Source organism: Neorhizobium sp. BETTINA12A (genome assembly GCF_023006485.1).
Classification (GTDB): domain Bacteria; phylum Pseudomonadota; class Alphaproteobacteria; order Rhizobiales; family Rhizobiaceae; genus Neorhizobium.
Window position 1 is genome coordinate 1 of the sequence record NZ_JALBGW010000004.1, and the last position, 57,671, is coordinate 57,671.

General features: G+C 62.3%; 50 protein-coding genes (1 of these 50 running past the window's edge). 23 read left to right on the plus strand and 27 right to left on the minus strand.

The window, feature by feature from the left end; all coding sequences use genetic code 11:
- Nucleotides 1-452: 452 nt before the first annotated feature.
- Nucleotides 453-1,601 (plus strand): MalY/PatB family protein, encoded by a 1,149-nt coding sequence (locus MOV61_RS02115; RefSeq protein WP_247135360.1) that lies wholly within the window; start codon nucleotides 453-455, stop codon nucleotides 1,599-1,601.
- 76 nt (nucleotides 1,602-1,677) lie between these two features.
- On the opposite strand, the gene rhaI is transcribed toward MOV61_RS02115, so the two are convergent.
- Entirely contained in the window at nucleotides 1,678-2,970 is a 1,293-nt protein-coding gene (rhaI, locus tag MOV61_RS02120) for an L-rhamnose catabolism isomerase (protein ID WP_247135361.1), read from the minus strand.
- Nucleotides 2,971-3,147: 177 nt separating this feature from the next.
- Nucleotides 3,148-5,244 (minus strand): bifunctional rhamnulose-1-phosphate aldolase/short-chain dehydrogenase, encoded by a 2,097-nt coding sequence (locus MOV61_RS02125; protein ID WP_247135362.1) that lies wholly within the window; start codon nucleotides 5,242-5,244, stop codon nucleotides 3,148-3,150.
- A gap of 199 nt (nucleotides 5,245-5,443) precedes the next feature.
- Between MOV61_RS02125 and MOV61_RS02130 the strand changes: the two genes are divergently transcribed.
- From MOV61_RS02130 to MOV61_RS02160, 7 genes are all read left to right on the plus strand, one after another.
- A complete protein-coding gene (locus MOV61_RS02130; protein ID WP_046634068.1) occupies nucleotides 5,444-6,259 on the plus strand; it encodes a DeoR/GlpR family DNA-binding transcription regulator in 816 nt (271 codons plus the stop codon).
- Between the two features lie 49 nt (nucleotides 6,260-6,308).
- Nucleotides 6,309-7,313, plus strand: a complete 1,005-nt coding sequence (gene rhaS, locus MOV61_RS02135) for a rhamnose ABC transporter substrate-binding protein (protein WP_247135363.1) — start codon at nucleotides 6,309-6,311, stop codon at nucleotides 7,311-7,313.
- 267 nt (nucleotides 7,314-7,580) lie between these two features.
- Nucleotides 7,581-9,065: a sugar ABC transporter ATP-binding protein gene (locus MOV61_RS02140; protein WP_247135364.1), complete on the plus strand. Its 1,485-nt coding sequence runs from the start codon at nucleotides 7,581-7,583 to the stop codon at nucleotides 9,063-9,065.
- 10 nt (nucleotides 9,066-9,075) lie between these two features.
- Nucleotides 9,076-10,065: an ABC transporter permease gene (locus MOV61_RS02145; RefSeq protein ID WP_247135365.1), complete on the plus strand. Its 990-nt coding sequence runs from the start codon at nucleotides 9,076-9,078 to the stop codon at nucleotides 10,063-10,065.
- The gene (locus MOV61_RS02150) at nucleotides 10,062-11,063 is read left to right on the plus strand and encodes an ABC transporter permease (RefSeq protein ID WP_247135366.1); all 1,002 of its coding nucleotides are present in this window, start codon (nucleotides 10,062-10,064) and stop codon (nucleotides 11,061-11,063) included. The genes MOV61_RS02145 and MOV61_RS02150 overlap by 4 nt, the downstream gene beginning before the upstream one ends.
- Nucleotides 11,060-11,380 carry an L-rhamnose mutarotase gene (gene rhaM, locus MOV61_RS02155; protein ID WP_247135367.1) on the plus strand — a complete coding sequence of 107 codons (321 nt, stop codon included), beginning with the start codon at nucleotides 11,060-11,062 and terminating at the stop codon, nucleotides 11,378-11,380. The genes MOV61_RS02150 and rhaM overlap by 4 nt, the downstream gene beginning before the upstream one ends.
- On the plus strand, nucleotides 11,377-12,750 hold the full coding sequence (locus tag MOV61_RS02160; protein ID WP_247135368.1) for an FGGY-family carbohydrate kinase: 1,374 nt from the start codon (nucleotides 11,377-11,379) through the stop codon (nucleotides 12,748-12,750). Before rhaM ends, MOV61_RS02160 begins: the two co-directional genes overlap by 4 nt.
- Here the strand turns inward: MOV61_RS02160 and MOV61_RS02165 are convergent, their stop codons facing one another.
- The 4 genes from MOV61_RS02165 to MOV61_RS02180 form a co-directional block, all read right to left on the minus strand.
- The gene (locus MOV61_RS02165) at nucleotides 12,751-13,521 is read right to left on the minus strand and encodes a FadR/GntR family transcriptional regulator (protein ID WP_247135369.1); all 771 of its coding nucleotides are present in this window, start codon (nucleotides 13,519-13,521) and stop codon (nucleotides 12,751-12,753) included.
- A gap of 16 nt (nucleotides 13,522-13,537) precedes the next feature.
- A complete protein-coding gene (locus MOV61_RS02170) occupies nucleotides 13,538-14,929 on the minus strand; it encodes an FAD-binding oxidoreductase (RefSeq protein WP_247135370.1) in 1,392 nt (463 codons plus the stop codon).
- Nucleotides 14,930-15,130: 201 nt separating this feature from the next.
- Nucleotides 15,131-16,705, minus strand: a complete 1,575-nt coding sequence (locus MOV61_RS02175; RefSeq protein ID WP_247135371.1) for a hydantoinase/oxoprolinase family protein — start codon at nucleotides 16,703-16,705, stop codon at nucleotides 15,131-15,133.
- Nucleotides 16,702-17,781 carry a DUF917 domain-containing protein gene (locus MOV61_RS02180; protein WP_247135372.1) on the minus strand — a complete coding sequence of 360 codons (1,080 nt, stop codon included), beginning with the start codon at nucleotides 17,779-17,781 and terminating at the stop codon, nucleotides 16,702-16,704. Before MOV61_RS02180 ends, MOV61_RS02175 begins: the two co-directional genes overlap by 4 nt.
- 145 nt (nucleotides 17,782-17,926) lie before the next feature.
- Here MOV61_RS02180 and MOV61_RS02185 point away from each other — a divergent pair, with 145 nt between their 5' ends.
- The 7 genes from MOV61_RS02185 to MOV61_RS02215 all read left to right on the plus strand — a co-directional run bounded on the left by MOV61_RS02185 (nucleotide 17,927) and on the right by MOV61_RS02215 (nucleotide 26,239).
- Nucleotides 17,927-18,883: an AroM family protein gene (locus MOV61_RS02185; RefSeq protein WP_247135373.1), complete on the plus strand. Its 957-nt coding sequence runs from the start codon at nucleotides 17,927-17,929 to the stop codon at nucleotides 18,881-18,883.
- A gap of 174 nt (nucleotides 18,884-19,057) precedes the next feature.
- Entirely contained in the window at nucleotides 19,058-19,738 is a 681-nt protein-coding gene (locus MOV61_RS02190) for an AroM family protein (RefSeq protein WP_247135374.1), read from the plus strand.
- A 32-nt stretch (nucleotides 19,739-19,770) separates the two neighbouring features.
- Complete coding sequence (locus tag MOV61_RS02195; protein ID WP_247135375.1) at nucleotides 19,771-21,363, plus strand: ABC transporter substrate-binding protein; 1,593 nt, start codon at nucleotides 19,771-19,773, stop codon at nucleotides 21,361-21,363.
- Between the two features lie 105 nt (nucleotides 21,364-21,468).
- Entirely contained in the window at nucleotides 21,469-22,476 is a 1,008-nt protein-coding gene (locus tag MOV61_RS02200) for an ABC transporter permease (RefSeq protein WP_247033607.1), read from the plus strand.
- A complete protein-coding gene (locus MOV61_RS02205) occupies nucleotides 22,476-23,387 on the plus strand; it encodes an ABC transporter permease (protein WP_038546146.1) in 912 nt (303 codons plus the stop codon). Before MOV61_RS02200 ends, MOV61_RS02205 begins: the two co-directional genes overlap by 1 nt.
- Nucleotides 23,384-25,045, plus strand: coding sequence for an ABC transporter ATP-binding protein (locus tag MOV61_RS02210; RefSeq protein ID WP_247135376.1), 1,662 nt, complete (start codon nucleotides 23,384-23,386; stop codon nucleotides 25,043-25,045). The genes MOV61_RS02205 and MOV61_RS02210 overlap by 4 nt, the downstream gene beginning before the upstream one ends.
- Before the next feature lie 111 nt (nucleotides 25,046-25,156).
- The gene (locus MOV61_RS02215; RefSeq protein ID WP_247135428.1) at nucleotides 25,157-26,239 is read left to right on the plus strand and encodes a PHB depolymerase family esterase; all 1,083 of its coding nucleotides are present in this window, start codon (nucleotides 25,157-25,159) and stop codon (nucleotides 26,237-26,239) included.
- A 68-nt stretch (nucleotides 26,240-26,307) separates the two neighbouring features.
- Here the strand turns inward: MOV61_RS02215 and MOV61_RS02220 are convergent, their stop codons facing one another.
- From MOV61_RS02220 to MOV61_RS02240, 5 genes are all read right to left on the minus strand, one after another.
- Nucleotides 26,308-26,754, minus strand: coding sequence for a pseudoazurin (locus tag MOV61_RS02220; protein ID WP_247135377.1), 447 nt, complete (start codon nucleotides 26,752-26,754; stop codon nucleotides 26,308-26,310).
- 147 nt (nucleotides 26,755-26,901) lie between these two features.
- Nucleotides 26,902-27,807, minus strand: coding sequence for an SUMF1/EgtB/PvdO family nonheme iron enzyme (locus MOV61_RS02225; protein WP_247135378.1), 906 nt, complete (start codon nucleotides 27,805-27,807; stop codon nucleotides 26,902-26,904).
- Between the two features lie 87 nt (nucleotides 27,808-27,894).
- Nucleotides 27,895-29,028, minus strand: a complete 1,134-nt coding sequence (gene nirK, locus MOV61_RS02230) for a copper-containing nitrite reductase (RefSeq protein ID WP_247135379.1) — start codon at nucleotides 29,026-29,028, stop codon at nucleotides 27,895-27,897.
- Between the two features lie 224 nt (nucleotides 29,029-29,252).
- Nucleotides 29,253-30,332, minus strand: coding sequence for a mandelate racemase/muconate lactonizing enzyme family protein (locus tag MOV61_RS02235; RefSeq protein ID WP_247135380.1), 1,080 nt, complete (start codon nucleotides 30,330-30,332; stop codon nucleotides 29,253-29,255).
- A 7-nt stretch (nucleotides 30,333-30,339) separates the two neighbouring features.
- Nucleotides 30,340-31,155 carry an NAD(P)-dependent oxidoreductase gene (locus tag MOV61_RS02240; RefSeq protein ID WP_247135381.1) on the minus strand — a complete coding sequence of 272 codons (816 nt, stop codon included), beginning with the start codon at nucleotides 31,153-31,155 and terminating at the stop codon, nucleotides 30,340-30,342.
- Nucleotides 31,156-31,415: 260 nt separating this feature from the next.
- Here MOV61_RS02240 and MOV61_RS02245 point away from each other — a divergent pair, with 260 nt between their 5' ends.
- Nucleotides 31,416-32,999 (plus strand): ABC transporter substrate-binding protein, encoded by a 1,584-nt coding sequence (locus MOV61_RS02245; protein WP_408962341.1) that lies wholly within the window; start codon nucleotides 31,416-31,418, stop codon nucleotides 32,997-32,999.
- 156 nt (nucleotides 33,000-33,155) lie between these two features.
- On the opposite strand, the gene kdgD is transcribed toward MOV61_RS02245, so the two are convergent.
- Together kdgD and MOV61_RS02255 are read right to left on the minus strand one after the other, a co-directional pair.
- Entirely contained in the window at nucleotides 33,156-34,088 is a 933-nt protein-coding gene (gene kdgD / locus MOV61_RS02250; RefSeq protein WP_247135429.1) for a 5-dehydro-4-deoxyglucarate dehydratase, read from the minus strand.
- Between the two features lie 88 nt (nucleotides 34,089-34,176).
- Nucleotides 34,177-34,941 carry a FadR/GntR family transcriptional regulator gene (locus tag MOV61_RS02255; protein ID WP_293405758.1) on the minus strand — a complete coding sequence of 255 codons (765 nt, stop codon included), beginning with the start codon at nucleotides 34,939-34,941 and terminating at the stop codon, nucleotides 34,177-34,179.
- A gap of 159 nt (nucleotides 34,942-35,100) precedes the next feature.
- On the opposite strand from MOV61_RS02255, the gene MOV61_RS02260 reads away from it, so the two are divergent.
- Nucleotides 35,101-35,901 carry an NAD(P)-dependent oxidoreductase gene (locus MOV61_RS02260; RefSeq protein WP_247135383.1) on the plus strand — a complete coding sequence of 267 codons (801 nt, stop codon included), beginning with the start codon at nucleotides 35,101-35,103 and terminating at the stop codon, nucleotides 35,899-35,901.
- A 105-nt stretch (nucleotides 35,902-36,006) separates the two neighbouring features.
- Nucleotides 36,007-37,155, plus strand: coding sequence for a mandelate racemase family protein (locus MOV61_RS02265; RefSeq protein ID WP_247135384.1), 1,149 nt, complete (start codon nucleotides 36,007-36,009; stop codon nucleotides 37,153-37,155).
- A gap of 1,157 nt (nucleotides 37,156-38,312) precedes the next feature.
- Here the strand turns inward: MOV61_RS02265 and MOV61_RS02270 are convergent.
- From MOV61_RS02270 to MOV61_RS02335, 14 genes are all read right to left on the minus strand, one after another.
- On the minus strand, nucleotides 38,313-39,371 hold the full coding sequence (locus MOV61_RS02270) for a dienelactone hydrolase family protein (RefSeq protein ID WP_247135385.1): 1,059 nt from the start codon (nucleotides 39,369-39,371) through the stop codon (nucleotides 38,313-38,315).
- Nucleotides 39,368-40,102, minus strand: coding sequence for a FadR/GntR family transcriptional regulator (locus tag MOV61_RS02275; RefSeq protein ID WP_247135386.1), 735 nt, complete (start codon nucleotides 40,100-40,102; stop codon nucleotides 39,368-39,370). Before MOV61_RS02275 ends, MOV61_RS02270 begins: the two co-directional genes overlap by 4 nt.
- A gap of 31 nt (nucleotides 40,103-40,133) precedes the next feature.
- Nucleotides 40,134-40,892, minus strand: coding sequence for an ABC transporter ATP-binding protein (locus MOV61_RS02280; RefSeq protein ID WP_247135387.1), 759 nt, complete (start codon nucleotides 40,890-40,892; stop codon nucleotides 40,134-40,136).
- Nucleotides 40,889-41,746 carry an ABC transporter ATP-binding protein gene (locus tag MOV61_RS02285; protein WP_247135388.1) on the minus strand — a complete coding sequence of 286 codons (858 nt, stop codon included), beginning with the start codon at nucleotides 41,744-41,746 and terminating at the stop codon, nucleotides 40,889-40,891. The genes MOV61_RS02280 and MOV61_RS02285 overlap by 4 nt, the downstream gene beginning before the upstream one ends.
- Before the next feature lie 10 nt (nucleotides 41,747-41,756).
- On the minus strand, nucleotides 41,757-42,641 hold the full coding sequence (locus MOV61_RS02290; protein WP_408962342.1) for an ABC transporter permease: 885 nt from the start codon (nucleotides 42,639-42,641) through the stop codon (nucleotides 41,757-41,759).
- Nucleotides 42,642-42,663: 22 nt separating this feature from the next.
- Nucleotides 42,664-43,680, minus strand: coding sequence for an ABC transporter permease (locus tag MOV61_RS02295; RefSeq protein ID WP_247135389.1), 1,017 nt, complete (start codon nucleotides 43,678-43,680; stop codon nucleotides 42,664-42,666).
- 73 nt (nucleotides 43,681-43,753) lie between these two features.
- Nucleotides 43,754-45,358: an ABC transporter substrate-binding protein gene (locus MOV61_RS02300; protein WP_247135390.1), complete on the minus strand. Its 1,605-nt coding sequence runs from the start codon at nucleotides 45,356-45,358 to the stop codon at nucleotides 43,754-43,756.
- A 369-nt stretch (nucleotides 45,359-45,727) separates the two neighbouring features.
- Entirely contained in the window at nucleotides 45,728-46,846 is a 1,119-nt protein-coding gene (locus tag MOV61_RS02305; protein ID WP_408962339.1) for a sialidase family protein, read from the minus strand.
- A 44-nt stretch (nucleotides 46,847-46,890) separates the two neighbouring features.
- The gene (locus tag MOV61_RS02310; protein WP_247135392.1) at nucleotides 46,891-47,823 is read right to left on the minus strand and encodes a carbohydrate ABC transporter permease; all 933 of its coding nucleotides are present in this window, start codon (nucleotides 47,821-47,823) and stop codon (nucleotides 46,891-46,893) included.
- Entirely contained in the window at nucleotides 47,820-48,722 is a 903-nt protein-coding gene (locus MOV61_RS02315) for a carbohydrate ABC transporter permease (RefSeq protein WP_247135393.1), read from the minus strand. Before MOV61_RS02315 ends, MOV61_RS02310 begins: the two co-directional genes overlap by 4 nt.
- Before the next feature lie 10 nt (nucleotides 48,723-48,732).
- A complete protein-coding gene (locus MOV61_RS02320) occupies nucleotides 48,733-50,034 on the minus strand; it encodes an extracellular solute-binding protein (protein ID WP_247135394.1) in 1,302 nt (433 codons plus the stop codon).
- A 31-nt stretch (nucleotides 50,035-50,065) separates the two neighbouring features.
- Nucleotides 50,066-51,160 carry an ABC transporter ATP-binding protein gene (locus MOV61_RS02325; RefSeq protein ID WP_247135395.1) on the minus strand — a complete coding sequence of 365 codons (1,095 nt, stop codon included), beginning with the start codon at nucleotides 51,158-51,160 and terminating at the stop codon, nucleotides 50,066-50,068.
- A 213-nt stretch (nucleotides 51,161-51,373) separates the two neighbouring features.
- A complete protein-coding gene (locus tag MOV61_RS02330) occupies nucleotides 51,374-52,057 on the minus strand; it encodes a GntR family transcriptional regulator (RefSeq protein WP_038546205.1) in 684 nt (227 codons plus the stop codon).
- 31 nt (nucleotides 52,058-52,088) lie between these two features.
- Nucleotides 52,089-52,988, minus strand: coding sequence for a dihydrodipicolinate synthase family protein (locus tag MOV61_RS02335; protein WP_247135396.1), 900 nt, complete (start codon nucleotides 52,986-52,988; stop codon nucleotides 52,089-52,091).
- 251 nt (nucleotides 52,989-53,239) lie between these two features.
- Between MOV61_RS02335 and MOV61_RS02340 the strand changes: the two genes are divergently transcribed.
- From MOV61_RS02340 to MOV61_RS02360, 5 genes are all read left to right on the plus strand, one after another.
- Nucleotides 53,240-53,989, plus strand: a complete 750-nt coding sequence (locus tag MOV61_RS02340; protein WP_247135397.1) for a hypothetical protein — start codon at nucleotides 53,240-53,242, stop codon at nucleotides 53,987-53,989.
- A gap of 225 nt (nucleotides 53,990-54,214) precedes the next feature.
- The gene (locus MOV61_RS02345) at nucleotides 54,215-55,093 is read left to right on the plus strand and encodes a dihydrodipicolinate synthase family protein (RefSeq protein ID WP_247135398.1); all 879 of its coding nucleotides are present in this window, start codon (nucleotides 54,215-54,217) and stop codon (nucleotides 55,091-55,093) included.
- A 5-nt stretch (nucleotides 55,094-55,098) separates the two neighbouring features.
- Nucleotides 55,099-55,779, plus strand: a complete 681-nt coding sequence (locus tag MOV61_RS02350) for a GntR family transcriptional regulator (protein WP_247033579.1) — start codon at nucleotides 55,099-55,101, stop codon at nucleotides 55,777-55,779.
- Between the two features lie 50 nt (nucleotides 55,780-55,829).
- Nucleotides 55,830-57,161 carry a sugar ABC transporter substrate-binding protein gene (locus MOV61_RS02355; RefSeq protein WP_247135399.1) on the plus strand — a complete coding sequence of 444 codons (1,332 nt, stop codon included), beginning with the start codon at nucleotides 55,830-55,832 and terminating at the stop codon, nucleotides 57,159-57,161.
- Nucleotides 57,161-57,671 carry the 5' portion of a carbohydrate ABC transporter permease gene (locus MOV61_RS02360; RefSeq protein WP_038546220.1) on the plus strand. 425 nt of this gene lie beyond the right edge of the window, so 511 of the gene's 936 nt are visible here — the first part of the coding sequence; its start codon is at nucleotides 57,161-57,163; its stop codon lies off the right edge, out of view. The genes MOV61_RS02355 and MOV61_RS02360 overlap by 1 nt, the downstream gene beginning before the upstream one ends.

Below are 57,671 nucleotides of genomic sequence, written 5' to 3' on the forward strand. Positions count from 1 at the left end.
CCCGCCGGCAGGTCGTCCCGCCGGCTGCGCTACGGTTGCCTCCGTCGGCGCCCAGCCGAGCATGGTTTCCACACGGCCCAGCCAGCGGTCCCGAAGCGCATAGGCTCCGAAGCCCGCTGTGCCCAGGATTATCACGGAAACCAGGACCCAATGCCTACGCGCCATCGACCGCAACTTCTTGAATGCTCGAAAAATCAACTGGATTGAACGCTACTGGTCTAATGCCTGCAATGGAAGGCGCTTTCAGCGGACCTGGATTACAAATTGGATAGATTAGGCCGGATGCGGAAAACGCCGAACGACTCACCAAAGCGAAGAAAGGCGTTGACAGCCGCGCGGTTGGTTAGGGACAAGCTAAGGGTAATTTCACGCTTTGCCCTGTTCGCGGCAGGCGCATACCAAGGTTGCCGATCCGCATCGATCGGCAACATAATAACAGGGGACTTGAGAACATGACCGATTTCGACGCCGTGCACGAACGCCGGGGCACCGGCAGCTCGAAGTGGAGCAAGTATCCGGACGACGTGCTGCCCATGTGGGTCGCCGACATGGACTTCCCCGCGGCACCGGAGATCGTCGACGCCATCCGCAACCGGCTCGAACATCCGATGCTCGGCTACGGCGTCGCCCGCGACGAACTGCGCGCCCAAATCATCTCCGACATGCAGGAAAAATACGGCTGGACCGTCTCGCCCGACGAGATCGTCTTCCTTCCAGGCGTCGTACCCGGCTTCAACATGGCGCTGCACGCAATGCTTCAGCCCGGCGACGGCGTGCTGGTGCAGACGCCGGTCTATCGTCCTATCCTCGAAGCCCCCGTGAATTGGAACCTCGTCCGGCACGAAGCGCCGCTTACCCCGGCCGCTGAAGGTTATGTGATGGATGCCGGCGCCTTCGCGGCGGAACTGGCTAAATCGAAGGCGCTGCTGTTCTGTAACCCGCAGAACCCGACGGGCAAGGTGTTCACCGCCGACGAACTCAAGACGATCACCGACCTCTGCCGCCAGGACGATACGCTGATCATCTCCGACGAAATCCATTGCGACCTCCTGTTCGACCGCCGCCGCCACGTGCCGATCGCCACGCTTTCGCAAGATGCGGCCAACCGCACGATCACCCTGATGGCTGCCAGCAAGACCTACAACATAGCCGGCCTCAAGACCGCCTTCGCGATCATCGGCAACAAGGTGATCCGCGAAAAATTCAACCAGGCGCGGCTTGGAATGGTCGACAACGCCAATATTATCGGGCTCGAAGCGACGCTTGCGGCCTTCTCGAAGGCGGGCGACTGGAAGACGCGGATGCTCGCCTATATCGAGGCCAACCGCGATTTTCTATCGGCCGAAATCGCGCGCCGGTTTCCAAAGATCAAGCTCATCCCGTCGGAAGGCACGTTCCTCGCCTGGCTCGACTGCACGGAACTCGGTCTGGAACCGGATGCGCAGAGTTATTTCCTCGAACATGGCAAGGTTGGCTTCAACGCCGGATCGGAATTCGGCGCGGCCTACGGCAACTTCGTCCGCGTCAATTTCGGATGCCCGCGCGCCCTTCTCGAGGAGGGTCTGAGCCGCATGGAACGCGCACTCAGCCGGAACACCTGATCAGTCCGCTCGATCGAATAAGAAGAAGTGATCGCCGGCGGAACTCATCCGCCGGCATGATGGCAGACTGAAAGGATCAGACGATCCCGCCGCCGCCGCTGGCTGACGCCGGACGTTCGAGCGCGACTTTTTTCCGATAGCCGCTGGCGCGATAGGTCGCAACCGGATCGATCGCTCCGCCGGCACGGCGGCGAGCTTCCGCGAGGATCGGTTCGACATCGGTGCGGTAAGCGCGCTTCAGCGTCTCGGATGCCATCAGCGCGTCGTTCTCCTGCTGGAACCCGTCAAGTGCTGCCCGGTCGACCAGCAATGCCTGCGCATAGGCACGGCGGATCTCGTTGGCACTGGAAATCAGGCTTTCGATCGGGTCCGTGACGTTGTGCGACTGGTCGATCATATGGGCCGGGCGGAAATCCCTGATCCCGCGATGCTCGGCATCCACCAGTTCGTTGAAGACGAGGAAAAGGCGGTAGGGCTCGATAGCGCCGGCATCGAGGTCGTCGTCGCCATATTTGGAATCGTTGAAGTGGAAGCCGCCGAGCTTGCCGAACTGGATGAGCCGGGCGACAATCATCTCGATATTGGTATTCGGCGCATGATGGCCGAGATCGACGAGGCAGAAGGCTTTTGGTCCCAGCGTATTGGCGATCAGGTAATTCGTGCCCCAATCCTGCACCACTGTCGAATAGAAGGCCGGCTCGTACATCTTGTGCTCGGAAAACAGCCGCCAATCGTCCGGCAACGCCTTGTAGATCTCCGCCATCGACGCGAGATAACGTTCGAACATCCGCGTGAAATGGCTCTGACCCGGAAAGTTTGAGCCGTCGCCGATCCACACCGTCAGGGCATTGGAGCCGATCGCCTTGCCGATCTCGATACATTCGAGATTATGCTCGATCGCCTGCGCGCGTGTCGCAGCATTCGTGTGGCTGAGCGAGCCGTATTTGTAGGAATGCGCCTGGCCGGGAGCATCGGAAAAGGTATTCGAGTTCATCGCATCGAAACCGAGACCGAGCGCATCGCCCTTGGCCAGCAACTCCTTCGGATCCGCCTTGTCCCAGGGAATATGCAGCGAAACGGTTGGCGTCGCGCGCGTCAGTTGATGGATCACCGAGCAGTCATCGAGCTTATCGAAAATGCCGCGAGGCTCGCCTTGACCAGGAAAGCGGGCGAAACGCGTGCCGCCGGTGCCGACGCCCCAGGAGGGTACGGCGACGAAGAACTTTTCGACATCCCGGGTGATCGTTTCGATATCGATGCCGCGGCGCGACAGGTTTTCGCCGAGCGCATCGTAATCGGATTTGAGCGCTGCGGAGCGCTTATCGTTTTCAGCGGCGATCACATTGGTCGTGATCTTGAGTTCAGTCATTCGGTCCTCCCATCTGATCTTTGTCTCTTCTCCCCAGCGGGGAGAAGGTGGCCCGAAGGGTCGGATGAGGGGGCGCGGCACATTCTGCCTTTCGCTCATCGCTCAAGGCGTCGCTTTGCTCCTCCCCCTCATCTGCCCTATCGGGCATCTTCTCCCCGCTGGGGAGAAGATATTACCCTACCGCGTAAAGCTCTGGGCGTTGCCGGCATCCACGTTGATGATGTTGCCGGTCGACTTGGCCGATGCGTCCGATGCGAGGAAATAGATCGCCTCCGCAATATCCTCCGGAAAGACATTGAGCTTGAGCAGCGACCGCTTGCGGTAGTGCTCCTCCAGGTCGTCCACTTCGATCTTGGACGAGGCGGCGCGCTGTTCGCGCCATTCGCCGTTCCAGATCTTCGATCCGCGCAGCACGGCGTCCGGATTGACCGTATTGACTCGAATGCCTGCCTCGGCGCCTTCGAGCGCCAGGCAGCGGGCGAGATGGATTTCGGCGGCCTTGGCGGTGCAATAGGCCGACGCATTCGGAGAAGAGGCAAGCCCATTCTTCGAAGCCACGAACACGACGTTGCCGCCGAGCTTCTGGCGGCGGAACAACCGGAAGGCCTCCCGCGAAACGAGGAAATAACCCGTCGCCAGGATGTCGATATTCTTGCTCCACATGGCAAGCGTGGTTTCCTCGACCGGCGCGGACGACGCGATCCCGGCATTCGAGACGAGGATATCGACGCCGCCGAATTCGACGCAGGCCTCGGCAAACGCGGTGATCACCGCGTCCTCGGTCGTCACGTCGAGCAGGACCCCGCGCACCGCATCCTTGCCGAACGACTTTTCGAAATCGGCTTTGGTCGTGTCGAGCGCGCCGCCGTCGATATCGGCAAGCACCACGCAGGCACCCTCGCCCATCAGCCTGGCCGCGGTTGCCCGCCCGATGCCGCCGGCGCCGCCGGTGACCAAGGCCACCTGTCCGGCAAGGCTTTTCGGCTTCGGCATGCGCTGCAGCTTGGCCTCTTCGAGCAGCCAGTATTCGATGTCGAAGGCCTCCTGCTCCGGCAGGCCCTGATATTCGGAAACCGTCGAGGCGCCGCGCATCACATTGATGGCGTTGACATAGAACTCGCCGGCAATCCGGGCCGTCGCCTTGTCACGCGCAAACGACAGCAGGCCGACGCCCGGAACCAGGAAGATCACCGGGTTCGGGTCGCGCATGGCAGGTGAATTGGCGTGTTTGCAGGTCTCGTAATAGCGGCTGTAATCGGCGCGATAATCTTCGAGCGCCTTGTCGAGCGCGGCGATCACCGCATCGACATCCGGCTTTGCGGGATCGAAATCGACGATCAGCGGACGGATTTTCGTGCGCAGGAAATGGTCCGGGCAGGAGGTTCCGAGGCTCCCAAGCGGCTTCAGATCCTTCGAATTGACGAATTCCAGCACCGCATCCTGGTCGTCGAAATGGCCAAGCTTGCGCTCCACCTTGCCGATCCGACCGCGGATCTCCGGCATCAGTTTCGCGACGATTGCCCGACGTTCCTGTGCGGGCAGGCTCTCTGCCACCGGCCCGCCGAAGATCGTCTTGCCTTCGGTCTCTTTGGCGAACCACTCGATCGCCTTGTTAATGATGTCGAGCGTCAGTTCGTAACAGGCCTTGGCATCATTTGCCCAGGTGAACAGGCCATGGCTTTCCAGCACGACGCCCTTGGCATTCGGGTTCGCCTTGACGAACGCTTCGAGATCGAGCCCAAGCTGGAAACCCGGCCGCCGCCAGGGCAGCCAGCCGATTTCGGCACCGAAGACCTGTTGCGTCAGTTCTCTCGAGTTTTTGGAAGCCGCGATTGCGATGATCGCGTCGGGGTGCATGTGGTCCACATGGGTGAACGGCACGAAACCATGCAGCGGGGTATCGATGGAAGCGGCGCGCGGATTGAGGTTGAAGGTGCAATGCGGCAGGAAACCGACCATGCGGTCCTCGTCCTCGACGCCCTTGTAGAGCCCCTTCAGCGCTTCCAGCTTGTCCATGTAGAGGGTGGCGAAACCGTCGAGCTTGATCGTGCCGACATCGCCGCCGGATCCCTTCACCCACATGACCTTCACTTTTTCGCCGGTCAGCGGATCGGTTTCCATCACCTTGGCGGAAGTATTGCCGCCGCCGTAATTGGTGATGCGCTTGTCGGCACCGAGAAGATTGGAGCGATAGAGCAGCTTGCCGGGCTCATCGAGCTTGGCGGCTTCAGCATCGTTCCAACGGTTTTCGAGAAGGCGGGTTTGGCCCGACATTGCTTGTCCTCCAACGTGTTTCGGCTCACGGCGACGAGGCGGCCGCCATCTCCCTGCTGCCGGTATCGCGCATTGTCGCGACGTCTGTCAATCATAAACGATCATAAAGTTTCATTGTGCAGCGCAGTAAAAGCGAATTTGATCGTTTGTGATTGACAACGTAAATTTTCCGGTAATAGTTGACGCCAAGGAGGAGCCAATGCACGAACGTGAACGCCATCGCATCATCTTGAGCGCTATCCAGGAAAAACCCGTCATCACGGTGCAGGATATCGCCGAATTGACCGAGGCATCGGAAGCGACGATCCGGCGCGACATCGCTTCGCTGCACGTCCAGGGCAAGCTCCGGCGCGTCCGCGGCGGCGCGGAAGCCGTTCATCCTCCGCAGATCGGCCAGCTTTCGGCCCGATCGTTCCGGGTGTCGGAATCGGTCAACATCGACAAGAAGCGCGCAATCGCCCGCCGCGCGGTTGAACTCTGCGATGAAGGCGACAGCGTCATCATCAACGGCGGCACGACGACATTCCAGATGGTGCATTTCATGTCGGCCCGACGCCTGCAGGTGATGACCAACTCGTTTGCGATCGCCGAACATCTGGTCAAGCATTCGAAGAACACGGTGACGATACCGGGCGGCGCGATCTATCGCGAACAGAGCCTGATCCTGTCGCCCTTCGACAATGATGCGATCCGCAATTTTTACGCCCGGCGCATGTTCATCGGCGCGCAAGGGGTCGGCCCGCTCGGGGTGATGGAGGCCGACGCGCTGGTGATCCAGAGCGAGCAGAAGCTGATGCACCAGGCCGAGGAACTGATCGTGATGGTGGATTCCTCGAAGTTTTCCCGCCGATCGAGCCTCATCCTCTGCCCGCTCGACCGGGTGACCACCGTCATCACCGATGACGGCGTGACCGACGACGCCGCACGGATGATCGAGGATGCGGGCGTCAAGCTGATTATCGCCGGTGCCGCCGCAGCGGACACGGCCAAGGAGGATTCTTCGTCGGCCGCGTGAGGAGCGACCGGCGGGAGAAAGATTGAACTATCAACTGGGAGGACCAACTATGAAACTTGCAAAGAAACTCGCCCTCGGCGTGGCATTCGCCTTCGCCGCCCTGACATCAACAATGACGACGGCAAGCGCTGCCGACATGAAGATCGCGCTCGTGGTCAAATCGCTCGGCAACGGCTTCTTCGAAGCGGCCAACAAGGGCGCGCAGGAAGCAGCCAAGGAACTCGGCGGCGTCCAGGTCATCTATACCGGCCCGACTTCCACGACGGCCGAAGGCCAGATCGAAGTGATCAACTCGCTGATCGCACAAGGCGTCGATGCGATTGCCATCTCCGCCAACGATCCGGACGCCGTCATCCCGGCGCTGAAGAAGGCCACCCAGCGCGGCATCAAGGTCATTTCCTGGGATTCGGCGGTCGCCAAGGAAGGCCGCATCATGCACCTGAACCCGTCTTCCAACGAGCTGATCGGTAAGATGTGCCTGACGCTCGCCAAGGACCACCTGGAAGGTGGCAAGGGCGGTTTCGCCATCCTTTCGGCCACCACCACCTCGACGAACCAGAACACCTGGATCGCCGAGATGAAGAAGCAGCTCAAGGATTTTCCGGGCCTGAACCTCGTCACGACAGTTTATGGTGACGACCTCGCCGACAAGTCCTATCGCGAAGCACAGGGCCTCTTGACCTCGCAGCCGAACGTCAAGGTCATCGTCGCTCCGACCACGGTCGGCGTGCTCGCTGCCTCGCAGGCCGTCAAGGATGCCGGCAAGATCGGCCAGGTCTATGTGACGGGTCTCGGCCTGCCGTCTGAAATGGCAGGCGCCATCAAGTCCGGCGCCACCAAGGAATTCGCCATCTGGAACCCGATCGACCTCGGTTATTCCGCCACCCAGATTGCCTATCACCTCGTCAAGGGTGATGCGGACGGCAAGCCGGGCTCGGACATCAAGGCCGGCCGCATGGGCTCGATCAAGATTGGCGATAATGGCGAAGCCGCCATGGCCGACCCCTTCGTCTATAACGCCAAGAACATCGACGAGTTCTCCAAGATCTTCTGATCCGGAGAACTCCCCTTGCCGGCAGGCGCGAGCCCCCTCATCCGCCTGCCGGCACCTTCTCCCCACTGGGGAGAAGAGGAACACCGCAACGTCTCCGTTCCTCCTCTCCCCCCCGGGGGAGAGGGTGACCGAGCGAAGCGGAGGTGGGTGAGGGGCACAGTCGCCTCGACGCCAACGATTCTTGCCATCGGAAAACGGCCACCCATAATGAACGGCGTTACAAACATTCAAGACCGATCGCTTCGACCGGCACCTACGACGGAAGCAATGCCGATCCTGGAAATGCGCGGCATCAGCCAGATCTTTCCCGGCGTCAAAGCGCTCGACGGCGTCAGCATCAAGCTTTATCCCGGCCAGGTGACGGCGCTGATCGGCGAAAACGGCGCCGGCAAGTCGACGCTCGTCAAGATTTTGACCGGCATCTACCGCCCGAACGAGGGCGAGATCCTGATCGACGGCAAGCCCACCACATTCGCGAGCGCGCAGGCGGCGATCGACGCCGGCGTCACCGCCATCCATCAGGAAACGGTGCTCTTCGATGAGTTGAGCGTCGCGGAAAACATCTTTCTCGGCCACGCGCCGCGCACCCGTTTCGGCACCATCGACTGGCGAAAGATCAATTCCGGCGCCAAGGCACTGATGCTGCAGCTTGAAAGCGAGATCGACCCGACGATCCGCCTGCGCGACCTCTCGATCGCCCAGCGCCATCTCGTGGCGATCGCCCGCGCGCTGTCGGTCGAGGCCCGCATCGTCATCATGGACGAGCCGACCGCCGCCCTCTCCCGCAAGGAGATCGATGACCTCTTCCGCATCGTCGAGAACCTGAAACGCCAGGGCAAGGCGATCCTCTTCATCAGCCACAAGTTCGACGAGGTCTATGAGATCGCCGAGAACTTCGCGGTCTTTCGCGACGGCCGCGCCGTCGGCCAAGGCCGGCTGAGGGAAACGCCCCAGGACGAGATCGTCCGGCTGATGGTCGGCCGCGACGTCAAGGACGTTTTCCCCAAGGTAGAGGTCGCGATCGGCGCGCCGGTTTTCCGCGTCGAGAACTATTGCCATCCGACCGAATTCCGCGACATTTCCTTCGAGCTTCGTCGCGGCGAAATCCTGGGGCTCTACGGCCTGATCGGCGCCGGACGTTCGGAGCTCTGCCAGTCGCTGTTCGGCGTGACCCGGCCCTCATCCGGCCGTCTGGTGCTGGAAGGCAAGCCGCTCGACATCCGCTCCTCGGGCGATGCGATCCGCGCCGGCATCGTCTACGTGCCGGAGGAACGCGGCCGCCACGGCCTGGCGCTGCCCATGCCGATCTTCCAGAACATGTCGCTTCCGTCGCTCGGCAAGACCTCCCGCTCCGGTTTCCTGAAAGCCGCCAACGAACTGGCGCTGGCGCGAAAATATGCCGAGCGGCTGGACCTGCGCGCCGCCGCTCTTTCAGTGCCCGTCGGCACGCTCTCCGGCGGCAACCAGCAGAAGGTCGTCATCGGCAAATGGCTGGCGACGCAGCCGAAGGTGATCATTCTCGACGAGCCGACCAAGGGCATCGACATCGGTTCCAAGGCCGCCGTCCACGCCTTCATCGGCGAACTCGCCGCCGAGGGCCTGTCGATCATCATGGTTTCGTCCGAGCTTCCCGAAATCCTCGGCATGTCAGACCGGGTGATGGTGATGCGCGAGGGCCTGGCCGCCGGCGTTTTCGAGCGTGAAAGCTTGAGCGCCGAAGTGCTGGTCCGCGCAGCAACCGGCAACCAGTGAGGAGAACCAGATGAACCGCCTCCTGAAGAACCGCGAAATCCTGCTCACCGTCATCATCGCCGCGATGATCGCCGGCTTCGCGACGCGCGCGCAGGGTTTTGCGTCTCCCGGCAATCTCGCCAACATCTTCAACGACACCTCGATCCTGATCATCCTGGCGCTCGGCCAGATGACGGTGATCCTGACCAAGTCGATCGATCTTTCGGTTGCCGCCAATCTTGCCTTCACCGGCATGGCAGTCGCAATGACCAATGCTGCCTATCCCGACCTGCCGCTGGCCCTGCTCATCGTCATGGCGGTCGGCATCGGCGCCTTCCTGGGTGCGATCAACGGTTACCTCGTCTGGGCGCTGCGGATTCCGCCGATCGTCGTCACGCTCGGAACGCTGACAATCTATCGCGGCATGGCCTTCGTGCTGTCGGGCGGCGGCTGGGTGAATGCCCATCAGATGGCGCCCTCCTTCCTCAACGTCCCGCGAATGCCAGTGCTCGGCCTGCCGATCCTCTCCTGGATCGCGCTAGTCATCGTGCTCGGCGCCTGGTTCGTGTTGACCCGCCTGCCCTTCGGGCGGGCGGCCTATGCATCCGGCGGCAACCCGACCGCGGCGATCTATGCAGGCATCGATATCGGCTGGACCAAGTTCATCGCCTTCGTGGTGTCGGGCGCGCTCGCCGGCCTCTCCGGTTATCTCTGGGTATCGCGTTATGCGGTCGCCTATGTGGATATCGCCGCCGGTTTCGAACTGGACACGGTTGCGGCCTGCGTCATCGGCGGCATCTCGATTGCCGGCGGCATCGGCTCGGTCGGCGGTGCGGTGCTCGGCGCCCTCTTCCTCGGCGTCATCAAGAACGCGCTGCCCGTCATCGGCATCTCGCCCTTCGCGCAGATGGCCATTTCCGGCATCGTCATCGTGCTCGCCGTCGTCTTCAACGCCCGCGCCGAACGCAAGGCCGGCCGCATCATCCTGCGCGATCGCGGCGCAAAAGAGGTGTCCGCATGAGCGACGTCGTTTCTTCCAAACGGGTCATTCCCGACCGCCTCGGCAGCAAGACCTCGCGCCTGCTGGCGAGCTGGGAAGTGCTGCTCTTCGGCGTGGCGGTGCTGATCTTTGTCTTCAATTCGTTCGCCTCGCCTTACTTTCTGAATGCCTGGAACCTCTCCGACGCTACCTTCAATTTCACCGAAAAGGCGATGATCGCCTTTGCCATGGCGCTGCTCGTCATCGCCGGCGAGATCGATCTGTCGGTCGCAGCGATCATCGCGCTCGCCTCGACCGCCATGGGCGCGGCAGCGCAGGCCGGCATCGGCACGCCGGGACTGGTGGCGATCGGCATCGGCACCGGGCTTGTCTGCGGCGCGTTCAACGGCCTGCTCGTCGCCGGCCTGAGGCTGCCGTCGATCGTGGTGACGATCGGCACGATGAGCCTCTTCCGCGGCATTTCCTATATCGTCCTTGGCGACCAAGCCTATGGCAAATATCCGTCTAGCTTTGCCTATTTCGGCCAGGGCTATGTGGCCTGGGTGTTTTCCTTCGAATTCGTGCTGTTCCTCGTGTTTGCCACAGTTTTCGGCATCCTGCTGCACGCGACCAATTTCGGCCGGCAGGTCTATGTGATCGGCAACAACGAATTCGCGGCACGTTTCTCCGGCATTCCGGTGGAACGGGTGAAATTCATCCTCTTCCTACTGACCGGGGTCATGGCGGGCGTCGCATCCGTCTGCCTCACATCCCGCCTCGGCTCGACCCGGCCTTCGATCGCCCAAGGCTGGGAGCTTGAGGTCGTCACCATGGTCGTGCTCGGCGGCGTCTCCATTCTCGGCGGCGCGGGCACCATTGCCGGCGTCGTCATCGCCGCTTTCGTCATGGGCCTCGTCACCTTCGGACTGGGGCTGCTCAACGTGCCCGGCATCGTCATGTCGATCTTCGTCGGCCTGCTCTTGATCATCACCATCGCCATCCCGATCATCGCCCGCCGTATCAAGGAAATGAGCCGATGACGCTCGAAAAGCACGCCTTCAAGATGAAGCTCAATCCGGGAATGGAAGCGGAATACCGCAGACGCCACGACGAGATTTGGCCGGAGCTTGTCGATCTCCTCCACCAGGCCGGCGCCAGCGACTATTCCATCCATCTCGACCGCGAGACGAACACGCTGTTCGGCGTGCTGACACGGCCGACCGACCACACTCTGGCGAGCCTGCCCGACCACCCGGTGATGAAGAAATGGTGGGCGCATATGGCCGATATCATGGAAACCAATCCGGACAACTCGCCGGTCCAGAGCGATCTGGTGACGGTATTCCATCTGCCATGACGACGCCGGAAAAGGTCGCCGTCCTCGATATCGGCAAGACCAATGCCAAGGTCGTCGTCCTAGACTGCGCGACCGGCGAGGAAATCGCCGAAAGGCGTACGCCGAACCGGGTTCGGCCAGGCCCGCCCTATCCGCACTACGATGTCGAAACCCTGCGGGAGTTCGCGATCCAAGCGCTGTCCGATTTTGCAAAAAAGCCCGGATTCGATGCGATCTCCATCACCACCCACGGCGCATCGGCGGTGCTTCTCGATGCCGAGGGTAAACTGGCGCTGCCGGTGCTCGATTACGAACACGAATATCCGGAAGACATCCGCGAAACCTACCGATCGATCCGCCCGCCTTTTTCTGAAACCTTCTCCCCGGCCCTATCAGGCGGACTGAATGTCGGCGCGCAGCTTCACTACCAGAAGACCGCCTTTCCTGAAGCCTTTGCCCGCGTCCGCACCATCCTCACCTACCCGCAATATTGGGCGTTCAGGCTGACCGGTGTTGCGGCAAACGAAGTCACGTCACTCGGCTGCCATACGGACCTCTGGCGCCCGCGTGAAGGCGCCTATTCTCCGCTGGTCGATACGCTCGGGATTCGCGACCTGATGGCCCCGGTCCATTCGGCCTTTGACACGCTCGGTCCCCTACTGCCAGGCATTGCAGCGCAGATCGGAACTACGAAACCGATCCCGGTCCATTGCGGCATCCACGATTCCAACGCTTCGCTGCTGGCTCATCTGGTTGGACGCGAGCCGCCATTCGCGGTCGTCTCTACCGGCACATGGGTCATCAATTTCGCGGTCGGCGGCGATCTCGACCATCTCGACCCGCAGCGCGACGTGCTTGCCAATGTCGACGCCTATGGCCGCGCCGTACCCTCGAGCCGCTTCATGGGCGGCCGCGAGTTCGAGATGCTGACGGCCGAACTCGGTCCATTGTCGCCGGAAGCGGCGCTTGCAGCCATTCCTCATGTCATCGAAAAAGGCCTGATGCTTCTGCCGAACGTTTCAGGCGGCTCCGGCCCCTTCCCGGGCCGCGAGCCGCAATGGATCGGCGACGCCGCTGCCTCCGCTGACCATCGCTGGGCGGCAGCCTGCCTCTATCTCGCGCTGATGACGGAGACCTGTCTCGATCTCATCGGCGCCAAGGGACCGGTTCTGGTCGAAGGCCCTTTCTCCGCCAACCCTGCCTATCTTCAGGCGCTGAGCGCATTGCTCGGCCGTGAGGTGATGGCACTTCCGGGCTCGACCGGCACAAGTCAGGGCGCAGCGCTTCTCGCAGGCATTTCACCGGCAACCAAACCGGGCCGCATCGTGCCCGCGCCAACCTGGAACATCGACGCCTATCGCACCGCCTGGCACGAAAGGCTGGAGCGCTGATCAGCCCGCATTGGACGGCCGGCGGTTGCGGCGAAGGCGCCGGCCCGTCTGCTCCTCAAGCGCATTTTCCAAAATGCCGAGCCGGCGTTCGGTAATCTCGGCAATCTGCGCAGGGTCGCCGGATTCGATCGCCCGCATCATGGTCTCGACCAGTTCGAGCGACAGCACGAGATCGGCGCGACTATGCAGCGTCCTGTGCCGCATCGGCTCCACCCACTGCAGCAGCAGTTCCATCAGTTCCAGCACGAGGCCGTTGCGGGTCGCCCGCGCCAGGGCGAGGTCGAAGCGCATCGACGCGATGATGATCGAGCTGATATGCTCGGGGCTGCTCTTGGTCACCTCCGGCGGCGGCAGCGCATCCCGGCCGAACCGGATCGCCTCCCGCATCCGGTCGAAATCCGCATCCTCGGCATATTGCGAGGCGATCTGCGCCACCCAGGGCAGGATCAGTCGGCGCACTTCGATCGCCTCGTCGATGTCGCCCGGCCGCATGTCCGGCCTCGGCACGATCAGGTCGAGCGGCACGATCTCGCTGCTGACGAACGTGCCTCCGCCGGCGCCCGGCCTGACGGTCAGAATATTGGCCTCGACCAGCAGCTTTACCGCCTCCCGCACCGTCGGACGGCTCACCTGCATCTGTTCGGCGATACTCCGCTCGGAAGGAAGACGCGAGCCGAGCCGGAAAAATCCGGCCCTGATGGCATCGGCAAGCCTGCGCGCCACCTCTTCATTCGGAAGCAGGACTTTGACGGGCCTAAAATGTCGGTCCACCAGCACCTCCTACCGCTCAGACGGAAAGCACTTTGCCGGTATTCAGAATATTGTTGGGATCGAGCGCGAGCTTGATGCGCCCCATCAGCGCCAGCTCCTCCGGCGTGCGCGACAGCTTGAGATACGGCTTCTTAAGCAGGCCGATCCCGTGTTCGGCGGAAATCGTGCCGCCCTCGCGCGCAATTGAGCCGAAGACGAGTTCGGTGATCGCCTTATGCGGCTGATCATTGCCGGCCGATGGTATGTTGCAGACGAGATGCAGGTTGCTATCGCCGATATGGCCGTAGCTGAGCGCAATCGCATCCGGCCAGCGGACCTTCATCGCCGCTTCGATCTCGTCGACCACCTGGCCGGCGGCACTGGTCGGCAGGCCGACGTCGAAGGCGGTCAGCGGCCCCATCAGCTTGCCGTATTCCGACACACTCTCTCGCACTGCCCAGAGATCCTTCGTCTCGCGCTCGGAGGACGGCAGGACCGCATCGGAAACCCAGCCGGCTTCCAGAGCATCGGACAGCACCTGCTCCAGCAGCGCCCGGTTCTCATCCGCATTGCGCCCGCCGGTCTCGATCAGCACATAGATACCATGCGGCTCCTTGAAGGCGCGGCGCAGGGCGGGCAGCTTGCCCGTCATGAAGTCGTAGAAGCTCGGCCACATCACCTCGAACGAGGTCAGCGCCGAGCCCATGCCCTGGCGGGCGCTCTTCAAGAGCTCCAGAAGCGAGCGGAAATCCGGGCAGCCGCAGAAGGCACTCGCCAGTTCCGCGGGCTTCGCCTGCAGCCGCAGCACGGCTCGGGTGATGACCCCGAGCGTGCCTTCCGAGCCGATGAACAACTGCTTCAGGTCGTAGCCCGCATTGTTCTTCAGCATCTTGTTCAACGACTTGACGATCGTGCCGTCCGGCAGCACCACTTCGAGGCCCAGCACATGCTCGCGGGCCATGCCGAACCGGATGACGCGGTTGCCGCCGGCATTGGTGGCGAGGTTGCCGCCGATGAGGCAGGAATCGCGGGCGCCGAGATCGAGCCCGAAGAACAGCCCCGCCTCCTCGGCCTTCGCCTGGATAACGCTGAGCGGCGTGCCCGCCATCACCGTCATCGTCGCCATCACGGTATCGACTTCCTCGATACCGTTCATGCGGTCGAGCGACAGCGCCACGCCATTCTCGATCGGCCGCGCACCGCCGGCAAGACCGGTCAACCCGCCTTGCGGCACCACCGGCACCTTGAACTCGTTGCAGAGGCGCAGCGTTACGGAGACCTGTTCCGTGGTGCGCGGCCGCACCAGCGCCAGCGGCACCACCGGCGAAAGGCCGCCCCAATCGTTATGGAATCGAACCGGGATGTCCTCCCCGAAAAAGACGTCGGGGCCGAGTTCGCGCTGGAGCGCCTGGATGAATTCTTGTGTCATGAAGCCGTCACCTCGGAGATATCGATAAAGGTAAGCTTAACTGCCATCTTCGGTAAAATAAATATACCTCCGAATTTTCTCGAAGAGCAGAGGCCGGCAGATAACCGCCATCGATGCCGAGGCGATCCCGGCAGCTCCAAATGAAATCGGCGGGCCGGCAACAAGCCGGCCCGCCGATTCCCCCCGGGAGGAGATTTGGGTTCAGCGCAAGGCGCCGGCCACGCGCTTCTGTTGGTCCTTCATGAAGGCGATATCGCCGACGACGCGCACCCGCACCCGCCGTGCATCACCCGGCAGGTAGGCGATCGGAATGTCTTCCGTATCGAGCGTCACAATCGTATCGACGCTGGCACCTGCTTCGACGGCGCGGGCGCGGGCGATGCGCTCGGCCTCGGCGATCGCCTTTTCGCGCGACATGCCGGAAAACACCTGGTCGACCTCGCCGGAAACCTGCGCCATCGCGGCACCGAGCGCATTCGCCACGCCGGCATGTTCGACGCGCAGCACTTCGCTGGCACCTTTGAGCTTTTCCGGGATCAGGAACGCACCGCCGCCCACGGCAATCAGTTGCACGCCCTCGGCAGACGTCTTCATCCGGTCGACGCCGTCCTCGACCATCGCCTCGACACGCTTCAGGAGGTCGGCCACGAGCGCCTTGTCGAGATGCTTGACCCGGTCGCGGTCGCCGATCTCGACGAGACCGGCAGCGACCGCCACGTCCGTCGTCGTCAGCGTATCGCCGCCGAAGACCAGAGCCTTTTCGGTGATGCGGTAACCCACCGAACGTGGCCCGATCTTGCGGGTTTCCGGATCGATGATCGTACCGCCGCCGAGCGCCATCGGCAGCAGATCCGGCATGCGGAAGAGCGTGCGCACGCCGCCGACTTCGACGACATTGTTCGCTTCGCGGGGAAAGCCACCAACCAGGCAGCCGACATCCGATGTGGTGCCGCCGACGTCGATGACCATGGCCTCCTTGAGGCCGGTCAGAAACGCCGCGCCGCGCATGGAATTGGTCGGGCCGGACGCGAAGCTGTAGACCGGGTTGGCAGCGGCGACATCGGCCAGCACCACCGTACCGTCGTTCTGGGTCAGGTAGAACGGCGCGTCGATGCCGGCCTGTTTCAGCGCATCCTTGAACGCGTCGATCGTCTTGCGGCCGAGCCCCTGCAGCGCAGCGTTCAGCAGCGTGACGTTCTCGCGCTCCAGGAGCCCGATACGGCCGAGCGTATGGGACAGCGTGATGCGCGCATTGGGGATCACCGAACGGACGATCTCGGCTGCTTCCAGCTCGCATTCCGCCGTCAGCGGCGAGAAGAGAGCCGTAATACCGATCGAATCGACGCCGGCGTCGCGAATCTTCATCGCTGCGTCGCGCACTTCGTCGCGGGCGAGCGGCACCAGCGGCCGGCCGTCATATTCGTGACCGCCATGCACCATGAAGGAGAGCGGATCGACGGCATCGCGCAGCTCGTCCGGCCAGTCGACCATCGGCGGCAGCGAGGCGCCGGCCGGCATGGCGATGCGGATCGCCGCGACGCGATCGAGACGGGCACGCTCGACCACCGCATTGGTGAAATGCGTCGTGCCGATCATCACCGCATCGACCGGTGCCGCGCCCGGCGCCTGCGAAGCGACCACATGGCCGATCGCATTGACCACGCCCTGCATCACGTCCGACGTGGTGGGAAACTTGATGGCCGAGAGAACCTTCTCGCCATCGATGAGTACGGCATCCGTATTGGTGCCGCCGACGTCAATTCCGATCCGCTTCATGCTGCAAACACCGATTTGAAATCCAGGTCATATCCGAAGGCGCGGGGGCCGACGTGTTCGAGGCCCTTGGCGCTGGTCAGCACCTCGGGCGCCGGCAGTGCCACGACCGTGACGCGCTGGCCGTAACGCACCGTCTCGGTGCCGATCGCCTCGCCCGACACTGTATCGAGCAGGCAGATCAGGTCCGGCGTCATGGCGATCGGCTGGCCGTCGCGGAAGGCGACCGCCCATTCGTTCTGGAAAGCGAGCTCGACCTTCGAGCCGCGATCACCGTCGAGGCCTTCGATCATCGCCGAGCCGCGCAGGAAGCCGCCCGTCGTGGTGCGGTCGACATCGGCGATCTTGCCCTTGAACAGCACCTTGCCGCCCTCATGGGCAAGCACGGCCTCGACGGGATCCGTATGGGCGGCGCGGGCCTCAAGCACGGCGCGGCCGAGGCTGACGGCTTTGGTCACCGTGTAGAGCACGCCCCAGTCCTTGACTTCCCGGCCGGTGCGCGGCGCCTTGCAGGTCGCCGCCGTCGAGCCGACTTCGGTGCATATCTTGCGGGAAATCCGTTCCATCCACTTCCAGGACGCGGCCTTGGCGACGATCGCCTCGTTGTCGCGGCAATCGACCAGCGTCAGCGGATACATCGGCAGGTCGCCGATCGCAAAGCTCGTCATCTGCGCTTCCGGATAGGCACGACCCATCGCGTCCGCATCGACGACCGGAATATCCAGCATGGCGCCGGCGAGGAACGGCGACAGCGCATTGCCGCCGCCGATCTCGACGCTCATCACGGCGCGGAACTTGCGGCCGGTATATTCTTCCATCAGCTGCATGGCCCGGGCGAGATGCGCGGGATCGACGAGGCGCTCCTGGCCGACCAGCGGCGCGCCCATCTTGGAGACGACGGCGACGGCATCGCCGTCATCGAGCGACTGGGGATCGATCAGCTTGACGCGCTTGCCGTCCTTGTAGAGCTTTTTCAGGTTGAGCTGCGCCAGATAGGGGCTGCCACCGCCGCCGGTGCCGAGAATCCAGGCGCCTACGGCAAGCGGGTCGATCTCGCTCGCTTCGAAATCACGGATCATGTTTACCTCCGAAGAATGTGCTAGAACCTAGCCATGAGTGACGAAGGATGCCTATAGGGGACTGCCCCTAGAATGAGCTTGCCTTGATTTTGGGCACGCTCGGCGCAATCATGGTTTGACGATCGAAAGGACCGATTCCCTGCAGGTGACGAAGAGCCCATATGCGCTGGCCCCGACCTCGCCGGAAGGTGCGGAATTGCGCCATCGGGTGATGTTTTTGAGCGTCGGCCAGACGCCGCGTGCCGATCTCATCGGGGACATGCTGACCAATCTCGATGTGCCGATCGAAGCGCTCGAGATCGGCGCGCTGGACGGGCTTTCCAAAGCCGAGATCGACGATCTCAGGGTCAGGCCGGGCGAACAGAGCATCGTCACCCGGCTTGCCGACAATACCGACATCGTCGTGTCCAAGCCGCGGATCGCCGAGCGCATGGCGAAGATCGCCGCCGCCTTCCACCCCAACGAATTCGATCTGGTCGTCATCCTCTCGACCGGCCTGTTCCGCGATTTCGAAAGCACCTGCCCGACCGTCAATGCCCAGCGTGCCATGGAATCGGCGGTGATTTCGCTCGCCGCGCACGGCTCTTCCGTCGGCCTCATCCAGCCGCTGCAGCAGCAGATCGAGGAACTCGATATCCCGGCGCTGGCCCCTTACAAGATCTGCGCCAGCTACGCCGCCGACGGTGACCGGAAACTGCTGGCCGGCGCGCTCGTCGATCTCGCCGATGCGGAAATCATCGTCCTCAATTCCGTGAGCTTTACCGAGGCCGACCGGCAGATGGTGGCGAAGGCGAGCGGCAAGCCCGTCGTGCTCGCCCGCCGCATCGTCGCAAGCGCCATCCGGCTCCTCCTGCATCGTTCGCAGCCCGTCACTCTGCCGGGCGTTTCGCCGGAATTTGCCGAAAAGCTGCTTCGCCTGACGCCGCGCGAGCGGCAGGTTCTGTCGCTGGTGGCCGAAGGCCTGTCCAACAAGGCGATCGCCCGCCAGCTCGGCATCAGCCCGAAGACCGTTGAGATTCACCGCTCGAATGTCATGAGCAAGATGGAAGTTACATCGTCTAACGCCCTGATCCGCATGGTCATCACCGCCGGTCATCCCTGATCGAAATAATCCGGTTCGCGCAAGAAAATTGCGCCAGAAGAGATCTTTGCCTAAAAATTGGTCGCCTTGAGCATGTCAGAATCATGTCGTTCTAGGGGCATTACCCTATAGTGAAGCCGCGCTTCCGGGCGCTAGGCTCCCTGTCGATAATGTCATGCAGGGAACGATGAGAGCATGCCTTCCACATCCAAGATCGCCTTTGTGACCATCGGTCAGACACCACGTGCCGACATCGTTCCGGAAATGATGGCCGAGATCGGCATCGGCCTGCCGGAAGGTCGCGTCGAGTTCCGCGAATTCGGCGTGCTCGACGGCATGAACTCCGGCGAGCTCGATGCGATGCGCGCTGTCGACGGCGAGCATTCCTTCGCAACGCGTCTGAAGAGCGGCGAGGAGATCGTCACGTCCAAGGCCCGCACCGAGGAGAAGCTAAACGTTCTCTTGAAGGAGATCGATGCGCAAGGTTTCGACCTCGTCGTTCTTCTCTGCACCGGCACCCGGATCGATCCGCTCGAAAACACGCTGGTCGTCGAGGCCCAGCGGATCGTCGATTCGACCGTCGAGGCGCTTGCCGCTTCCTCCCGCAAGCTCGGCGTCATCCTGCCGCTCGAACGGCAGGTCAAGGATTTCGCCGATCGCCACGTCTTCAGCGGCGAGCCGAAATTCGTCGCCGCCTCCCCCTATGCCGGCGACGATGTCGGCGAACGGGCAAAAACGCTTGAAGGCTGCGACCTCATCGTCATGCACTGCATGGGTTATTCCGCCGGGATGCTGGACGAGGTGCGCCGCGCCGTCGACGCCCCGGTTCTATTGTCGCGCCGCGTCGTCGCGGGCGTCGTCCGCCAGATGATCTGATACCGAGCCACATTAAAAACAGAGGGAACCACATGTTCGGAAAAACCTTGAGAATCGTCGCGGTCGCAGGACTGCTCGCCTCCTCGATCCTCGCCTCGCCCGCCGGCGCCTTCGAGCGCACCGACAAGGGCAACGTCATTGTTTTCGGCGGCCGTCAGGCCATCCCGGTCCTCGATCCGCATGTCCGCTACGACTGGTCGACGCGCATGATCCAGCAGTCGGTCTATGATGCTCTGGTCAAGTACGAAGGCAACCCGGCTGAGATCAAGTCCTGGCTCGCCGAGAAGTGGGAAACCAGCGCCGACGGCAAGAGCTGGACCTTCCATCTCGCCAAGAACGCCAAGTTCCACAACGGCGATCCGGTGACCGCCGAAGCCGTGCGTTATTCCTTCGAGCGCGGCCTGAAGCTCAACAAGGGCGTCGCCTGGATGCTCAAGGACTTCCTGGCGCCGGAGAACATCGTCGCCGTCGACGCCAACACCGTCCGCTTCGATCTCAAGGCGCCCTATGCACCGTTCCTGTCCTTCCTGCCCTGGTGGTACATCGTCAACCCGGCTGAGGTGAAGGCTCATGAAGTCGACGGCGACTACGGCCAGAAGTGGCTGACCGATCATGCCGCCGGCTCCGGCCCGTTCAAGCTCGGCCGCTGGGAACCGAACGTTCTTTATGAAATCGAGGCCAATGACACCTACTGGAAGGGCTGGCCGCAGGGCGAAAAGAACCGCCCGGCCGGCGTGATCTACAAGATCATCCGCGAGCCGGCCGCCCAGAAGGCCGCCCTGCAGCGCGGCGAAGCCGACATTGTCGAAGGTCTGACGCCGGACGACTACATCCAGATCAAGCGCGTGCCGGGCGTGGTCATCGAGGACCATAAGGGCATGACCACCTTCGGCATCAAGTTCAACACCCAGAAGGGCCCGACCGCCGACATCAACCTGCGCAAGGCAATCGCCTATGCGGTCGACTACGATGCCCTGATCCAGATCTACAACGGCGCCGCATCGCTCGAGAGCAGCCCGCTGCCGGACGCCATGAAGGGCTTCGTCTCGGTTCCGGGCGTCCCGCGCAAGGACATCGCCAAGGCCAAGGAATACCTGGCGAAATCCGCCTATCCGAACGGCGGCATCACCCTTCCTTACGTCCATGTCGCCGGCCTCGAAGAAGCCCGCCGCATCGGTCTCGTGCTGCTCGACAACCTGAAGGAGCTCGGCATCACCGTCGAGGTCAAGCCGGAACAGTGGCCGAACATGGTCGCCGCCGGTTCCAAGGTCGAGACTTCGCCGGCCATGACCTCGGTCTTCACCACACCGGTCTCGACCGACCCGGACGCCGTCGCCTACCAGTACCACAAGGCGAGCTGGGGCCAGTATTACGCGATGATGTTCTACGACAACCCGAAGGTTTCGGAGATGATCGACCAGGCCCGCGCCGCCACCAACTGGGACGACCGCGCAAAGCTTTATGCAGACATCCAGAAGCAGATCGTCGCCGATCAGCCGGAGGTCTTCGGCATGCTGCAGAACCGCCGCTGGGCGCACCGCGACTACCTGCAGGGCTTCAAGTTCAGCCCGGTCCGCTTCACCGGCGAAGTCGATCTCTACCCGATGTGGGTGAAGGCCGAATAGAAACTGGCTTGCGTCCCCTCCTGCAGCCAACATGATGCGCATGGTCCGGCTTTCCCAACCGGCCGGACCATGCGCAGTTTCAGAAGATAACCACCGGAGAAGACGATGTTGACCTTCGCCTTCCGCAAAGTGCTGACGCTGGTCGGAACCATGATCGGCATTGCGGCACTCACCTTCGTCATCACCAATGTCGCGCCGGGCGATCCCGCCCGGCTGGTCGCCGGCCCCAACGCGACCGAGGACATGGTGGCGACGATCCGTACAGAATACGGTCTCGACAAGTCGCTGCCCGAACAGTTCGTCGTCTATATGGGCGACCTCGTCACCGGCGATCTTGGCCAGTCGATCGTCACCACGAGGCCGGTGCTGGAAGAGGTGCTGCGTTATGCGCCGGCAACGCTGGAACTGGTCTTCGTCGCCATGACGCTCGGCATCGTCGTCGGCGTGCCGCTCGGCATGCTGTCGGCCGTCTACAAGGACGGCCCGATCGACCATGCGACCCGCATTTTCTCGATCTCGGGCGTCGCTCTGCCAGCCTTCTGGTTCGGCATCATCCTGCAGCTGACATTCGCGGTCGATCTCGGCTGGCTGCCGGTCTCGGGCCGTCTGCCGCTGGTCACCCGCCCGCCGCAGACGATCACCGGCCTACTCCTCGTCGACAGCCTGTTCGCCGGCCGGCTGGACACGTTCTGGATATCGCTGCGGCATATCATCCTTCCGGCGATCGTGCTTTCCTTCCCCTGCCTCGCCTCGATCCTGCGCGTCAACCGCGCCGAGATGATCGAAGTGCTGCAGTCGGACTACATCGTCGCGGCCCGCGCCCACGGCATCGCCTCCTTCCGCATCGTCGCAATCTATGCGCTGAAGAACGCGCTGCTGCCGACGCTGGCGATGATCGGTCTGCGCTTCGGCTGGATGCTCGGCTCGACCGTTCTCGTCGAAACCGTCTTCGACTGGCCGGGCATCGGGCTCTACGCCGTCTCCTCGGCGCTTTCATCGGATTTCAAGCCTGTCATCGGCGTCACGCTGGTGATCGGCTTCTTCTTCATCGTCGCCAATACCCTTGTCGATCTCGCCTATGCGTGGATCGACCCCCGCCTCAGGAGCGCCTGATGACGACGCCCGTGGAACTCTCCCGGCCCCTCACCTTCCGCGAACGGCATGAAAGCAAGATCCGCCAGTGGCGGCTTTATGCCCACATGTTCGGCAAGAGCTTCTCCTCCATGCTCGGCCTCGGCCTGGTCGTGCTCTTCCTGTTGCTTGCAGCACTCGGCCCTTGGCTCGCGCCCTATCCGGAAGATACCGTCGGCGCCTTCAACATGGCCAACAAGCTGATGGGCCCGAGCGTCGGTCACTGGTTCGGCACCGACGAGATGGGCAGCGACATCCTTTCGCGCGTCATCATCGGTGCCCGCACCTCGCTGTGGATCGGGCTGATCATCACCGGCGTCGGCGCCGTCATCGGCGTGCCGCTCGGCATCATCGCCGGTTATCGCGGCGGCTGGGTGCGCGCCGTCATCATGCGCATCACGGAGCTTTTCCTCGCAGTACCGGGCCTGGCTCTGGCGCTCGCGATCGTCGCCGCACTCGGCCCCGGCATCACCAATTGCGTGCTGGCCCTGTCGCTCGTCTGGTGGCCGGGTTATGTGCGGCTGGTGGAGGCAAAGACGCTGTCCGTCAAGGAAGAGCTGTTCGTGGAATCGGCCCGCTCGATCGGCGCCAAAACGCCCTGGATCCTCTGGCACCACATCCTGCCCAACTGCATGTCGCCGATCATCGTCAAGATGAGCATGGACATGGGTATGGCGATCCTCTCCGCCGCCAGCCTCGGCTTCATCGGCCTCGGCGCCCAGCCGCCGGCACCGGAATGGGGCGCGATGATCTCGGTCGCCCGCACCTACATGCCGGACTGGTGGTGGTATTCGCTCTTTCCGGGTGCCGCGATCTTCCTGACCGTGCTCGGCTTCAACCTTCTTGGCGACGGCCTGCGCGACATTCTCGACCCCCGGAGCCGCGACCGATGACCGGACCTCTTCTCGACATTAAGAACTACCGGCTCGACATCGGCACCTTCGACGGGCCGGTGCATGTGCTCAAAGACATCAACCTGACGGTCAACCGCGGCGATACGCTTGGCATCGTCGGCGAAAGCGGTTCCGGCAAGACGGTGCTGGTGCGCTCCGTGCTCGGCATCGGCCCGAAGGCCTCCAGGGTCGTCGAAGGCAGCATCGCCTTCGACGGGCAGGATATCACGGCACTTTCGGAAAAGGACTGGACGAAGATCCGCGGCATCCGCATCTCGATGATCTTCCAGGACCCGATGACCTATCTGAACCCGCTCTTCACCATCGGGCAGCAGATTTCCGACGTTATCGCCGCCCATGAAAAGGCAGCCGGCCATGGCGTCTCCTCGAAGGCCACCCGCCGTGCCCGCACCGAAGACCTGCTTGACCAAGTCGGCCTGCCGAACCCGGCCATGCTGTTCGACCAGTACCCACATCAGCTTTCCGGCGGCATGCGCCAGCGGGTGCTGATCGCCATGGCGCTGTCCGGCAAGCCGGACCTGCTGATCGCCGACGAGCCGACGACGGCCCTCGATGTGACGGTCCAGGCACAGGTGCTCGACCTGATCAATTCGCTGGTCGAAAAGCTCAACCTGACGGTCATCATGATCAGCCACGATATCGGCGCGATCGCCACGATCGCGAAACGCTGCGCGGTCATGTACAAGGGCGAGATCGTCGAACAGGGCCTGATGGCGGATATCCTCAGCGCGCCGAAGCACGAATACACCAAGCGCCTGCTCGCCGCCGTGCCGGACATCGATACCGCCGCGGCAAAGGTCGTCGCCGAACCGGCAATCGGCACGCCGGTGAAACCTGGCGTGCTTCTGGAAGCGATCGACCTCAAGAAGGTCTACCGCAGCCAGTCCGGCAGCGAGGTGACTGCGGTCGACGGCATCAACCTGTCCGTCGCGACCGGCGAAATCTTCGGCGTGGTCGGCGAATCCGGTTCCGGCAAATCGACGCTGGCGCGCATGCTGCTGCGGCTGATCGAGCCGACCTCCGGCGACATCATCTTCGACGGCAGGAACATTTCCGGCCTGACCGGCGAGCCCATGCGGTTGATGCGCCGGCACATGCAGTTCGTTTTCCAGAACCCACACTCGGCGCTTAACGGCCGCCACACGATCGGCGACGCGATCGGCGAGCCCCTGCGCATCCAGACAAGCATGGGCCGTCGTGACATCGAGGCGCGCGTCGAAGCACTGCTCGACATCGTCCAGCTGCCGAAAATGTTCAAATACCGCTATCCGCACGAACTCTCCGGCGGCCAGAAGCAGCGCATCTGCATCGCCCGCGCCATCGCCCTCAATCCGCGCCTGCTGATCCTCGATGAGCCGACTTCGGCGCTCGATATCTCGGTGCAGGCGCAGGTGCTCGATTTCCTGCAGGAACTGCGCGCCGAACTCGACCTCACCTATGTCTTCATCTCGCACAACCTCGCCGTCATCCGGCAGATCTGCGACCGAACCATCGTGATGAAACGCGGGGTAATCGTCGAACAGGGCGAGACGGAACGCCTGTTCCTGTCGGCGCAGCACGAATACACTAGGGCGTTGATCGAAAGCGGACGCAAAACCTCGCGCGCGGCCAACTTGTCGGCCCCCGCCGGCTCGTGATGAAACATACCTTTGCAAAAAAAAATAATTGTGCAGTGCAGCAACGCTTCCCATATAGGGGGACGTTGTCGTTGATCACTGCCATCCCGGCAATGATTGCCAGGAGGCATGATGAGATCGTTGTCGGATACGCTGGAGCGGCTCGCCCGCTTGAAATCACTGGGTTGGGAACCGACCGACGCGCCCAGCCATCTGGAGGCGCTCGAGGGCTTCGGATCCAACCCCGGAGCGCTGGCAGCCAAGGTTTACGTCCCCTCCCTGCTTCCCAAACATCCCGCCCTCGTCGTCGTTCTCCACGGATGCACGCAAACCGCCTCCGGTTATGATCACGGCACCGGATGGTCGAAGCTCGCCGAACGGCACGGCTTCGTGGTGCTCTTGCCGGAACAGGTCCGGGCCAACAACGGCAATCTCTGTTTCAACTGGTTCCTTCCGGGCGACACGCGCCGCGGCCAGGGCGAAGCGCACTCGATCCGCCAGATGATCGATGCCGTGGTCTCCCGGCACGGGATCGACACTTCGCGCATCTATGTGAGCGGCCTGTCCGCAGGCGGCGGCATGGCCAACGTCATGCTGGCCGCCTATCCTGAGGTTTTCGCGGGTGGCGCAATCATCGCAGGACTGCCCTATGGCGTCGCCGCGACGGTGCCCGAAGCATTCGACCGGATGCGCGGCCACGGCCTGCCGGCACCATCGACGCTTCAGTCGCGGCTGAAAGCCGCTTCCACCCATCAGGGACCGTGGCCAACCATCTCGGTGTGGCAGGGCACCGAGGACAAGACGGTCGCGGAGGCGAATGCGCAGGCGATCATCGACCAGTGGCGCGGCGTTCACGAGGTCGGCTCGCGGCCGGACCTCAAGGAAAAGATCGACGGCCAGACGAGAACCGCATGGAAAGATGCCCGCGGCAGGCAGGCGCTCGAATATTACAGCATTGCCGGAATGGGCCACGGAACCCCGATCGATCCGGCGCTCGGCGACGAGAACGCCGCACCTTATCTGCTGGATGTCGGCATATCGTCGACGCTTCATTCGGCAGAAAGCTGGGGCCTGCTTCGCGAAGGTGCGGAGCCGTTGCAGGCGAAGACCGGCGGCCCCAAGCGGGCATCCGTTTCTTCCCCAAAGGCAAAAGAGCCTGAAGGTATCCAGCAGATCATCGAGAGCGCGCTTCGCATGGCTGGCTTGATGCGCTGATAAGACCTGAAGAATAAGCGCGGCGACGGCCGGGGGAGAGGGAATGGCCGCCGCCGAACGCTCCCGGCTTAAACGCCGGAAGCTGCAATATCCGCGTCGAGACGTTCGCGAGCCTTCTTGGGCAATTTCGCGGTCTTGACGGCCTCCAGGTTGGCTGGCGCATTGCCGACAACGATGAGGCCAATCATGCCCATGCCGACATGCGGCGAGCATTTCACGGCATATGCCCCCTCAACGTCGAAGGTGATCTTGACGCTTTCGTTCATCTGGCCCTTGAACGGCTTTGCGCCTTCTGGGATCAACCCCTCGATGGTCTCGGCATTATGAGACTTGTCCGTCGGGATGAAGGTGACGGTATCGCCCTTGGCGATCTTCAGGGAGCCCGGTTCGAATACCATCGCGCCGTCGTTACCCTTGTTGAGCATGTGCACTTCGAAATCGGCAGCCGACGCCACCGTGGCGCAGACAGCCGTGACGATCGCCGCACCGACCAGGGATGCCAAAATCTTCTTCATTTTCTTACTCCTTTTCTGGAAGCCCACGGCTTCGTTGGAATTCACACTAGAGCAAAACCGCCGGTGCTCTTTGACGTACGACAAACGGTTTTGAGTTTGTCGCGGCTCGCTTTTGCGTCGGTTTGGGGCCGGATGGCGACGTGATGGTCACGTTGTCCAGCCCACTTGCCGAAGCGTCTTGAGAAGGGGCGCATACCAGCGGGTGGACTTGACCAGGCGAAAGCCCAGATTGTCCGGCGGGGTTCCCACCGCGCAGCCGCCGCCTTTCGGATCGCGGATGAAGGAACTCATCGGCGATCGATGGGTGCCGACGGTCACGTAGACGCCGCAACTTTCCTCGAAGGCCCGAACGGAACCGTTCGCATAAAGATGGACCCTGCGATGGCAGGTCGAGGTCCATTCCCAGATGTTGCCGCCAAAGTCGGCCAGACCATATTCGTTCTCCCCAAAGCTTCCCGTCGGCCGAGGGGTGGGATTACCTGCGGCCCGCTCGCGCGCTTCGCGCTCGTAGTCGGCGAGCCACCGCAGCGCGGGGTTCTTGCTATCCGGGTCGAGACCGAGAGCATCGTCCGGAAATCTCCTGCCCGCGGCCTGCGCCAGTTGTTCGTCTGTCGGCAGCGTCCAGTATTCACCGGTCACCTCGGAGAGCCAATGAGCATAAGCCGTGGCATCGTCGAAGCTCACGCCGGTGGCAGGAACGTCCGTCCTTGATGTAGCCGCTTCTGGCGATCTGCAGGCGCCTGCGGAAACGCACGCCCGGTATTCCGAGGCCGTGACGTGATATTTCATGATCGTAAGGCTCGGCCCCGCGACCACCGTCTTCATCGGCGCATCGATCGGTGCCGTGCCCTTCAGGAACTCTCCGTCGCTCCTGTAGCTGTAGGTGCGGGGAGGAACGACGACCGTCGCGGGCTCATAGACCGCGCCCTCTGGGGGCGCCGGCCTCATGAAGCCCGCCTGATGGAAGATACCTGCCGCCAGCACGGCGATCAGCGTGATCGGAAGCCCGGTATGGAGGAGCGAGAGCTTTGGCCTGTCGTGTGTGCATGGCATGTTCGCCTCCCGAGGCGAAATCTGGCGCTTGCGGGGGATGAAGGCCGGCCGGGAACAGGCTCATGCCATGCTCCCGGCCGTTTCCGATCAGGTGCCGCTCGGCGCAAGGACCGACGTCATCAAGTCGTCGTTCCAATCGCCGGTGACCTTGAAATGCGCCGCCGCACCCAGTTCGAAGGCCTCGATCAGGTTATGGTTGACGTAGGCGTATATGCCGGGCTGCTGGAAGGTATAGAACGCAGCACCTGCTGCCCCGCCCGGGATGAACCACGTTTCCTGGTCAAGGTCCGGAGGGTTGGCAAACTTGCCCGTGGCCCAGACATAATCGCCGTGGCCCCCGATGAGGTGAGGCCGGGTGTCCCGGTTTGCCTGCGAATGGACGATCAGCACCTTTTCGCCGACAGCGGCGGTCATGGCGTTCTGGCCCGTCAAGGCACCGACGGCCCCGTTGAAGACGATATGCGTCGGGGTCAGCGTCCGCATCACCTTGAGCGTGTCTTCATAGGCTTCGCCGGCGCTGTCATATTTCTTGAACTTGCCGTTCTCGTCGCGGGGGACGTAGAAATCCTGCTCACCGACATAGTAGATCTTGTCGTAGGTGAGCGGTTTCCCGTTGCCGTCCTTGAGACCGTCGCGCGGGAGTACCATGATGGCACCGTTCATGCCCGAAGTGACGTGCCACGGCACCATTCCGGGAGGTGCGCAGTGGTAAACGAAGACGCCGGCCTTGGTTGCCTTGAATCTCAGAACGGTTTTCTCGCCTGGGTTCACCACGGTCAGCGCACCGCCACCCAAGCCGCCGGTTGCCGAATGGAAGTCGATATTGTGCTGGAGTTCGTTGGTGTCGGGGTTGATGAGCGTCAGCTCGACATAGTCGTCCTGATGGACGACCATGAGCGGGCCCGGAACCGACCCGTTGAAGGTCATCGCATTGATCTCGGTGCCTTCCTTGTCGATGACGAGCTTCTTCTCCTGGATGGTCAGCGTAACTTCGATCACCTTTGGCGGGCCGTCTGCTTTCTGAGCATGGGCATGCACGAAAGGCGGCTTCACCAGCTCGATTTTCTCGCGACGGAAGCGCGATAGATCCACCGGTTTCATCTTCGCCGGGGGCGCTTCGTCCGCATAAGCGAAGGAAGCCTGCACGACCGGTGCGATTGCGCCAACGAAGGCTGCCCCCGCAAGGATCGAGCGTCTGGTCATCTGAATCGTGTCGGTCATGGTTTCTGTCCTTCGGAACAAGGGGCGGAGTAAATCGCCGTCCTCTGGAAGCAGAATCTATGTCCATGTCCCCATCTACTCTTTGACGTGAAACAAACAGAACATCGGCTTTTGCTTGCGTATCCGCAAGAAAACGAGGCAAATCTGGGCCGATTGAGCGGTTAAGGGAAATTCCTCACGACCGATCTGTTGTCCGGCCGGATACGGGGCGGCGGCACTGCCGCCTAAAGAGCGTGGCGGTGGATCGCATCCCGGTCGAGGGACATTCCCCAGCCAGGCGCATCCGGGATCTGAGCCGTCCCGTCGACGAGCCCTATCTTTTCCTCGTAGAGCGGCGCGAACCATTCCACGTATTCAAGGGAATGGGCCGTCGGGACGTGGGCGAGCAGCTGCAGGCTCATTTCAGGAAAAAGATGCGAGGAGATTGGTAGATCAAAGCTTGCCGCCAGTGCGCCAACGCGAGCGAATTCGGTAACGCCGCCAACCCGCTGGAGATCCGGCATGAGAATGGAGGCGGCGCCCATTTCGATCATCCGCCGGAAACCATAGCGGGTATATTCATTTTCACCGGACGCGACCGGCATGCGCAGGGCTCTTGCCACCTTGGCCGAATCCTCCAATGCGTGGGCCGGCACCGGTTCCTCGAACCAGGCTATATCCAGGGGTGCCAAAGCGTCGCCGAGCTTGATCGCGGCGTCAGCGTCGAGCACCTGGTTGGCGTCGATCATCAGCCCGATATCGCTGCCGATCGCTGCCCGAACGGCCTTCACGCGCGGCAGGTCGACGTCGATCCGCCCAGCAAGCCGCAGCTTCATCGCCTTGAAGCCGGCTGCAACAAAACCTTCCGCCTGCCGGACGAGTGAGGGAATGTCCTGAGTGAGCCATAGGCCGCCGCTCGCATAGGCTGGAATAGTCTCACGGCACCGGCCCAGCATCCGCGAGATCGAAAGCCCGGCGCGTTTGGCTCTCAGATCCCACATGGCGCCATCGATCGCGGAAATGCCCATGATCGAGACGCCCGTGAAACCGATGAAGTTGATGCGCCGCCAGGCATCAGCCCAGAAGGCGCCCGTATCGTCTGGATCGCGTCCGATCACCGCATCCCGCAGCACATGCACCATGCTATCCAGCAGCTTCATCTGCTCCGGCCGGATGGTGAAGATCAGGTTTTCGCCCCGTAGTCCCTCGTCGGTAACGAGATCGACGACGATGCAGGAGAATTGATGGATGGTCGCCGTGGCATTGCCGAGCGGTTCCGCAAGCGGCAGGCTGACGGCGGTGGTAGTGAGATCGGTGATTTTCATGGGATCGTTACCGGTTCAGGGCACGGGGAGCTTCGGTGTAGATGGGATCGTCGACGAAACCGCCGCCCTGCCACTTGGCTTGTGACGATCCTCTGTCAGGAATGCCGGGATTGCGTTCCAGTTCCGAGCGGTAAATCTCCGAACTGTCCTTCGGGACCCAGCCCAGATAAGCGGAAGCAGAGTTGTCCCACCACTTCGGCTGATTGTCCGAAACGCCCCAGATCGTCGGGCAACCGAGATAGGGAGCCTTGAAAACCCTCTCCGCAAGCGACGCCATGTCGTCGAAGCTCAGCCAGATCGACAGCATCCGCACCGTCGTCGGCCTGCGCCAGCAGGCACCGATGCGGACGATCGCCGTCTCCTGGCCGAATTTGTGAAAATACATCTGCGCCAGACCCTCGCCGAAGCATTTCGAGGCGCCATAAAGGCCGTCGGGCTTGGTCGGCTGATCGACGCCGATGAACTGGTCCTGCCGGTAGAAGCCGACGGTATGGTTGCTGCTGGCGAACAGGATGCGCGGTTTACCGTGCTTTCGCGCCGCTTCGTAGAGATTGTGCAGACCGCGGATATTGCTGTCGAGAATGCTGGCAAAGGTGTTTTCGGAAGGAACGCCGCCGAAATGCAGGATACCGTCGCACCCTTCCACCATGCGCAGGACGGCATCGGAATCCGCCAGGTCGCAGGCAAACGGCTCCTCGTCGGCCGCGGCATCGTCCAGTGGTGCGATATCGGAAATGCGGATGATCTCCGCCAGGTGCCCGAGCCGCTGGCGCATGGCCTTGCCCATGTTGCCGGCCGCCCCGGTGATCAGAAGCCGCTTCATCCCCATTCCTCCTCGATATGCTGCCTGCAATCTAGAAGGTGCCCCGAAGGGGCGTCAACTCATAATATGACTTAAGGACCTAAATAGGATGCCAGGGCATTGACTGCCCGGCGTCGAGATCAAAAGAACGCGAAATGCGTTGTTTTATCGGCCCGTATCGATTGACGAAGGTTATCTTTTCGGTCTTCATATAGCGCAGCAGTCATGTGACGTCATACTCTCACTTGAGTGCCTGGATGGAGGAACCCCAGATGAAATGGATGAAGCATGTGGCTCTGGCCACGGCTCTGACGCTGTCTGCGCCGATCGGCGCATACGCAGATACCCCCGCCGACCAGCTGATCGTCGGCCTCAGCATGAACAATATCCTGACCCTCGACCCGGCGGCGATTTCAGGTCGCGAGGCGACAGGCGTCATCGCCAATCTCTATGACACGCTGGTGGAACTCGCCCCGGACAAGAAGACCGTCAATCCGGGCCTTGCCAGCTCCTGGACGGCGGCGGATGACGGCTCGATCACCTTCACGCTGAGGGATGGCGCAAAGTTCACGTCCGGCAACCCTGTCAGAGCTGAAGACGTCGTCTGGTCGATCAAACGCAATATCAGCCTTGGCCTGGTCGGGGCGGGCGTCTGGTCGTCCTTCGGTTACAAGGCTGGCAATATCGACCAGTTGCTGACGGCCGACGGCAACAAGATCACCCTCAAGCCGGCTCAGCCGACCGATCCGCAGCTCACGCTCGACATTTTTGGCAAGCCGGATGCAAGCGCGGTCATCGACATGAAGACCGCCATGAGCCACGAGGCAAACGGCGACAAGGCAGCGGCCTGGCTAAAGATCAACGCCGCCGGTTCCGGCGCCTTCAGCCTGACGCGCTGGTCCTCCAACGAAATGCTCATCCTGACGCGTTTTGACGACTACTGGGGCGAGAAGCCCAAGATGAAGCGCGTGATCTTCCGGCACATGCCGGAATCCCAGACCAAGCGGCTGATGCTGGAAAAGGGCGACGTGGACGTCGCGATCGGCCTTTCGGTTCCCGATATCGCCGCGCTCGGTAAGAACAAGGACGTCGAGGTGCAGAGCACGCCGAGCTCGGGCTTCTACTTCCTCGCCGTGAGCATGAAGGACGAGCGCTTCAGGAACCCGGACGTGCGCCTCGCGATCCGGTATCTGATCGACTATGACGGCATCAACAAGACGATCATGCCGAACTACGGCACCAAACGTCTTCGCCCGGTCGCCGAAGGCGTCATCGGCAGCTTGGCCGATCCGGACTACAAGATCGATGTCGCCAAGGCCAAGGAGCTGCTCGCCAAGGCGGGTTATCCCGACGGTTTCCCGGTCAGGCTCCTGACGCTCAACGAGCCGCCTTTCACGGACACCGCCACCGCGATCCAGGCAACCCTTGCCCAGGCCGGCATCAAGGCCGAAATCGTCCAGGGCGCCGGCGACCAGATCTATGGCCCGATGCGCGAGCGCAAGTTCGAAATGCTCGTCGGTCGCGGCGGCGGCGGCCAGGAGCCGCATCCGCATTCCAACCTGCGCGCCCTCGTCATCAACCCCAACAACGCCGACGACGCCAAACTCAGCGGCATCATCGGCTGGCGCACGTCCTTCTTCGACCAGCAGCTGAACGACATGTCGGCCAAGGCACTGGTAGAGCGTGACCAGGCGAAGCAGAAGACGGCCTATGAAGACATTCAGAAGCGATACGAGGAACTCGTTCCTGCGCTGCAGCCGATTTCGGCGGTTGTCGACAGCGTCGTCTATCGTGCCGACGTCAAGGGCTATGTGAACCACTACGGGTGGACCGTTCGTCTGCGCAGCGTGTCCAAGCAGCGCTGACCACTCAAGCTATCAGTCCCTCCCAGGACGAGCGCTCGCAACCTCGGTTGCGGGCGTTTTTTATGGGCTGCGAACGCTCGGCCGCAGACATGAAAAAGCCGGCAGGTTGGACCTGCCGGCTGATGCGCTCGGGGAGAGGGTTGGAGAGGAGGACGCCTATTCGGCCGCCTGCACCCCGAGAGCGCCATTGCGATAGGGCTCGCAGAGAGCCTCCATCATCTTGATTTCTTCGGCGGTCAGGTCGGTCAAAGGAGCGCGAACCGGACCCGTATCGAAGCCCATCAGCCGCACGCCGGCCTTGATGGCGGAAACGGCATAACCCTTCTGGCGGTTGCGGATCTCCATGAACGGATAGAAGAAATCGATGAGGATCCGGTTGGTGGCGGCCGTATCCCCGGCGCGGAGCGCCTTGTAGAACGTCTGGGCGAGCGCCGGGACGAAATTGAAGACCGCCGACGAATAGGTGGTGACGCCGGCGCCGAGATAGGCATCCGCAAAAAGCTCGGCCGTCGGCATGCCGCCGAGATAGGTCAGGCGGTCGCCCATGATCGCGGTGATCTTGCGCACCAGGCCGATATCGCCGGAACCGTCCTTGAAGCCGACCAGATTGGGGCAGGCCTCGCAAAGGCGCGCCAGCGTTTCTGCCGTCAGGATCGAATTGTCACGATTGTAGACCATCACTCCGATGCCGACCGACTGGCAGACGGTCTTGATATGCTGGTAAAGGCCCTCCTGACTGGCATCCATCAGGTAGTGGGGCAGCAGGAGGATGCCGTCCGCACCGGCCTTTTCGGCAGACCTGGCGATCGAGACGGCGATGCGCGTGCCGTAACCGCAGCCGGAAACGATCGGCGTGCTGCCAGCCGAAGCCTTGGCGGCGGTGATGATTTCCGGAATTTCGGAGGGCTCCAGTGAAAAGAACTCACCCGTGCCGCCGGCGGCAAACAGCACCGAAGCATCGAAACCGGCCAGCCAGCCAACATGCTGCTCGTAGGCCTTGCGGTTAAAGAGGCCATCCTTGCCGAACGGTGTAACGGGGAACGACAGGAGGCCGGCGCCGAGCGCATGCTTCAGTTCATTTGGATCCATAGACATGGCAGTCCCTTCCTGGTTGATTTCCAGAAGGCTACCAAGTCATATTATGACTGTCAATAGTTGTATTATCTTTGTGGGAAACTCACGGACGCCGTATCAGCGATCGATAGCGTTGCTGGCTCCCCTTGAGATGCATGCGCATGGCGTCGCGAGCAGCCGAATCATCGCCATCCGTGATTGCGCGTGCGATGCGGGCATGTTCGTCCTGGATCTGGGCCAGGTATTCAGGCGGCGAAATCTCCACTTCACCCTCCTGCAGCAGCGATCGCGGAATCATCTGCTTGCCGATCGCCTCCAGGAGTTCCCGGAAACGCGGGTTGTTGGTCGCATCCGCGATGGCAAGATGGAAAGCCCGATCGCTTTCAACGGTTGCCGCACCGGCGGCGATCTGCCGTTTGATCGTTTCGAGACATTCGAAGATCAACTCCTGCTGCGCCGGCGACGAGCGAACGGCGGCAAGGCCCGCGGCCTCGATCTCGATGGCGGCGCGGACTTCCAGCATCTCGATGATCGAGGAAACCCGGCTGGCATCGACGGTGCGGAAGCCGCCCTGAAGCCCGGCTTGTGGCGCCAGCACGAAGACGCCGACGCCATGGCGGACCTCGACGAGATTATCGGCCCGCAACGAGGCGATCGCCTCGCGGATGACCGTGCGGCTGACCTCGTATTGCTGGGTCAGTCCGCTTTCCGTGGGCAGTTTGTCACCGGGTTTCAACGCGCCACTCGTGATCGCATCCCGCATCCGCCGACCAACCGTCTCGACCAGGTTGCGGCCTTTTCGGGAAGGTGCCTCCCCGGTGATGTTATCTGCTCTCTTCAATGCCTGCCCGCTCTCTCGCTTTGCCATTTCAGCCACTTAGAGGGGTAAAACCTGCCCGTGTTGTCAAGCGTCGGGCAAGAATTTTATTGACGCCCAGCCACGGACCTATAGTATGATATGACCTATGAGGTATGATGACACTGCGGATCGACGGATATTCACTATCGGCCCGTCCACGAGGGAAGAATGCTCAAGAGACTGCTTTTAACCGGCGCCGCGGGTGGTGTCGGCCGGGCAATCCGGCCGATGCTGAGGGAGATCGCCGAACACGTCGTGCTGTCGGATATCGGCGAGATCACCGATGCGAACGGGAACGAAACCTTCATCCGATGCGATCTTGCAGATGCCGCGGGTGTCGCAAGGCTGGTCGAAGGCGTCGACGGCATCATTCATCTCGGCGGCATTTCCCTCGAAAAGACGTTCGATCTCATCGTCCAGGGCAATATCGTCGGCCTCTACAATATCTACGAAGCCGCCCGGCACAACGGCCTGCCGCGCATCGTCTTCGCAAGCTCCAACCACGTCGTCGGCTACTATCGGTGCGATGAAAGGCTGGACAACACGGTCGTGCCGAAGCCGGACTCGCTCTACGGGGCTTCGAAGGTTTTCGGAGAGGCGATTGCCAGCCTCTATTTCGAAAAATTCGGGCAGGAGACCTTGTCCGTCCGCATCGGTTCGTGCTTCGAAAAACCGGTCAACACACGCATGCTGGCGACCTGGCTCAGCTATCGTGATTTCTTTTCCCTCTGCCGGCGCGCCTTTGCTGCGCCGCGGATCGCACACACAATCGTCTACGGCGCCTCTGCCAACGACGAGCAGTGGTGGGACAATCGCAATGCCGCTTTCCTCGGCTGGAAACCTGAGGACACAGCCGCAAGGTGGCGCGTCGAAGTGGAAACGGCGGCCGGCAGGCAAGACCCGACCGATCCTGCCGTCATCTATCAAGGCGGCGCCTTCGCCTCGGCCGGCCATCCGGACGATGCGTGAACGACAGACTTCCGCCGCCCGACGGGCGGCTCCGATCCGGCCCTCGCCGGGTCCCGACATGAAATGGCGGAGGTTCGTCCCTCTGCTTCTGACAGGAGGAATTTCGTGAAGATCGTAGACGTCAATGTGCGCGTATTCTCCCATACCACGCGCCGCCACCAGGATACCGCCGGCCACGCCCATCCTGGCCCGCCGCACAAGGTCAACCTGGCGCTGCTGACCATCGTCGACGACGACGGAGCGGAAGGCTATTGCTTTGCCGCGCCGGAAGTCGTTCGCCCGCACGTGATCGACAAGTTCGTCAAGAAGGTGCTGATCGGCGAAGATCCGTTCGCCCGCGAGCGGCTGTGGCAGGACCTCGCTCACTGGCAGCGCGGCAGCGCGATGCAGCTGACCGACCGCACACTTGCGATCGTCGATTGCGCCCTGTGGGATCTTGCCGGCCGCAAGCTGAACATGCCGGTTCACAAACTGATCGGCAGCTACCGCGAAAAGATCCCGGCCTATGGCTCGATCATGTGTGGCGACGAGCTGGAGAACGGCCTCGCAACGCCGGAAGATTACGGCCGGTTCGGCGAAACGCTCGTCAAGCGCGGCTACAAGGGCATCAAGCTGCACACCTGGATGCCGCCGGTCTCCTGGGCGCCTGATGTCAAGATGGATCTCAAGGCCTGCGCCGCGGTCCGCGAGGCGGTCGGTCCGGATATCCACCTGATGATCGATGCCTTCCACTGGTATACCCGCACGGAAGCGCTGGAACTCGGCAGAGGCCTCGAAAAGCTGGGCTTCGACTGGATCGAGGAGCCGATGGACGAGCAGAGCTCGGCCTCCTACGCCTGGCTTGCGGAAAACCTCGACATTCCGGTCCTCGGTCCGGAAAGCGCCGGCGGCAAGCATTTCAGCCGCGCCGAATGGATCACCTCGAAGGCCTGCGACATCCTGCGCACCGGCGTCCACGACGTCGGCGGCATCAGCCCGGCAATGAAGACCATGCATCTGGCCGAATCCTTCGGCATGAACTGCGAAATCCACGGCAATGGCGCTCCGAACCTGATCGTCGCGGCCTGCACCAAAAATGCGAAATGGTACGAGCGCGGCCTGCTGCACCCGTTCCTCGAATATGACGACGGCTTCGAATACCTGAACGCCCTCGTCGATCCGATGGACGAGGACGGTTTCGTTCATATTTCCGACAAACCGGGCATGGGCGAAGACATCAACTTCGACTTCATCAACGCCAATTTGGTCGAGTGAACCGTTTATTCTGCCTCCCAAGCAGGAAAGAGAGGCCCGGTCCCTTTGGGGCCGGGTTTCTTGTCTTTGCAGTCGGCACAAGCCTGTCGTCGGTGATTGGATCCTCGGGTCAAGCCCGAGGATGACGACGGAGAGGGTGTGCCCGGGTGCCCAGAGCAACCGGGTCCTTAAAACAAGGTTTCGGCGAGCGGGACGGCTGCTGTTTTCGCAGTCCTCCCAACACACTCGTCATCCTCGGGCTCGACCCGAGGATCCAGTTTCGGAGGATTGCAATCCTTCGCGCGGGAGGCGCTCAGACCTTCGCCGGTGACATCATTTCGCTGATTTCCGGCCCCTCGGCCAACACTCCGGAGCCCCGCGCAGTCACCTGCCGTGGCTCTGTCAAAGATCGGAGAGCCCACACGAATGCGGAACCTCATAGTAAAATAATAGTATGGCTCCGCATTCGCGTGGCCTTCGGCGTCTTTTCGAGGCTTCCGGCCTCTACAGGTGATCATCTCGCCTCGCTGCGTGGCTTTATTCGCGCCCATCCTTTCGGGATAAGCTTGCCACTTGCACGGCTCAACCGAACCTGGCCCGGCGGCCAGGGGGAGGCTTGATAGGAAGGTTTGCCTTTCAGCGCGCCCTCCATGGCTTTCACCTCTTCCACCTTTCCCGCACGTTACGGTTCCGATGAAAGCGCCGGCCTCCGCCTGCCCGCGAACGTCTCGCGAAACACTCCGGCGACGGAAGCGAGGCAATTGTAGGCATGGGTTTGAAGGGCGGGGACGACGATGTGGTTAAGTCATTGGAGGTGCTGGAAGGCGGCGATGAATTGTCCACGGGAAAACACGGAAAGAGCATTGGAAGGCGTGCCCCGCCATACCCCCTCTGTCCTGTCGGACATCTCCCCGGGGGCAGGGCTTGCGCGTGGAGCCCCTCCCCCCTGTGGGGAGGGGTTGGGGAGGGGACTTCGCTCCGCATCCAAACCCCGCCCGCCTGCCGGCCACCCTCCCCACAAGGGGGAGGGTTAAGAAAGCCGCACCGCCTCGCATCCCATTGGTGAACCCCCTTGAGGGGGAGATGCCCGGCAGGGCAGAGGGGGTGCCTCACCGCATACTCGGACTCGGTCAAATCCAACCCCGCATTTCGCGAAAGGACCTGCCCTCCAACCCACCTCACATCACCCGATCGAGCCAGTCTATCGCATGGTCCTGCTGGTCAACCGGGAATGCATGAGCTGCGCCGGGCCAGAGACGTGTCTCGACACGCTCTTCGGCCCCCGCCGCGCTCCAGATCGCATGAAGTTGCTCCTGCGCCGCCAAGGCGGCAGGCACCGGAAAATGCCGGTCTTCGGCGCCGCTGAAGATCAGCGCTGGTTTCGGCGCGGCGAGGCCTGCAAAATGCGGATAATCGATCTTTCCCGCGATCGGCGGATGCAGCATGGAAAAGGCCGACTGGCCGCGAAGCTGGTTGTTGCCCGGCTGCATGAGGCCCTGCAGCGTCCCCATCCAGCCGCCGGCGACGCAGGCCCTGGCGTCGTCCGAAAGTGCGGCAGCCTGCCAGGCGCGCGAGCCGCCCATCGAATAACCGAAGCTCGCCAAACGGTTTCCATCGACGCCGGGTAGTCCGCGAAGCCATGCCATGGCCTCGAGGTCCTCGAGCAGGATAACGGAGGCGTAGGAAACGCCGAACTGCATGAGATTGGCCGCCAGCGCCTGCTGCGCTTCGTAACCGTTGCCTTTCCGGCTGCCCCAGCCGAGCGCGTCGGCGCAAAGCACGGTGTAACCGCGTCGGGCGAGTTCGTTGCCGACATGCCGACCGCCGTAAAGTTTCGCCGCCCATCGATCCGTGTCCGCTGCGATCTCGGAAGCCTCGCCGGAGCGGCGGATCATCTTCTCCTTGCCGATCGAGAAGAACGAGCCGTGGTCGTGCAGCAGCAGCACGGCAGGCGTAACGTCATTCGTACCGGGGCGAAGGAGATAGGCTCTCGTCGTTTCGCCGTTCGAAAAGCCAAGTTCGAGCTCTTGGGCCCTGCATCCGTCTTCAGCCCACTCTGTGACGACCGACGCGCTTGCGGGCGCGATCCGCCCGATGCCGAGTGCGTGGCGCACCTTGTTCCGTGTGCGGTCCTGCCAGTCCGGAAAGCTTTCCACAGCCGGTTGGAAATTCCAGTCGAACGAGAGGTTGTCGCGCAGCCTCGCCGCGAGGCTGGACATGTTCTCGCTGTCGATCATTGCTGTTGCCGCAGCCGTTCGAGCATCCGGTCGCGGCTGTCGCCCAGGTGCTTGCGCATCGCCCCCCGCGCGCCTTCCACGTCGCGGGCTTCGATCGCCTTGAGGATGGCACGGTGTTCTTCATTGACGCGCGCCAGATGCACGGAGAGGCTCGCGTCATCGACCGCATGGGTCGAGAGCCGCATGCGCGGCATCAGGGTCTCGCCGAGATAGTTGAAGATACGGAAAAAATGTTCGTTGTGGCTGGCGGTGGCAACGGAGCGGTGAAAATCGAAATCCGCCTGCGTGTCCCGGCTTGCACGGCGAACGGCGACATCCATGGCCTTGCAGGCCGCGGTCATTGCCTGGATATCCGCCTGGGTCCGCCGGTCGGCGGCAAGCGCTGCCGCTTCGGATTCGATGCCGATGCGCAGTTCGAGCCCCTTCACCAGGTTTTCGACCAGCATCAGGTTTTCATCGCCGAGGCGGAAAGGCGTCACACCCGCGTCCTGGCGAACGAAGACGCCGATCCCATGATGGATCGAGACGAGGCCGCTTGCCCGAAGATTGGCGATCGCCTCCCGGACGACCGTCCGGCTGACGCCCAGTTCATCGATCAGCGCCTTTTCCGTCGGAAGCTTCGAGCCGCGCGGATAGTCCCCAAGCTTGATACGCTCGGCGATCGTGCGCACGACCTGCGAACTCAGGGTCTCCCTGCGGCGCCAGGTAGAGGATGGGGCTTCGGCTGTCATCGGGCACTCCATGGCGTCTCAGACGTGAAACTCAGACAGCGTGGTCGTATTCGAGGCTCGCCTGGATCAGTTCCCGGGCATAGGGATCCTGGGCCTGGCCTGTCGCCAGCACGTCTCGGCTCATCACCTCGACCACGCGACCATGCTGCATGACCGCCAGCCGCTCGCACATATGATCGATCACCGCAAGATCATGGGAAACGAAGAGATAGGTCAAGTTGCGTTTTGCACGCAGATCGGCGAGCAGATTGAGCACTTCCGCCTGCACCGAGACGTCGAGCGCCGAGGTCGGCTCATCGAGAAGCAGGATGCGCGGTTCGAGAATGAGTGCGCGGGCGATCGCCACGCGCTGGCGCTGGCCGCCGGAAAGCTCGTGCGGATAACGCGACAGGAAGGCCGGATCGAGGCCGACATCGATCAGAGCCCGCTCCATGCGTTCGACCTGGCGGTCCATGCGATGGATGCGAAGCGGCTCCTGAAGCGCCGTGCGGATCGACTGGCGCGGATGGAGCGAACCGTAGGGATCCTGGAACACCATCTGGACCGTGCGGCAATATTCGACGAAGGGCATGTCGTTGACCGACCGTCCCTCGAGCTGGATATCGCCCTCCCAGACGTTCAGGAGACGGGCGATGCAGCGCAGGATGGTCGATTTGCCGGAACCGGACTCGCCGACGAGCCCGAAGGATTCGCCGGCCTCGACCGAAAAGCAGACGTCGCCGAGAATGCGCTTCTTTGCGAGACCATAGCCGAGATCGATCGAGAGATTGCGGACGTCGATGGCGGTCATGCGCGCACCTCTTTGGTCTCCTGGGAGATGATTTCACGGTTGAGGACCGGAAGCGGCTTCCGGCTGCCGCCGATATGCGGCTGTGCGGCAAGCAAGCCTTGGGTGTAGGGATGCGTGCAGTTGCGCATATCCCGCGCCGCTCGCTCCTCGACCACCTCGCCATGGCGCATGACCAGGACGCGGTCGCAGAAATTGCGCACCAGATTGAGGTCGTGGCTGATCATGATCAGCCCGAGACCCTTGTTGGTCACCAGTTCGTTGAGGATGTTGAGGACCTGCATGCGCACCGTGACATCAAGCGCGGAGGTGGGCTCGTCGGCGATGATGATCTGCGGCTCGGGGATCAGCATCATGGCGATCATGATGCGCTGGCCCATGCCGCCCGAGACTTCATGCGGATAAAGGCCGAACACCCGTTCCGGATCGCGGATCTTCACCGCTTCCAGCATTTCCAGCGTCTTCTGCTTCGCCGCCTGGGCCGATGCCCTGCTGTGGACGCGGTAGGCCTCGGCGATCTGATCGCCGACGCGGTGCACCGGGTTGAGCGAGAACTTCGGATCCTGGAGGATCATCGAAATGCGTCGGCCGCGGATCGTCAGCATCTGCTTCTCGCTGGCGGAGATGAGGTCGGTACCGCTGAAATCCATGCGGTTGGCCTCGATCTTCGCGGTCGGCAGCAACTTCAGCAGCGCGCGGCCGATCGTCGACTTGCCGGAGCCGGATTCGCCGACGATGCCGAGCCGCTCGCGGCCGAGATCGAAGGAGACGCCCTTGACGACGGTGTTGTAGGCCTTGCCAGCGCGATAGCTGACGCGGAGATTTTCGACCTTCAGGAGTGCCTGGCTGTTGTCCATGGGGAAAATCCTAACGCTGTTTCGGATCCAGCGCGTCGCGCAGGCCGTCGCCGAGAAGGTTGAAGGCAAGGCTGACAAGCAGGATGGCGCCGCCCGGGAAGGCGACTAGCCACCAGTTGTCCAGCATGTAGCGCCGGCCGGTGGCGATCATCGCCCCCCATTCCGGCAGCGGCGGCTGCGCTCCGAGCCCGAGGAAACCGAGGCCGGCCGCCGTCAGGATGACGGTCGCCATCGAAAGCGTGATGCGCACCAGAACAGAAGGCAGGCACATCGGCATGATCGATTTGATGATGATGCGCAGTGACGACGCGCCCTGCATGCGCGAGGCCGAGATGTAGTCGGCGCCGCGGAAGGTCAGCGTTTCGGCGCGTGCGAGGCGGGCGATCGGCGGCCAGGTGGTCAGTCCGATGGCGATGATCGCATTTTCGAGGCCGGCACCGAGGGCTGCCACGAAGGCGAGCGACAGGATGAGGCTCGGGAAGGACAGGAAGATATCGGTGATCCGCATCATGATCGTGTCGTACCAGCCGCCGAAATAACCGGCCGTCGTGCCGACCAGCAGCCCGATCGGGCCGACGATGACCGACACGATGGTGATGATCGTCAGGCTGATGCGCGTGCCGTAGATGATGCGGCTCATGATGTCGCGGCCGAGTTCGTCGGTCCCGAACCAGTGCTCGGCGCTCGGCGGCTTCAGCGTGTTGCCGAGATCGATGACATTCGGGTCGTAGGGCGCGATCAGCGGCGCGACGATCGCCGTCAGCACCAGAATGGTGATGACCACGAGGCCGAAGCCCGAAGACGGGTTGCCGAGAAGCTCGCGGATGACGGCCAGCAGCCGGCGGAAGGCCGAATTTGGGTTTGAGCGAGTACCGTTCATGGCCACGTCCTGCATGTCGAGAGATTGAGCTGCCATGTCACCGCGTCCTCGGATCGAAGATCTTGTAAAGCGCGTCGGAAAGCAGGTTGAGCGCAATGAAGATGATGCCGACCAGCAGCACGCAGGTCATCACCGCGTTCATGTCGCCGATCAGCATGTTGTTGGTGATGTATTGGCCGAAGCCCGGCCAGGAGAACACGGTCTCGATGAGCACCGCCCCTTCCAGCAGGCTGCCATAGGCGAGCGCCACGATCGTCACCAGCTGCACCCGGATATTCGCGAACGCGTGGTGCCAGATGGTGCGGCCCTTCGACAGCCCCTTCACCCGCGCCGTGGTCACGTATTCCTGGTTCAGCTGGTCCAGCATGAAACTGCGTGTCATGCGGGTGATATAGGCCATCGACGAATAACCGAGGATGCTCGCCGGCAGCAGCAGATGGTTGACCGCATCCCGCAAGACCTCCCAGTCGCCGGCGATGATCGAGTCGACCAGCAGGAAGCCGGTCGTTTCCGGCACGAGGCCGATGTAATAATCCGACAGGCGGCCACCGCCGCCGACCAGATCCAGCGCCGCATAGAAGATGATCAGGCCGATCATGCCGGTCCAGAAGATCGGCATGGAATGGCCGATGAGGGTGAGGAAGCGGATGATGTGGTCGACCGGCCGGTTACGGCGCACGGCGGCCAGAATGCCGAGCGGAATGCCGAGGCCCGCCCCGACGATGATTGCGAAAGTGGCAAGCTCGATCGTTGCCGGCATGACATGCAGGATGTCGTTGATGACCGGCTGCCCTGTCCGGATCGACGTCCCGAAATCGCCATGAGCCAAATCGTTCACGTACCGGAAAAACTGCTGGTAGAGAGGAAGGTTGGCGCCGATCCGTTCCGCGACCATGTTGTATGTGGCCTGGTCGGCCTCTTCGCCGACGATGGCGCGGACCGGATCGACGGGCATCAGCCGTCCGATGCAGAAGGTCAGGATCAGCAAGCCGAGTAGGGTTGCCAATATGGTGCCGGCCTGCCGCGTGAAAGCGGTGAGACGCTCGTTGTTCATGGGGCTTCCTCAACATCGATCCGGACGCCGCGGCGCTGCCGGGCCACAGGGCCCACGCCGCGGCAGCCGACGATTATCGTTCTTTCTTGACGGTGCGAAGCTGGGTCGACCAGGACGGGTTCAGTTCGAGACCCTTGATGTCGGCCCGGAAACCGACGCTGTCGACCACTTCCGAGAAGGGCTGGATCGCCGGCACCATCTCCGCGTAATAGGTCTGGATGTCCTGGTATTCCTTGATCTGCTTGTCCTTGTTGCCTTCGACGAGCGCGTCATCGATCATCTTGTTGATCTTTTCATCATAGAAGGACGTGCGCCAGCCCTGGAAATTCGTCAGCTTCGCCTCATCCGCATTGTTGGGATTGTAGACGATGGCGCGGAAGTTCGAGTCCGGATGCGGCAGCTGGCCGCCACCGCCACGGCCGACGACAAGCTCATATTTGCGTTCGCGCATCGCGCCGTAGATCTGGTCGCCGGAGCCGGTGACGATCTCGGCCTTGATGCCGGCCTGCGCCAGCGTCGCCTGGATGGCGGTCGCAAGGCTCATGAACGGCACGTCGGAAATGGCGCGCAGCGTTGTCGAGAAGCCGTTCGGATAACCCGCCTCGGCAAGAAGCGCCTTGGCCTTTGCGACATCGAGCTTGTAGCCGGCATTCGGCAGGGCGCCGAAAATGCCCGCCGGAACCGGACGATCGCGCAGCTTGCCGAAATAGGGCAGCACGCTGTCATTGAGGCCCTGGTAGTCGATCAGGTAACGCAGCGCCTCGCGAACCTTCGGCTTCTGGAATTTCTCGTCCTTCATGGAGACGGCGAGATAATAGAAGCCGCTGCCGCCATTCGTCTGGATCTTGACGTCCTTGTTGGCTTCCAGAGCCTTCAGGTCGGCCGCCGACATGGAATAGGCAATGTCGATATCGCCCTTTTCGAGCATCAGCCGCTGGCTCTGCGATTCCGCCAGATGGCGCATCATGATCCGGCGCATGGCCGGTTTTTCGCCCCAATATTTCGGGTTCTGCTCGAGCGTGACGCGCTCGTTCGACTGCCACTGGCCGAGCGTGAACGGACCGGAGCCGGCGGAGTTGTTGGTGAGCCAGGCGGCACCCATATCGCCGTTCTTGTCGTGCTCCATCACCGCCTTCATGTCGAGGATGGAGCCTGGGCCGACAATTCCGAGCGTCTGCACGATGATCTGCGGGTCGACCTTCTTCGGCAGCTTGATGACAACCGTGCCGTCGTCCGAAGCGGTGAAGCTTGCGTCGGCATTGGCCGCGGAGAAACCGTGGGTCTTCAGGAACGACGCCTGGGCAAGGTTGAGCTTCATCAGGCGCTTGAAGGACCAGATCACATCCGCCGAAGTGACCGGGTTTCCGGAAGCGAAGGTCGCCCCCTTGCGCAGCTTGAAGGTGATCGAGCCGTTGTCATCGGCGATCGTCCAGCTTTCCGCCAGCTGCGGATCGACCTGAGCGCGATTGACAGCATCGAGCGCCACCAGGTTATCATATATGTTTGTGAGAACCTGTACGGTCTCCTTGCCGGTAATGGCAGCGGGATCGAGCGTCAGGATATTGGTCATCGAGAAGCCGACAACCAGCATATTCGGCGGGGTTTCGGCGTGGGCAGGCTGGAAAAGCAGGGTGGAACCGAGCAATACCGGTCCCACTATTCTCAATAGCGGCTTCATGGCCGTCCTCCCTTGGGTTGCCGGTCTCCTCCCGGCAGATAGATAATAGCGACCCAAGAGATATGATGTCTTACGACACGTGTCAATCCAAAATGCCGCGTTCACCGACTCCTGGCGGAGCGGCTGAGGGCAGGCACCAGACATGTTTTCCGAATCTGCTTTCTGAAGAACCGCAGGGCAATCGCAAATGGAGCGTGCGGCGGCGCGTGGAGCCCCTCCCCCTTGTGGGGAGGGATTGGGGAGGGGTCTTCGCCCCGGATCAAAACCCCTCCCGCCTGCCGGCCACCCTCCCCACAAGGGGGAGGGTTAAGACTGCCGCGCCGCCTCGCATCTCATATGCGATTGTCCTGCCGGTCGCCGCGCGGCTGATCAGCCGGCCATGTCGAAAATCGAGGCGGCGATGAAGCGCTCCTGATCGCTGCCGTAGTTGTAATAATAGACGCTCAGCAGCTTCCCATCCGCTCTGACGACCGTACGCGGATAACCGAGATCGGACATGCCGCCGTCGTCGCGGATGATGATATCCTCGCTCCAGGTCTTGCCCTCGTCGGAACTCACCCGGGCGCGCAGGCCAAAAGGCGCGTCGCGATAACCGAACACCAGCGCCAGCCGGCCATCCTTCAACCGGTTGAGGGTCGGCGGATTGCCGGCGTAACCCGTATTCGGCACCGGCCGGCCGATCAATTCCCAGGTCTTGCCCTCGTCGCCGGAGGTATAGGCCTCGATCCACGCTTTGCGGTCGGGGCCGCGGCTTGCCGTCGAGCAACGCACCAGCGTCAGCACCTTGCCGTCCTTCAGCCGGATCGACGCCGGCATGATCGCAAAACCCTCCGGCTCCTCTCCGACGAAGCTTTCGAAGCTGAAAGTCTTGCCGCCGTCGCGGGTGCGGACGCAGAAGACCTGGCCTTCCTTGCCGTTCGGCTTGGCGGCGCTCAACAGGAAGAGTGCGTCATGCTTGCCGAGCGGCACGATGTCGGTGCGCGCCGAAATGCCCGGCAGGCCGAAATCGCCGAGCCGATAGGGACCGCGCCACGTCCGCGCCCGGTCGTTGCTGACATAGAACCAGCTGATCGCGCCACCCAGCAGGCCGGTGCGGGCGCACATCACGATCGTTTCAGGATCGGTGAAATCGATCGGCTGGTCGAGCGGGCGAAGATCCCGGTCAATGTCGATCTTCGGCTGCGCTTCGAGTTCGGGCAGGACATGCTCGTCGCCGGAAAGCGTCTGGCTGCCGGGCACGAAGGCGTTGAACCGCTCGATCGTCCAGGTCTCGCCGCCATCCATGCTGCGGGCCTGCACCGGAATGAACGGCCGGGTTTTGTCGCGCGCATGCAGGTTTTCCGCCTCGCCGCGAAAACCCTGGACAAAAATCGTCACCGCTTCCTCGCCCCAGAGCCACAGGCCGTAATTCGCCGGCCATGCAGCAAATTCGCCCGGTTTGCGGTAGACTTCCACGTTCTTGGTCTGATCTGACTTGGCCACAGGCATCCTCCTTGCCGCCGGAGCGGCTCATTCATCTCTTGATTGATCGATCAACCCTTGACGCCGCTGGTCACGGCGCCGTCGATCACATGCCGCTGCGCCAGCAGGTAGACGATGATGACCGGCAGGGTGATGAGCGTCGCCATCGCCATGACGACGTTCCAGCGTGCATCCGGCCCGCTCTGCAGCAGCTGCAGGCCGATCTGCAGGGTGGCCATCTCCCGGTGCGAGTTGAGGATAAGCGGCCAGACGAAGTCGTTCCAGGCGCTCTGAAAGCTCAAGACGCCAAGCACGGCGAGCGACGGCCGGGCCAGCGGCAGCAGGATGCGCCGGAAGATTGTGAACGGAGACGCACCGTCGAGCTTGGCGGATTCCTCGTATTCCATCGGGATGCGGGTGAAGAACTGCCGCATCATGAAAATGCCGAAAGGTGTCGCCGCAGTCGGCAGGATCATGCCCCAATAGGTATTGAGAAGGCCGGTGCCGCCATTGCCGAGCCAGTCGTTGCCGCCGGCGAAGGGGATCTTCTGGACGATCAGGAAAACGGGAACGATCTGGCTCTGCGCCGGCACCATCAGCAGGCCGACGACCAGCGCGAAAATCAGGTTGCGGCCGGAAAACTGCATGCGGGCAAGCGCGTAACCGGCCAGCGAGCAGAAGATGAGGTTCGAAATGGTCGAGCCCAACGCGTAGATCAGGCTGTTCACCAGCTGCCGGCCGGCATCCGGCGACGCCATGGCGTCAAGATAGTTCTGCCATCGCAGACCGTCCGGAACGAAACTCGGGGGAAACCGGAAGATTTCCTGGTCGCCCTTGAACGAGGTCGAGACCATCCAGAGGAAAGGCATCACGGTGGCGAGCGCTGCAAACAGCAGCAGCAGGTAACCGATGACGTTCATCACGTCGAAGCGCGGGAACTCCCGGCCACGGCGGCGGGCCATGATCTGTCGTTCCATCGCGGCGGGCTGTGCAAGGTCGGTCATGCGTCTTTCCTCCGCATGATCCGGGTCCCGATGATCGAGAACACCAGGATGGTCAGGAAGAGTATGGTCGACATGGCCGCGCTATAACCGAACTCGGTATAACCGAAGGCCGTCTGGTACATCTGGTAGACGACGGTTTCCGTCGAGCCGAGCGGCCCGCCCTGCGTCATCACATAAATTGCGCCGAACACCTGGAAGGTCTGCACGATCAGGATGATCAGCAGGTAGAAGGTGACGGAACTCAGCATCGGCACGGTGATACGCAGGAAGATATCCTTGCCCTTGGCGCCATCGAGGCGCGCAGCTTCGTAGAGGTCGTTCGGGATATCCTGAAGACCCGCCAGATAGATGATCATCGCGGTGCCGAAGTCGCGCCAGATCGCCATGATGATCAGCGAATTCATTGCAAGGCTGGGGTTCTGAAGCCACGGCTGCGGCGGCAGGCCGACCCGGGTCAGGACACCGTTCAGCGGCCCGGCATAGGGCTCATAGACATAGGCCCAGACGACGGCGGCCGCGATCAGCGAGGTCAGAACCGGCAGGTAGAAGATCGTCCGGAAAGCCATGCGCCCCGGCACTTTTTGATTGAGCGCGACCGCTGCCAGCAGGCCGAGCACCATGGTCGGGAAGGTTACGCCCACCGTATAATGGATCGTGTTGCCGACCGCCTGCTGAAAGCGGGCGTCATTGAACAGCTTGATATAGTTGTCGAAGCCGACGAAACTCGTCGGCTTCAGGAAAGAGACGTCGGTAAAGCTCATCAACAGCGTCGCCACTGCCGGCAGCAGCAGCGACAGGAAGAGGATGACGAGCGCGGGCGCGAGGAATGCGTAGGCGCTCCAGTTCTGATGAAAACTGACCGTTTTGATCGGCCTGGATGTCGAGTTCTGAAGCGCCATCACCCACTCCTCAGCTCTTTTTGAGCAATGTCTGCACTTCGTCCGCGGCCGCCTTCAGCGCCTTGTCGGGCGTGTTTTTCTGGAAAATGACTTCCTGAACGCCACGCGCGACGAGCGTCATCATGCGCGGGAATACCGGCGTTGCGGGCGCGGTCGGCGGGGCGTAGCTCGCGGTCTTGATGAACTTGGAAAGATAGGGGTCGGCCTGCACGTCCTTGTTCTGCTGGGCGGACTTCAGCGCCGGCACGTTCTTGCTGGCGACCGCGAAGGCGATCTGCTGTTCGGGCGACATCGCAAACTCGACGAGCTTGAGAGCCGCTTCCTGGTTCGGCGCGCCTGCCCGGACGGCGAAGCAGAAGGGATCGACAAGCGATGTGAACCCGCCGCTTTCCTTCGGGAAGGGAACGACGTCGAATTCGACGCCGGCCTTCAATGCGTTATTAGTGGAGTAGTTGCCCGCGATCAGCATCGCGGCGCGTCCCTGGTTGAACGGGTTCGCCATGCCGCCGGGGCCGACGCCGAAACCCGCGTCGGTGATCTTATCGGTGACGACGAGGTCTTGCAGGAAGGTCAGCGCCTTGATGCCTTCCGGACCGGCAAAACCCGGCGCCGACAGATCCGCCGTCAGCAGCGAACCGCCCGCCCCCTGCAGCAGCAGCGTGAAGAGTTCGAAGGCCTCGAGGTCGTTCTGGTAGAGCTGGATGCCGGACACCTGCAGCATGCCGCCGCCGGGGCGCTTGGTGACGGCCTTTGCCCATTCGCGAAGTTCGGCCCAGTTCTGCGGCCCCTTGTCCGGGTTGAGGCCTGCTTCGCTGATGAGCTTGCGATTGATGCCAAGACCGCGCGAGGTGCCGTAGAGCGGCATGGAATACTGGCCGCCGTCGGCACGGCCGTAGGCGAGCAGCGAGGGGTCCAGATCGGCCGTCTTCACATTCGGAAGCGCCTTGCCGAGTTCGACAAGCTTCTTGCCGGAAGCATAGGTGAGATTGTAGTCCCAGTGCTGAACGATCAGGTCAGGGCCGGTATTGCCGTTGATCGCCGTCAGCATCTTTTCATTAAGCTGCGACGGTTCGGCATAAAGGCTGGATTGCAGCGCGACTTCCGCATGGGCGGTCTTGAAAGCGGCTTCGAGCGCTTCGCCGGCGGCCTTCTTGCTGCCTGCGAGCTGAGACCAGAAAACCAGTTGCTGGTCGGCCGCAAGCGCCCGGCCGGAAGCCGACATCAGGATCGGCAGGCTGGCGAGACCAGCAGCGGTGCCCGACAGAAATGCACGGCGTGTGGGCTTCATGGAATGCATGACATCATTCTTCATCGTAAACTCCTCCCGATTTATCGACGACGATTTAGTTTCTGCTGACCGTAATCCCCGCGGCGTCAAAGACGTGGATGTTCGCCGCGTCGCAATAGACGTTCAGCGCCAGGCCCGGCTCGACGACCTGGTCGCCAGCAAACACGCAGGTGAAATTCTGACCCTCGATCGCGCTGTGAACGATCGTCTGGGCACCCAGCCTCTCGACCGATCGCGGCACGACGCCGATCTTCACCAGCGGCTCGCTGCCGGCCGGATGCGGCGCCAGGAATTCCGGACGAATACCGAGGACGACCTCCTCGCCGATCTTGAGGCGCTTTGCCAGTCCGTCGATCACGATCGTCCCGATGCCGTTGGCTTCGAAGGAATAATATTCGCTCTCGATCGCCTTCACCTTGCCACGCAACATGTTCATCGGCGGACTGCCGATGAAGCCCGCGACGAAACGATTGACCGGATTGTGATAGAGGTCCATCGGCCTGCCGACCTGCTCGACGCGGCCGCCGTTCAACACCACGATCCGGTCGGCCATGGTCATGGCCTCCAGCTGGTCATGGGTGACGTAGACCATGGTGGCGCCGAGCTCCTTATGGAGCTGGGTGAGTTCGGTGCGCATCTCAATGCGCAACGCCGCGTCGAGATTGGAAAGCGGCTCGTCCATCAGAAATATTTTCGGCTTGCGAACGATGGCTCGGGCGATCGCGACGCGCTGCCGCTGGCCGCCCGAAAGCTTCGACGGCTTGTCCTTCAGCCGGGTGGAAAGCTGCACCGTGCCGGCGGCCTTTTCGACCTGCTGGCGGATGTCGCCCTTCGAACGGCGCTCCATCTGCAGCGGAAAGGCGATGTTGTCGTAGACGCTCATATGCGGATAGAGCGCGTAGGACTGGAACACCATCGCCACGCTCCGCGTACCTGCGGGCCGGCGGGTCACGTCATCCGGACCGATTCTGATGGCGCCGTCGCTGATCGGATCGAGCCCCGCGATCAGGCGCAGCAGCGTGGACTTGCCGCAACCGGACGGGCCGACGAAAACCGCGAATTCTCCGTCCTCGATGGCAAGCGATACGTCCGTGATGGCGTCGAATGCCCCGTAGCTTTTCGAAACGTTGGATAGCTCCAGCCGCGCCAAGCTCGGTCCTCCCTGAATTGCCTCTCCCAAAGCGTCAGATGACTGACAGCTTTACCATGCAACAAAAATTCGAACCTGTAAACATGTTGTTCGACAACTTCTATGAAAACTGATATGATCAGTTATACATTAAGAGGGGCGCACATATGGAGATCGGCCACCAAGATGTATGATGGCCAAGGCAAAACGCCGATAAAATAAAGTGGAAGGTGATCAGAACTCGATCGCCCGTTCACGGGCATGCATGATGTGGCGGTCGATGGCATCGCCTGCCGCATGCGGATCGCGGGATTTGATGGCGTCGATGATCGCCAGATGATCGGCGAAGGCCGGCGGCAGGACCTGCTCGGAAAGGCTGATCCTGTCGAGCTTGATAAGCCGCATGCGGATCGCGTTGACCGCATAGGCCTGGATCAGCAGATCGTTCTGGGTCGAATCGACGAGAAGGTTGTGAAATCCGTCGTCGACCTTCTGGCCACGTTCGAAGACATCCGGCGAGGGAGCGTTGCGGACCTCGTCGAGGATCGACTGGTGAAGCCTGGCCTGTTCATCGAGGATAACGTCGGGCATCCGCCTGACGGCCGTCAGCACGGCCTCGCGCTCCAGCGCCATGCGCACCTGGAAAGCCTGGCGGATGATCGAGAGGTCGATCTGGGTGATCTGGATGCCTCGCTGCGGCATGACGACCAGCAGGCCTTCATATTGCAGGCGCGGCAGGAGTTCGCGCAGAGCGCCGATGGAAAGGCCGAGAAGGGCGACGAGTTCCCGCTGGGACACGAACTGGCCGGGCCGGAGCCGGCCATCGAACAGCGCCTCGCGAAACCGCTCATAGGCGACCTGTTTGACCGAGCGAAGGTCTGGCTGTCCAGTGCCGGGCGGTGCAGTAAGTACGCTCATCTGTCTCCTATCGCCGGCGGCACCGGGCGGGTCAAGCAGCGGCGCGATAACCCGTCCGCTCGAATAATTCAATGAGCATAGCACGATCGCACTGGTTGAGAGCAACCAGAGGCGGCACCGCATATGCCAGACTTTCGTCGTTGCGATAATGGGCAAGAGCCGCCTTGAGGGCAACGAGCGATCCGTAAGCATCCACTGCCTCGATGCGCCGCGACTGCTTCGCCAGAAGGCCGGCATCGTCGGGATTGTCGTAAAGCGCCCTCAGATCGCGGGTAAAGACGTTCGGCATGCCGCCGATCATGCCGGCGCCCCCGGCCTTGACGAGCGTGGGCAGAACCCGGTCGTCGCCCGTAAAGACGGCAAGCTCCGGGAAGGACTTCACCAGCATCAACCCGTTGTCGAGATCCCCGGTCGAATCCTTGATCCCGGCGATGCGGCTGCCGTGCCTGCGCAGCAGAGCCGCAATCAGCGGCTGCGTGAAGCGGACCCGGCTGAGCTGCGGGATGTTGTAGAGCACGAGAGCGATTTCCGTATGCGCCTTGGTCCGCTCGATCAGTGCATCGAAGAACGCCGCAACGCCGTCCTCGCTCGCTCCGTAATAGAAGGGCGGCAGGACGAGCGCGGCGCGACAGCCGAGCTCTCCATAGGCAATCAGCGAGGTTACCGCGTCGTCGAAACTCGGCGTCATGATCGCCGGCAGCTGACGGCCCATCTCCACCCCGTCCGCTTTCAGGGTTTTCAAAGCTTCGACCTTCTGAGCGGTCGAAAAGGACGCGCCCTCGCCCGTGGTGCCGAACGTCGAGATGAAGCTGCAGCCATTTGCCAGGAGATAATCGATATGCGCCTTCAGACGGACGGTATCGATACGGAAATCGGCCGTCACCGGTGTGACGGAAGCGGCAACAATGCCTTTCAGTGCAACATTCGACATAAACGGGGCCCTCGTTATAGAACTGATATAATCAGTGTAGGTATCAGTCGTCAAATATATATTTACATCAGTCACAGGCTGCGGCATGTTGCGGGAGGGACTGGCGATGGAGGAACGAATGCGCAATTGCCGTCGGCATATTCTGAAGCGTGCAAAATCCATTGATTTTATTGGGATGCTTGAAAGCTCGGCTATTGGTACTAATTGCGAATGCCCCTGGGCTTCCACCTCAAACCAAGGAAACTGAACCTATGCCGGACATGCCTGCCGACACCCTCCCCGCCCGCCTCGCGAGTGCCATTCGCAATGCCATCCTGTCGAGGACCGTGCTTGATCCGGAGCCCTTTCTCGGGCTGCCGCTGGCGGATGCCTATGCGGTGCAGACGGACGTGTTTCGGGCGCTCGGCCAGCCGTTCAAGGGCGCCAAGCTCACCCTGAAGGGCGATTTCTGCCAGAGCGCACCGCTTCTGTTCGTCAACGAAGAAACCCGCCATGACCATCAGCCGGGCATCTCGCTGGAGGTGGAACTGGCCTTCGCGCTCGACAAGGATGTTGTGGCCCGCAACGGCGATGTGACGCGCCAGGATATCGTCGACGCGATCGGCTCGGTGCGGATCGGCGTTGAGCTTCTCCGCAGCCGTTACCAGGGCGGCTCCCGGGGCGATCCGGCCCTCGCCGCCGCCGACATGATGAGCAATGTCGGTTATCTCCTCGGGCCGTCGCTGGACCGGAGCCTGCTGGACGAAGGCGCATCGATCGGTCAGCTGTCGGTTTTCATCGACGGACAGTCCGGCTTCGACAAGCCCGCGGCGCATTCCGACGGCGATCCGCTCAAGACCATGGTCGTGCTGGCGAACCAGGACCAGCTCTCCTCCTTCTCCATGCTCAAGGCGGGACAGGTGATGACGACGGGCACATTGTGCGGACTGATCCCGGTCGCGGAACCGGGCAGGATCGAAGTCAACATGGGCGGACAGCGGTTCGTCCTCGACCTGCGCTGACGCCAATTTCGGCCTTTTTCGATCAAAAGCAGCTCTCGCGCGCAAGCTCGATATCGAGGTCAACATCTGCGGCATAGGCCAAGTGCAGCTTGCGTGATCGCGCTCGGTAGAGCCGTTCGATCTACGCAAGCGCCCGCACCTCAATTTCAATCAAATTGCCTGATTGACTTCTAACATGTTAGTGTGCGAGCGTCGCGACAACACTGGGAGGATAAATAGTCTAACATGCGTTTCGGGCTCTCTGTCGCACTCGCGACCCCTTTTGACAAAGACGGCAAGATCGTGCTCGACGCGATGGTCGCCCAAGCTCGCCGCAGCCTCGATGCCGGTTGCGACAGCGTTACGGTTTTCGGCACCACCGGCGAAGGCGCCTCGATCGGCAACGGCGAACGGGAAAAGGTGCTCGCCGCCATGATTTCGGGCGGCATCGCGCCGCGCCAGATCGTAGCGGGTGTTCTCGTAGACGCGGCGGCGGACGCCGCGGAACAGGCCGCACAGGCGCTATCCAAGGGCGCGCGCAACATTCTTCTGGCCCCGCCCTCCTATTTCAAGAATGTCAGCGACGAAGGCCTGTTCGGCTGGTTCTCCACCGTATTCGCCCTGCTGGGCGACAAGGCCCGTGACATCATCGTCTACCACATTCCATCGGTCACGATGGTGCCGCTGAGCCACGCGCTGATTGGCCGGCTTCGCCAGGCGTTTCCCGGCATTGTCACCGGGGTGAAGGATTCCGGCGGAGAATGGGCCTTTACCGAAAAGCTGCTCAAGGAACATGGCGACCTCATCATCCTGATCGGTGACGAGCGGCATCTGGCTCAAGGCGTACGTCTCGGCGGGCAGGGTGCGATATCCGGCGTCGCGAATTTCGCCCCACGCGAAGTTCGGCGCATGGCCGTGGATGGCGAGGACGATCAGCGGGTCGTCGATCTCGTCGTGGAATTGCTGAAATATCCCGTCATTCCGGCGGTGAAGGTGATGATCGCCCATCTTTCGAACGACCCGTCGTGGCTGACGGTGCGGCCGCCGCTTCTTCGGATCGCTGATGAAGGCCAGCGCCTGTTGGCATCTGCCTTCGACGCTCTGTTCCGTTCGGAGGCTGCCTGAAAGCCATGGATCAGGGGCGTCCCACGGAAAGCCAGGTCGAGGAACAGCCGACGCTGAGGGAGAAGGCCTACGAGAGCTTCACGCGCCACCTTCTGGCCCGTGACGTACGCCCGGGCCAGTTCGTCTCGCAGCGCCGGCTGGTGGAACTGACCGGCCTGACGCTTGGCGCCATCCGTGAACTCGTTCCGCGGCTGGAGGCCGAGGGACTGATCAAGACCGTGCCGCAACGCGGGCTGCAGATCGCCCATATCGACCTCAACCTCATCCGTGAAGCCTTCCAGCTTCGCGTCTTCCTGGAAAAGGAAGCCGTTGCACTGTTCACCCAATCGGCCCCGGACCAGGCAATCGCCAGGCTTTTGAAGGAGCATCGTGAAATCCTGGAGGCGATCCAGGGCGGCAACGACAGCCGTGAGCTGGAGCTGCATGCGCAGGCGGTCGACTGGGGCATGCACGACGCCTTCATCGATGCGCTCGGCAACACCATCATTTCAAACGTCTACCGGGTGAATTCCATCAAGATGCGGCTGATCAGGCAGGAGCGGTTCCGCATCGACGGCCGTGTCGGGCCCGTCATGAGCGAGCATCTGAAAGTGCTCGAAGCGATCGAGCGGCGCTCCGTGGAGGAAGCGGTCGCGGCACTCGTCGCCCATATCAATCACGCGAGGGATCGCGCGATCAGACTTTAGAAAAAGAAGCCGGAGACAAGGGTATCCGGCGCATTAGGAGGAGGAATAGCATGTCATCTTCGTTCTGGAATCCCACCCGCCGCAGCTTCCTGGCCGGCTCGGCGGCGCTTGGTGCCGCCGGACTGGTCGGTTCGCGCCCGGCATCGGCCGCCGTCGACTGGAAGCGCTTCGCCGGCACTACGCTGGAAGTGAACCTCGTCAAAAGCCCGCGCAGCGACACCATCATCAAGTACCTGGCCGAGTTCGAAACGCTGACCGGCATCAAGGTCAATGCCGAAGCCACCCCGGAACAGCAGCAGCGCCAGAAGGCGACGATCGAGCTCTCGTCCGGCAAGCCGAGCTTCGACGTCATCCACCTGAGCTACCATGTCCAGAAGCGCCAGTTCGAAAAGGGCGGCTGGCTTGCCGATATCAGCGGCCTCCTGAAGGATCCGACGCTCACCGACCCGTCGCTGACTGAAAGCGATTTCGCCGAAGCCGGCCTCACCTTTGCCAAGGACAAGGACGGCAAGCTGCGCTCCCTGCCCTTCTCGGTCGACTACTGGATCATCTACTGGAACAAGGAACTCTTCCAGAAAAAGGGTCTCGCCTACCCGAAGACCTTCGATGAGATGGCGGCGGCGGCCGAAGCGCTGACCGACAAGACCACCAATACCTACGGCTTCGTCGCCCGCGGCCTGAAGAACGCCAACGTTCCGGTGTGGACGGCGCTGATGCTCGGCTACGGCGCGACGGCGCTTGGGCCTGACGGCAAGCTGCGCACGACCTCCGATGAAGCCGTCGAGGCCGCCAAACTCTACCAGCGCCTGATGACCAAGGCGGCCCCCGTCGGGGTCTCCGGCTTCAACTGGGCGGAAGCCCAGTCTGCCTTCCTGCAGGGCAAGATCGGCATGTGGCTGGACGGCGTCGGCTTCGCTCCGCCGCTCGAAGACCCGCAGAAGTCCCGTGTCGTCGGCAAGGTCGGCTACGGCGTCATGCCGAAGGGACCGAAGGCGCAGGCAGCCGCCACCTTCGGCGACGGCATCGGCGTCACCGCAGCCAGCCAGAAGAAGGAAGCGGCCTATCTGTTCTGCCAGTGGGTCATCTCCAAGGAGATGGGCGCACGCCTGCTGCAGGCCGGCGCCGGCGTTCCCTTCCGCCAGTCGATCCTTGCCGATGCGGAAGTCCGCAAGGGCGTCACAATGCCCAGCGCATGGGTGGATGCGGTCGCCGCTTCCGGCAAGGTCTCGCAGCTTGCGCTGCCGGTCATCATCCCGGTTACGGAATTCCGCGACATCTACGGTGTCGGCCTGACCAACATGATCGGCGGCGCCGACCCGGCAACCGAACTCAAGACGGCAACGGCGCAGTTCGAACCGGTGCTTGCCAAGAGCGAGGGATAATGGCCTCCGTGAGCATCGAAACAGCACGGACGGAAACCGGTAACAAGAGGAGCAAGCCGAGCCGGCTTGCTCCCAACTATTGGCCTTTCGTCGTTCCCGCCCTGGTCGTCATCGGCGCGGTCATCGTCTTCCCCTGGGTTTTCACCCTCTGGATGAGCGTCAACAGCTGGACGCTGGGACAGGCGCAGACCTTCGCCGGACTGGACAACTACATCCGGCTTGCGACCGATTTCCGCTTCTGGGAATCGCTCTGGCACACGCTGATCTTCACGGTGCTGGCGGTCGTGGCGCCGCTTTTCCTCGGCACGCTCGCGGCGCTGATCTTCGATGCTCAATTTCCGGGGAGGGGCTTCCTGCGCGGCGTCTTCGTCATGCCGATGATGGCGACCCCGGTCGCCATCGCCCTCGTCTGGACCATGATGTTCCATCCGCAGCTGGGCGTCCTCAACTATCTGCTGTCGCTGGTGGGCATCGGCCCGCAGGAATGGATCTATAACCGCTACAGCGTCA

Bases quoted from the DNA above. Each gene is read 5' to 3' on its own strand.
- MOV61_RS02145 (WP_247135365.1), top strand. From the start codon at position 9,076: ATGAACCGCCTCCTGAAGAACCGCGAAATCCTGCTCACCGTCATCATC.
- MOV61_RS02290 (WP_408962342.1), bottom strand. From the start codon at position 42,641: ATGCAGGACGTGGCCATGAACGGTACTCGCTCAAACCCAAATTCGGCC.
- MOV61_RS02280 (WP_247135387.1), bottom strand. From the start codon at position 40,892: ATGACCGCCATCGACGTCCGCAATCTCTCGATCGATCTCGGCTATGGT.
- MOV61_RS02190 (WP_247135374.1), top strand. From the start codon at position 19,058: ATGCCTTCCACATCCAAGATCGCCTTTGTGACCATCGGTCAGACACCA.
- MOV61_RS02180 (WP_247135372.1), bottom strand. From the start codon at position 17,781: ATGATCCGTGATTTCGAAGCGAGCGAGATCGACCCGCTTGCCGTAGGC.
- rhaI (WP_247135361.1), bottom strand. From the start codon at position 2,970: ATGACTGAACTCAAGATCACGACCAATGTGATCGCCGCTGAAAACGAT.
- MOV61_RS02345 (WP_247135398.1), top strand. From the start codon at position 54,215: ATGCGTTTCGGGCTCTCTGTCGCACTCGCGACCCCTTTTGACAAAGAC.
- MOV61_RS02260 (WP_247135383.1), top strand. From the start codon at position 35,101: ATGCTCAAGAGACTGCTTTTAACCGGCGCCGCGGGTGGTGTCGGCCGG.
- MOV61_RS02205 (WP_038546146.1), top strand. From the start codon at position 22,476: ATGACGACGCCCGTGGAACTCTCCCGGCCCCTCACCTTCCGCGAACGG.
- MOV61_RS02115 (WP_247135360.1), top strand. From the start codon at position 453: ATGACCGATTTCGACGCCGTGCACGAACGCCGGGGCACCGGCAGCTCG.
- MOV61_RS02225 (WP_247135378.1), bottom strand. From the start codon at position 27,807: ATGCCATGCACACACGACAGGCCAAAGCTCTCGCTCCTCCATACCGGG.
- nirK (WP_247135379.1), bottom strand. From the start codon at position 29,028: ATGACCGACACGATTCAGATGACCAGACGCTCGATCCTTGCGGGGGCA.
- MOV61_RS02270 (WP_247135385.1), bottom strand. From the start codon at position 39,371: ATGATCGACAGCGAGAACATGTCCAGCCTCGCGGCGAGGCTGCGCGAC.
- MOV61_RS02330 (WP_038546205.1), bottom strand. From the start codon at position 52,057: ATGAGCGTACTTACTGCACCGCCCGGCACTGGACAGCCAGACCTTCGC.
- MOV61_RS02130 (WP_046634068.1), top strand. From the start codon at position 5,444: ATGCACGAACGTGAACGCCATCGCATCATCTTGAGCGCTATCCAGGAA.
- MOV61_RS02340 (WP_247135397.1), top strand. From the start codon at position 53,240: ATGCCGGACATGCCTGCCGACACCCTCCCCGCCCGCCTCGCGAGTGCC.
- MOV61_RS02255 (WP_293405758.1), bottom strand. From the start codon at position 34,941: ATGGCAAAGCGAGAGAGCGGGCAGGCATTGAAGAGAGCAGATAACATC.
- rhaS (WP_247135363.1), top strand. From the start codon at position 6,309: ATGAAACTTGCAAAGAAACTCGCCCTCGGCGTGGCATTCGCCTTCGCC.
- MOV61_RS02295 (WP_247135389.1), bottom strand. From the start codon at position 43,680: ATGAACAACGAGCGTCTCACCGCTTTCACGCGGCAGGCCGGCACCATA.
- MOV61_RS02285 (WP_247135388.1), bottom strand. From the start codon at position 41,746: ATGGACAACAGCCAGGCACTCCTGAAGGTCGAAAATCTCCGCGTCAGC.
- MOV61_RS02200 (WP_247033607.1), top strand. From the start codon at position 21,469: ATGTTGACCTTCGCCTTCCGCAAAGTGCTGACGCTGGTCGGAACCATG.
- MOV61_RS02220 (WP_247135377.1), bottom strand. From the start codon at position 26,754: ATGAAGAAGATTTTGGCATCCCTGGTCGGTGCGGCGATCGTCACGGCT.
- MOV61_RS02320 (WP_247135394.1), bottom strand. From the start codon at position 50,034: ATGAAGAATGATGTCATGCATTCCATGAAGCCCACACGCCGTGCATTT.
- MOV61_RS02240 (WP_247135381.1), bottom strand. From the start codon at position 31,155: ATGAAGCGGCTTCTGATCACCGGGGCGGCCGGCAACATGGGCAAGGCC.
- MOV61_RS02160 (WP_247135368.1), top strand. From the start codon at position 11,377: ATGACGACGCCGGAAAAGGTCGCCGTCCTCGATATCGGCAAGACCAAT.
- MOV61_RS02310 (WP_247135392.1), bottom strand. From the start codon at position 47,823: ATGACCGACCTTGCACAGCCCGCCGCGATGGAACGACAGATCATGGCC.
- MOV61_RS02175 (WP_247135371.1), bottom strand. From the start codon at position 16,705: ATGAAGCGGATCGGAATTGACGTCGGCGGCACCAATACGGATGCCGTA.
- MOV61_RS02315 (WP_247135393.1), bottom strand. From the start codon at position 48,722: ATGGCGCTTCAGAACTCGACATCCAGGCCGATCAAAACGGTCAGTTTT.
- MOV61_RS02355 (WP_247135399.1), top strand. From the start codon at position 55,830: ATGTCATCTTCGTTCTGGAATCCCACCCGCCGCAGCTTCCTGGCCGGC.
- MOV61_RS02215 (WP_247135428.1), top strand. From the start codon at position 25,157: ATGAGATCGTTGTCGGATACGCTGGAGCGGCTCGCCCGCTTGAAATCA.
- MOV61_RS02350 (WP_247033579.1), top strand. From the start codon at position 55,099: ATGGATCAGGGGCGTCCCACGGAAAGCCAGGTCGAGGAACAGCCGACG.
- MOV61_RS02300 (WP_247135390.1), bottom strand. From the start codon at position 45,358: ATGAAGCCGCTATTGAGAATAGTGGGACCGGTATTGCTCGGTTCCACC.
- MOV61_RS02245 (WP_408962341.1), top strand. From the start codon at position 31,416: ATGAAGCATGTGGCTCTGGCCACGGCTCTGACGCTGTCTGCGCCGATC.
- MOV61_RS02235 (WP_247135380.1), bottom strand. From the start codon at position 30,332: ATGAAAATCACCGATCTCACTACCACCGCCGTCAGCCTGCCGCTTGCG.
- rhaM (WP_247135367.1), top strand. From the start codon at position 11,060: ATGACGCTCGAAAAGCACGCCTTCAAGATGAAGCTCAATCCGGGAATG.
- MOV61_RS02275 (WP_247135386.1), bottom strand. From the start codon at position 40,102: ATGACAGCCGAAGCCCCATCCTCTACCTGGCGCCGCAGGGAGACCCTG.
- MOV61_RS02170 (WP_247135370.1), bottom strand. From the start codon at position 14,929: ATGACACAAGAATTCATCCAGGCGCTCCAGCGCGAACTCGGCCCCGAC.
- MOV61_RS02140 (WP_247135364.1), top strand. From the start codon at position 7,581: ATGCCGATCCTGGAAATGCGCGGCATCAGCCAGATCTTTCCCGGCGTC.
- kdgD (WP_247135429.1), bottom strand. From the start codon at position 34,088: ATGGATCCAAATGAACTGAAGCATGCGCTCGGCGCCGGCCTCCTGTCG.
- MOV61_RS02150 (WP_247135366.1), top strand. From the start codon at position 10,062: ATGAGCGACGTCGTTTCTTCCAAACGGGTCATTCCCGACCGCCTCGGC.
- MOV61_RS02125 (WP_247135362.1), bottom strand. From the start codon at position 5,244: ATGTCGGGCCAAACCCGCCTTCTCGAAAACCGTTGGAACGATGCTGAA.
- MOV61_RS02305 (WP_408962339.1), bottom strand. From the start codon at position 46,846: ATGCCTGTGGCCAAGTCAGATCAGACCAAGAACGTGGAAGTCTACCGC.
- MOV61_RS02195 (WP_247135375.1), top strand. From the start codon at position 19,771: ATGTTCGGAAAAACCTTGAGAATCGTCGCGGTCGCAGGACTGCTCGCC.
- MOV61_RS02210 (WP_247135376.1), top strand. From the start codon at position 23,384: ATGACCGGACCTCTTCTCGACATTAAGAACTACCGGCTCGACATCGGC.
- MOV61_RS02335 (WP_247135396.1), bottom strand. From the start codon at position 52,988: ATGTCGAATGTTGCACTGAAAGGCATTGTTGCCGCTTCCGTCACACCG.